Source organism: Pantoea sp. CFCC18177, assembly GCF_059412425.1.
This window is the reverse complement of the sequence record NZ_JBNBPL010000024.1, coordinates 1-57,671: the sequence shown is the minus strand read 5'-3', so window position 1 is coordinate 57,671 and position 57,671 is coordinate 1. Positions and strand designations below refer to the sequence as shown.

The window sequence follows — 57,671 nt, the reverse complement described above, 5'->3', positions numbered from 1 at the left end:
CTGAGATAGCCGGTGCGGATCTCACCAGCAAACGGATGGTTACGTCCGTAGCCGCGCTGGGTCGAGTAGCCCAACGCCAGCAGGAAGCCTTCGTCGCCGCGCACCAGCTGTTGCAGACGGGCAGCGCGGCTGGCGGGATAACCTGGTGGCTCACGGGTGATGTCACAAGGCTCACTGCCGTCATCCTCTTCACGCGCCGCCAGCCCCTCACGGGTCATCATGCTGAACACATGCGGACAATGCTCTGGCAGCGACTGATCGTCGCGCGGTGCAGCAGGCGTCTCGCCATTGGCCAGCAGCGTGAAATCAAGCAAACGATGGCTGTAATCGTATGTGGGGCCCAGTACCTGACCGCCAGGTAAATCCTTATAAACCGCAGAGATACGTCGTTCGATGCGCATTTCATCGGTTTCCAGCGCCAGACTGTCGGCCAGGCGTGGCAAAGTTGTGCGGTAGGCACGCAGCAGGAAAATGGCTTCCACCATGTCGCCGCTGGCTTGCTTAATCGCTAACGCGGCTAACTGTGGATCGTAAATACCGCCTTCGGTCATCACGCGATCCACCGCCAGACCGAGCTGGCCAGCAACCTGATCGCACCCCAGCTCGGCCACATCGCGGTCGCCACGGCGTAAATCCGCCTGTAGCTCGTGCGCACTGGCTATCGCCTTTTCGCCCCCTTTAACCGCGACGTACATCAGCACACCTCCACATCGGTGGTGCGAGGCAGTGCCATCATCGCTTCACCACAGGTGAAAATCAGATCAACACCCAATGGGAAGGGATGGGGGCGCTCACGCAGATAGGTCAGAATCGCTTCCGGCAGTTGTGGTGCAATCGCGCGGGGTTCACGCAGCCCAGGGCCAGACAGACGCAAGGTTAAACCGCCGTTAAGCGCAGGCACTTCGATGATCAGCGTGGTGCTTTTCTCCGGTGACATATTGTCGCCGGCCGCAAACTGCGCCGGATCGGGATTGGCAGCCGCATGAGTGAGGGCAAAAGGCGCATCACGGTGTTCAACAATCGGCACACCGGTATGGAAACGCAGGTTGCTGCGCAGCATCTCGCTGTCAATGCGGTTGTCTATCCACAACGCGCTCTCCTGATCCACCAGCGTCAGTAACACGGCGGTTGCCGCAGGCGACAAATCGCCCCAACCCTGTTGCAAGGGCAGAGAGACCATAACGCCTGGCTCGCTCATGGCTTTCAGGATGCGGCGGAAGGCACGCTGTGAATCGGCAACCGGATGGTTAAAACTGGCCAGTAATGTCATGAGTTATCTCCGCGAACCAGCGTAAAGAAATCCACTTTAGAGCTGGCGATTTCACGCGCGCGCAGCTGACGCTGCTCTTCTCGCAGTGCCGCCAGCGGGGCAATTAATTTTTCCTGCAACAGCGCGTGGGTTTCTGGCTGTTGCAGCAGCGCGTCGATCAATGCACAACGTTCGGCGTGCGCTTTATCGCGTCCCAGCACATAACTAAAACCCAGGGTGCCATCGTGCAGTTTCACCACTGCACGCGTGACGGTGGCATCGCCCATCACGAAGCGTTTACCGCTTCCCCCCATGCGCGCTTGCAGGCGAGTCAATCCGGTTTCAGCCGGACGCACAGACTCGAAATCACTATTGAGGTGCAGCGACTGCCAGTGGGCATTCAGGGTGTTGGCGTCACTGTGCGCCAGCACCGCAAGCCAATGCTGGCGGGCGGTTTGCTGTTTCATTCATGCTCCAGGGTGAGTTCAATCATGTCGCCACGCGTCAGGCTGACGGAGTATTCCGCTACCTGACCGTCACGGTGTTTATTCAGGGTGCGCACACACAACAGTGGTGACTGCAGTGCAATCTCCAGCTGTTTACACTCTTTCGCCTGTGCGCGACGGGTACTGATACGGGTTTGCGAACGGGTTAAATCCAGGCCCAGATGCTGCTGCATATAGTCGTGCAATGAGCCGCTCTGAAACTGTTGTAACGTCGGCCACCAGCTTAATTCAGGCAGAAAGTGGTTAATCACACACACCGGCACGCCATTGACACGGCGCAGGGTGCGCAGGTGAATCACGTTGTCGCCTTCATTGATGGCCAATGCGCTGGCCACATCGCTGCTGGCCGGGCGCAGCACTGCTAACAAGCGTTCACTGGTGGGATGACTGCCCTGCTCTAACAGGTTCTGGCTGAAACGCGCCTGCGCATGCAGTGGGTAATCGTAAGGGCGCATCAGCACCAATATGCCGACACCGTGGCGACGCTGCAGCAGCCCCTTATTGACCAGTTCATCCACCGCACGACGCAGTGTGTGGCGGTTAACTTCGTAGTGATCGGCCAGCTGTTGTTCGGAAGGCAGATAGTCACCGCAGCGATAACGCTCTTGCAGTGCCTGCTCCAGTTGGGCGGCGACCGCCTGATATACAGTGGTCGGATGTCTGGATATCTCCATCACGCTCAATACCTCATTCGCTTCAGGTTGAGGAACGCAGCGAAGGTTGCTGCGGGATGGCGACTACAGTGCGCGAGCCAGATGACAACGCCGTGACGGCTCAATGACGCGAGGATGAATTTGAATTAGGACAGAAGAATTGAAGCGAAACGGCTGGCGTTTCAATAAAATATTTTTAACTGTTGCCTTTGTGACAGTCATCAAAAAAATTTCACTTATTTTCACTCATTTATCTATAGCCTTACAGGATGCAGCTTGCAGAAACTCTGCTAACTTATTAAGTGACCCCTCCTTGTTACGCGAACCCTGAAATGATTAACACAATAAAACTGTCCGACGGTTTTCGCCGCAATTTTGTTCGGGAAGTGATTTTGCCTTTAGTGGCGATTTTAGTTTTAACCTTTGCCGGAGCAGGTGTTGGCCTGTTTTGGGGCACCTCTTTGACCAACGATCAAGCGCGCTCGCAGCAGCAGCGAATGATTGAGGCGTCGTTTGCCCAAAGTCTGAGCGAACACCTGCGCCAGCTCCGCAGCCTGACGCGCTGGTCGCCGCTGGCGAATCAGCTGGCTTCAGGCACACCTGACCAAAGCTGGCTGGATCAAAATATCGGCGGCTGGCTATACGATATGTTCGATCATCAACTGATTCTGCTATTGGATCGGGATAATCAACCGCTGGCAGTGTGGCGCAACGGCCAGCGTGTATCCGCCGACAGCATCTGCCATTACCTGCTGGAGATGCTGCGTAGCCCACTGGTAGTGAGCAGCGATGAAGTGGCGGGACCCAGCGATCGCGCCGACTTTGTCCGTATTGGTCCGCGTGCGGCCGCACTGGCGGTGGGAGATATCAGTAGCACGCGGGAGGCGGGTCGCTATCGGCTGGTGAGCATTAAATTCCTCGATGACGGCTATCTGCGTAATCTGGCCGATCGCAGTCAGTTACAGCAGTTACACTTTAGCGACGGTACGCCGCAGAAAGGCACCGATGCACTTTACCAACTCAATTCCCAACAGGGTGATGCCGTGGGCTACCTCACCTGGCAGCCTGATAAGCCGGGCGCACAAATGTTGCGGATGTTGGGGCCTTCTACCTTGCTGTCCGTGATTCTGATTACCTTGCTCTGCCTTTTTATGGTGCGGCGTATCTGGACGTCATCGCTGAACCTGTCACAGTCGCTGTTGAAACTGGGTGCCAGCGAAGCCCAGGCACAGCATCTGGCATTTCATGACGTGCTGACCGGTCTGCCCAATCGCGCCTTGGTGGAAGATCGTTTAACCCAGGCGCTGGCCGCATCCGCGCGACACGATCAGCGGGTGGCGTTGCTGCTGCTCGATCTCGACCGTTTCAAAAACATCAACGATACCTACGGCCATCATGCCGGCGATGAGCTAATCATAGAGGTTGCACGACGTCTGACCCACATTCTGCGAGCCAGTGATACTGTCGGACGCATTGGCGGCGATGAGTTCATCATTATTATGCCGGACGTCGATAACATTGGTCAGGTGCAGGCGCTGGCAAAACGTATTATCAGCGAGCTTAGTGAACCCTATGATCTGCAAGGCAGTGAGGGTTGGGTGGGCGTGAGTATTGGGCTGGCATTAGCACCCAAAGATGGCATTGATCGTCTGGAGTTGATGCGCAAAGCGGATATCGCGCTGTATGAAGCTAAAAACAGCGGACGCGGCCAGTATCGTCAATTTGAGAAAGTGATGGACGAATCGTTGCGCACCCGTCAGCAGATGGCGACAGACTTACGTCATGCGTTGGTCAATTTCGCTGGGCTGCGCGTGTGGTATCAGCCGTTGATGGAGATCAGTGGGCAGCGCGTGGTCGGCCTGGAAGCCCTGCTGCGCTGGCACCACCCCGTTCGCGGTGACGTCTCGCCAGGTGATTTTATCGCCATCGCTGAAGAGACCGGGATGATTATCCCGCTCGGTGAATGGGTGTTACGCGAAGCCTGCAAAACCTCGTTAAAGCTGCCGCAGGTGATAGTGGCAGTGAATGTCTCACCGGTGCAGTTCCGCGCCAGCGGCTTTGTTGAACGGATTATTGAGATTGTGCGCGAAGAAGGCGCCAACCCGCAGCATATGGAGCTGGAGATCACCGAAGGCGTGTTAATCGAAGATGAACACGAAGCGCGTAACAATATCATTGCGCTGCGCGAAGCCGGTTTCCGCATCGCGCTGGATGATTTCGGCACTGGCTACTCCAGCCTGAATTACCTCAGCACTTTCCCGGTGGATAAAATCAAGATCGACCGTTCGTTCACCCAATCATTGGGTGTCGCGCAAAACTCGACCGCGATTATCGAATCGGTGGTGCGGCTCGGACACGCCATGGGTTTAACCGTCACCGCCGAAGGCGTCGAGACCGAAGGCCAGAAAAACGCCCTCGCCGACGCTGGCTGCAATCAATTGCAGGGGTATTTATTCAGCCAGGCAGTGCCGTACGAAGAGATTGAGAAGATGGTGTAGTCCATTCAGCAGAGGACGTCATGGCCTCAGGAAATGAGCCCTTACTGACAACACGCACTGAAGCTAATGAGCAGGCTGGGGCCGCACCGGGGCTGGCATCCGCAGCGCTGAACGGAGTGAGTATGCCAGGAGAGCCCGCAGGACGCGGGCGAAAGGTGGCGCTGGAACATGGATGTTCCATCGGCACCGGTCCGTAAGGCAGACGAGTGAAGTGAAGGCACCGCGAAGCGGCGCGAGGACCGCCAGCCCCGGTGCGGCCCCAGACGGCGTTATCATCAGCGCTGAACTGTCTAGCATTACTATAAAATTATGACGGGAAATCCGTGTCTAACGACGCCTGTTTCCATGCCTCAATCTGTGCCAGACGCTCTTTCAGTTTGTTCGTCACCGCATCATAACCCCATGCGCCCATCACCAGATGGCGGGGAGGGTTGTCATGTTCCGTGATGGCAATCATCGCGGTCGCGGCGCGTGCGGGGTCGCCCGCTTGCGTGCCACTGTAGGCGGAGGTGGCTTTCATACGTGCGGCAGCGGTATCGGCGTATTCTGGCAAGGTACTGGGGGTCTGATGCAACGAACGTCCCGCCCAGTCGGTGCGGAACGGACCCGGTTCAACACAGGTCACATGAATGCCTAAAGGCGCGGTTTCCAGCGCCAGAGAATCAGACCAGCCTTCAACCGCGTGCTTGCTGGCAGAGTAGTAACCCGAGCTGGCAAAGCCAATAAAACCGGCCACAGAGGTGATGTTAATCACATGCCCACGACGCTGCTTGCGCATCCCTGGCAGTACCGCACGGGTTAGGGCGAACAGGCCAAACACGTTGGCATCAAATTGCGCACGAATTTCGTTTTCATCGCCCTCTTCCACCGAACTTTGATAACCATAACCGGCATTGTTCACCAGCACATCGATGCTGCCGAACTTCTCCTGTGCGGCGTGGACAGCGCGATGAATGCTGCTCTGATCGGTTACATCCAGCTCTACCGCCAACGCGTTCTGGTGGCCCGCAACCAGATCCTGCACCTTGCTGAGGTCGCGTGCGGTCACCACGGTATTAAAACCCCGCGCAATGGTTTGCTGTGCCAGTTCACGACCAAAGCCGGTGGAGCACCCCGAAATAAACCAAACCGGTGTGTTTGCTGAAGCCATTATGAAATCCCCTTAAAGGCGCCCGATGAACCGTCATCGGGCAAGGTCAATAACTATGGCAAAGCCGCGCCGCTGAGATTAGCGCTTAGTGCGAAGCGGGCATCATGGCGGGATAGCGCTGCTGCAGTTCACTAAAAATCTCGGGCATCGGCCGCCCGGCATCCAACGCAACGGCTGCAAACACCTGTTGTTTCAGGAAATGCCGCCAGCTGATTGGCGCTGATGCCAGAAACGCCGTGAGCAACTGATAGCGCGCCAGGGTCCAAACCTGTTCAAAGGCCGTCCGTGCCGGACCGTGGTCGAAGTGCTGAGAAACATTCACCCGCATCTCGGCGCGCAAGCGTGCAGTGGTTACCTGATCAATTTCGCCCGACACCATCGCTACCCCGTAACTGTCTCGTGCAACCTGCGCAGAGACAAATCCACAGCGCACATCTTGCAGCACCGCCTCAGCGTCACGCTCTGCTGGCAACCCGTAGCCCCCTGCACCAGGCCCGCGCACCTCGACGATATCGCCCGGCTGGCAGCGGATCACATCGGTATTACCGTGTTCGATGGCTTGCCCGTTCCGTAACGTGCGGAAGTGCGACAGTGCGCCCGACTCGCCGCCCAGCACCCCGGCCGAAGCAAACACCGATCGGTTGCGGTTACGCGCTGTGACCGTGGTATTCGGTGCGAACACTTCGAACGCCATCTCTGTCGCCAGACCGCCGCGATAACGCCCCGCGCCGGCGCTGTCTGCCGCCAGACCATAGCGATGAAAATGAATCGGCACTTCTGCCTCATTGATCTCAATCGGCGTGTTTTTCAGGAAAGCGGACAGTCCGCCAGATCCGTCTGGACCATCGTGACGCGGCGTGCCGCCCGCTCCACCACCCACCGGGCCAAGCGACGCCACCACGCTGCGATTCAAACTGTCGCTGGTGCGAATGTTCATGATTGAGTTTCCGCCCGGAGAGTTGGCCGGAAGGCGTTCCGGCAGCGCCTGCGAGAACACCCCAATGGTCGCAATCTGCGATAACGCGCAGGTCAACGAGCGCATCCCCACTGCAGCAGGTGCCTCGCAGTTCATCACCGTCCCCGGCGGCAGAATGGCGCGCGTCGGCCGTAACGTACCCGCATTAAGCAGTAACTGGCGATCCAGCGTGGAAAGCACGTAAGTCACCCCTACCAGCGCCAGAGGATGGCGTTCGCGTCCACCGGTTGGCATATTCAGTGATGATGTCAGCTGGGGATCGCTGCCGGTGTAATCCAGCTCCAGCGTATCACCGCTGATGCGTAGGGTGATCGCCACACGACAGGGGAAGCCCCCCTCACCATCCTCATCGGCAAAGTCCGCATAGAAGTATTCCCCGTCGGGAATGGTGGCGATGATGCTGCGCGCCTGCGCTTCCGCATAATCCAGAATGCCGGCAATCCCCCGGCGGAAATCCTCAATGCCAAAACGCGCGATGATGTCATGGATCTTGCGCTCGCCGACGTTCACCGAAGCAATCTGCGCTTTGAAATCGCCCCAGTTTTGATCCGGCGCGCGCACGTTGAGCCGCATAATGCGCGCCACTTCGTCATTCATTTCGCCGTTGCGCACCATCTTCAGCGGCGGAATGCGAATCCCTTCCTGCGCGATGTCGGTCAAAGAGCGCGACAGAGAAGCCGGTACGGCACCGCCGACGTCGGTGTTGTGAATGTGCCCCACCACAAAACAGACAATCTCCCCCTGATGGAACACCGGTTTCCAGATGTGAATATCGGGCGTGTGAGTCGCCACGTTGCCCGCGTAGGAATCATTGGTGATGCAGATATCGCCCTCGTCATAACTGTCGATCAACGCCAGCACTGGGCCGTAATCGATGCCACTGTACCAGGGCGCGCCAAAGCTGCGCGGAGACGCAAAAGCCAGACCGTCACGGCTGACGATTTGACAGGAAAAATCTTCAGTCTCTTTCACGAAGGTGGAGTGTGCCGTGCGCATTAGCGTGAAGGCCATGGCATCCGCGGCGGCGGCACAGTAGTTCGCCAGGATTTGCAGATTACGTCCATCAATAGCCATATCAGTTCGCCTCCACTGGGGTGATCAGCAGGTTGCCAAAGGTATCCACGTCCACCTGCATCTGTGGTGGTACACAGGTAGTGCAGTCGTCTTGCGCAATAATCACCGGCCCCGTCAGCTGATGCCCGGCACGCAGCGTGCTACGGGCGATAACAGCCACCTGATGCGACGCGCCATCAATCCAGGCCGGAACGTATTTCACCACCTCAACCGGGGCTTCCGCTGCGGGTAACCTAATCAACTCAGGTTTCGGCGTGGGCGAGGCAATCACTAAACGCAGGTTGATGATCTGAACAGGCGCTTTGGCATCAAAATGGCCAAACAGCTGATGATGCTGGCGATCAAACGCCTGATGCAGTGCAACCTTATCGGCCTGAGCCAGCCATTGCGGTTCCAGTGCCACTTCAATTTCAAACGACTGGCCGCGATAGCGCATGTCGGCGCTGTACTGCAGCGTAAAGGGCATTTGGGCACCGTGCTGTTCGGTCAGCCAGTCACGTGCACGTTGGCTCAGTGCCTCCGCTTCGGTTGCCAGACGATCTGCCAGTACGTTGTCCAGATCGCTGTACAGCGTGCGGATAAAATCATTGCGGATATCAGCCACCAGCCCCCCCAAGGCTGACAACACGCCCGGCGTCGGTGGCACAATCACGCCTTTCATATTCAGTTCACGCGCGAGGAAGCAACCCATCATCGGCCCGGCACCGCCAAAGGCGAGGAACCAAAACTCACGTGGGTCTAGCCCAAAACGTGACAACAGCCCGCTGGTGTCACCGTACATACTGGAGATCGCCAGTTCGATGGCGGTTTCCGCCGTCTCTTCCACCGTGATGCCCAGTTGGTCCGCCAGCGGTTGCCATGCGGCACGTGCGGCGGCGACATCCACTTTCACCGCGTTGTAACCGAGATCGCCGTGGCCGATCATGCCGCAAGCCGCAAAGGCATCGGTGGCGGTGGGTTGCGTGCCACCGCGTTGGAAACACACCGGACCCGGCAGCGATCCGGCGCTATCTGGCCCCATCTGCAGCACGCCTTGCTTATCGATCCACGCCAGCGATCCGCCGCCCTGCCCAACCGAGGTCACGGCCACTGACGGAATATAAATCGGAAAATCACCGATGATTTCCCCGTTGCCCTGCGCCACTTGCCCATCAATGATCACCGCCACATCGGCACTGGTTCCACCGATATCGAGGCTGAGAATCTTGTCGAAACCGCAGGCGCTGGCGAGGAAGCTGGCTCCGATCACCCCCGATGCCGTGCCGGAGAGCACCATCTGGACGCACTCGCTTTTGGCCTGCTCAACCCCCATCACGCCACCGTTGGATTTGGTGATGCGCGGGGCTGGCTGCACGCCCATGGTGTGCAGCGCGCGTTCAAATGACTCGAGGTAGTGAATCACCATCGGCTGCACATAGGCATTGATGGTGGCGGTAATAGTGCGCTCATATTCTCGGATAATCGGCCAGATATCGGCCGAACAGGAGGTGAGCAGTTCGGGGGCCACCTCATCGATAATGGCTTTCACCGCCGCTTCGTTGTGCCGGTTGCGATAGCTGTGTAGCAACGACACCACAATCCCCTGACAACCCGACGCGCGGGCTTTTTCAATCGCCTCTAACACACTTTGGCGATCCACCTGCTGCAAGACATTGCCGTGGCGGTCGGTGCGCTCTTTAATCGCAAACACCCGATCGCGGGAAATCAATGGCGCGGGACGGCGTGAGAAGAGATCGTGGATATTCGGGATCTTCAGGCGCGCCAGCTCCAGCACGTCGCAGAAACCGTCGGTGGCGAACAGCGCCAACCGCACACCGCGACGCTGGATCACCGCGTTGATACCCACGGTGGTGCCGTGGGTGAAGTAATCAATGTGCTGCGGTTCAATCCCGTCTCGCTGCTGCAACTGTGCCAGTCCGGTCAGAATTTCACTGCCCGGCTGATCCGGACGCGACAGCACTTTTAAGGTATGAATCTGATTGGTCTGTTCATCCAGCACGGCGAAATCGGTAAACGATCCGCCAATATCAACGCCAACGCGGTAACCCATGGTGAGAAAGCTCCGTTATCAGGAGAGAGGAAATTCCATCAGTTTTTGTGGGTCCTGCACCACACGCCAGCCAAGACGTTGATACAGCTGATGGGCATCATTAGTGGAGAGCATCCAGCGGTGTACGGTGGCGAGTTCCGGGTGCGCACGCACGCAGGTCGCCAGCCAGCTTCCCAATCCATGACCTCGCCAGTTTTCGTCAATCATCACATCGCACAGCCAGCCGAAGCGGGTGTAATCCGTCACCAGGCGCGCGAAGCCAATTTGCTGTTGTTGGTGATAGACACCAAACGGCAGTGAGCCGGCAAAAGCGCGTTCGGTTTTGGCTCGTGGCTGGTCTTTGGCCCAGTACGACTTTTCCACCAGCTGTTGGTGGATGTAGTCCATGTCCAGACGCTGACGTTCGGTGGAGACAGTGAAGTCATCGCGCTGCCAGCTGTGATCGGCAAGGGTTAAGAGGGTCATGGCAACTCCTTGTAAAGGGATAAATTAAGTGTACGGGTGCGCAGGAACACGGCGTGATTGAAGCCATGGCCTGAACAGTAAAGATAAAGGGAATTTACGGCGGGGAAGAAATTTTATGCTGTGGGGATTGGGTGGGCGCGGCGCCCCTCACCCCAGCCCTCTCCCGCAAGCGGGCGAGGGAGCCGATCGGTGCGAATGTTAGGACCAGAGCCCAATGGGGAGCAGATCGGCGCAATTGATAAGGTCAGAGCCCAAAGCTGTAAGGGGCACACGCGGTCCCTTCTCCCGCTGGTGGGAGAAGGTCAGGATGAGGGCAGATTACACACCAAAATCAACCGGATTATGCTTCGAAATCAACGAGCGCAACGGCACGCTGCTCTTCATAATCGGTGACTTAATCACAATATAACTGAAGTACTTATCGATGCCAATTTGCGCATCCAGCATCTTCTCAATCACTTCCTGGTAGTGCTCAATGCTGCGGGTAATAAAGCGCAGCAAATAGTCATAACCGCCGGTAATTAAATGGCATTCCATCAGCTCATCCACATCGCGCACGGCATTTTCAAATTTCATAAAGTCTTCGCGGCGATGGCCCGAAAGCGTCACTTCGGTGAAAACTGTTACGGAATCGGTGATTTTGGTCAGATTGATGTGGGCTTCATAGCCGGTGATAAAACCCGCCTGCTCAAGGCGTTTCACCCGTTGCAAGCAGGGGCTGGGCGAAAGACCTACGGCGTCGGCGAGATTGACGTTGCTGATACGGCCATCTTTTTGTAGTTGCACCAGAATATTGATGTCGATGCGGTCGAGTTTCATTAAGCCGTTCATAGCACCCCTCATTGTTGACCAATCGCGCAGGTTGTTACGATGGTATAACACGCTTTGACGTGGCGGCGCTAGCGTCTGCGCGCACCACGTTTTATTTTGGTCCAGTAAATAATTCCAGAGATATCAATGAGGAAGCGGGATTTATCCGAGACGACCGCTGGCACGCGCCAATGCAATATCAAAAATATGCAGCGCTTCTTCCAGTTGTGAATCTGTGGTTACCAGTGGTGCAAGGAAGCGTACGACGTTGCGATGCAGTCCGCACTTAATCAGCAGCAGTCCCTCCTGGCAGGCGCAATCGAGGATTTTTTGCGTCATCGCCGCATCAGGGCGTTTGGTTTCGAAGTCGATGATCTCCACCGCCTGCATAAAGCCCACGCCGCGCACTTCACCAATGCAGGCATATTTTTCCGCCAACTGCTGCAGACGCGCATTGAGTTGTTCACCCAGCTGATGACTGCGGGCCAGCAGATTGTCGTGCTCCAGCAGATCCAGCACCGCCAGTGCCGCCGCACAACCCAGCGCGTTTCCGCCGTAAGTGCCGCCGAGGCCTCCCGGTAACGGCGCATCCATGATCGCGGCCTTACCCACCACACCTGAAATCGGCAAACCACCCCCGAGACTTTTCGCCACCGTCACCAGATCCGGCGTGATGCCAAGCTGCTGGAAGGCAAACATGGTGCCGGTGCGTCCAAATCCAGTTTGCACCTCATCAAGAATCAACACGATGCCGTGTTTTTCCGTGATACGACGCAGCGCCTGCATAAAGTTAGCGCCCGCAGGCAGGAATCCGCCGTCACCCTGCACCGGCTCGATAATAATGGCGGCCACGCGTTCCGGCATAATCTGTACCGCAAACAGCTGATCCAGTGCCTTCAGGCAGTCATCATCACTGACACCGTGGAAAGCATTCGGATACGGCAGGCGGTAAACCTCTGACGCGAAAGGTCCGAAGTTCTGTTTGTAAGGCTGGCTCATGCCCGTCAGGGTGCAGCCCAGCAGCGTACGACCGTGAAATGCGCCGTCAAACGCTATCACACCGCTGCGATTGGTGTGTGCACGGGCGATCTTCACGGCATTTTCTACCGCTTCCGCACCGCTGGTAAAGAACACGCTTTTATAGGCTTCTCCATTGCCCACTAAGGCATTCAGGCGCTGCGCCAGCTCAATGTAACCCGGATAAGCTACCACCTGGAAACAGGCGTGCGATACCAGACCGAGCTGTTTTGTCACCGCATTGACCACCGCCGGATGGTTATGCCCGACGTTGAGCACACCAATACCACCGACAAAATCGAGATAGCGATTGCCCTCGACATCCCATACTTCACTGCCTTTCGCCCGCTCAATCACCAACGGATGCGCGGTGACCACACCACGTGGCACATTCTGCTCACGTGCATCCAGTAACAAGCCGTTATCGGTATACGTTTGCTGCTCCGCCATGACATTCTGCATTCTCAAAACCCTCATCCACATAACGTTCGGTTGGCTCAAGTATCGCAACCCGTTGGTTTCTCACGCTGCTGTAATCACTACTGCAGCGGCATTTCCTGTCAAAATCTTCTGTCAATCAGCCGGGAAATTCTGCACGCAGCGCATGGCGGGCAATCGCCGTCAGTGCCTGAATACCGTGCGGGATTACTGCATCGTTAAAGTCGTAAGAGGAGTGGTGCAAAGGCTGGCTGGGGGCCGACCCTAACCACAGGTAAGCACCGGGCCTGGCCTGCAACATAAAGGCAAAATCTTCCGAAGTGAGAGCCGGTTGTTTTGCCTGCTGTGCGGGCATACCGGCTGCGTCCAGCGCCTCCAGAGCCAGCTGTGCCGCATCACTGTTATTCACGGTGGCCGGGTAGTAGCGCAGATAGCTCACCTCCGCCTGTAAACCGTGCGCCGCCGTAACATGCTGCGCCATCTCACGCAGGCGCGTTTCAATGATGTCCTGCGCGGCAGGGCTAAAGGTTCTGACCGTGCCGGTGATGCTGGCTTCCGCGGGAATCATGTTGTGTGAGAAACCGCCCTGCATGCGCGTGACGGTCAACAGGCCCGGTTCGCAAGGATCCAGTGCGCGTGCCACCAGTGTGTTGAGTTGCACCACCAGTTCACTGGTGGCCAGCAGGGTGTCGCGCGTCAGGTGCGGCTGCGCGGCATGTCCGCCACCCCCTTTAACGGTGATATCGAAACGGTCGGCCGCCGCCATGATCGCACCTGGTCGCGTCTGTATCTCGCCCAGCGGCAATTCTGGCCAGTTGTGCAGGGCAAACACCGCATCACAGGGAAACTGCTGGAACAGGCCATCGTCGATCATCGCCTTCGCGCCCGCCAAACCCTCTTCGGCGGGCTGGAAGATAAACACCAGCGTGCCGTCAAAATCCCCCTGCTGCGCCAGCTGGATCGCCGCCCCCAGCAACATCACGGTATGACCGTCATGGCCACAGGCGTGGCAGACATTGGCATGCACACTTTTCCAGGCTTGGGTGCCGTTATCCTGCATCGGCAGTGCATCCATATCGGCACGCAGGCCGATCGTGCGTGAGCCGCTACCGCGTTTGAGCACACCAACCACGCCAGTCTTGCCCAGACCGCGATACACCTCAATGCCGTGCTCCTCGAGCCGTTGCGCCACGAGGTTGCTGGTGCGTGTTTCCTGATATCCCAGCTCGGGATGGGCGTGCAAATCCCGTCGCAGAGCGACTAACTGTTCCAGCTGCATCTCAATATCCCCGTTTGCGATCGATAAGGCCGACCATCGGTTCGCCGCGTTGATAGCGGCGCAGACTATCCAGCAGTGCCGCCACTGCGCTGTCGGTTTGCGTCTGGCTGGCAATGTGCGGTGTCAACCAGATGGTAGGGTGCTGCCAGAATGGATGGTCCGGCGGTAAAGGTTCTGGGTCAGTGACATCGATCACCGCCGCACTCAGCTGCCCGCTGTCCAGCGCCGTGAGGAGATGGTCATCAACCAGTTGCGGGCCACGCCCCACCTGCACCAGTGCCGCCCCTTTGGGTAACTGCGCAAACAGTTCAGCATTGAGTAAACCGCGCGTGGACTCCGTGAGCGGCAGCAGGCACACCAGAATATCGCTGTGGGCGAGAAACTCGCCCAATTGATCTGCACCATGCCAGCAGCGAACCCCCGCGATGTCACGCGGCGTGCGGCTCCAGCCGGCGCAGTCAAAGCCTAAAGAAACCAACTGCTGTAAGGATGCCTGGCCGAGTTCCCCCAAGCCCATCACCCCAACCCGACGCTGATTTGCGGTACGAATCGGATGGGTTTGCCACTGCGCAGCACGCTGCTGCTGGAAATAGCGCGGCATATCACGATGCAGACCCAGCACGGCAAAGGTGACGTATTCGACCATGCCTTGCGTCAGTCCGGGTTCGATCATGCGCACCACCGGTAACTCAGCGGGAAGCTGACTGAGATCGAATTGATCTGCGCCCGCGCCTACGGACAGCAGTGCTTTCAGATTCGGGAAGGTTGCCATCACATCTTCTGGCGGTTGCCAGGCAACCAGCAGTTCAACCTGCTCTGCGTCACCCACATCCGGCCAGATATGCATCTGCACATCCGGTGCATATTTGGCCAGCCAACGCTGCCAGTGTGCGCCGCGTGTCGCTTCGGATTTATAGACGATATGCATCAGGCCATCGCCTGGGTCATCAACCCAAACGCCTGCATCTCACCGGCCTGCGGTGACCACGGCATTCCCCGATACATGGTGGTAGGTGCATCCACTTTGACCAACCCAATACTTTCCAGCCAGCTCGCCAGCGGCAACGCACTGTCGGTATCGATGCGAACAAACTCGCCGCGTAAGCCCTGCATCAGGGCGGAGACCAGCGCCTGTGCGACGTCCACATTCAGTGCAATCACCGGACCAATCGCCCAGCCATGACCAAAACGGCGCAGGCTGGCAAAGCCATGTATCCGCTGTTGCGCATCCTGCAGTAACACCGTCTGGTGCTCGGCGATCAAGGTATTGATCAACCGCGCTCGCCACATCCCGTGTGCCTGATGGTCCAGTTCAGTCAGCCCTTCCGCATCCCCCACTTGCACGTTGCGCAGCGTGAGGCCGGTCGGCAGGTTGACGGCCGGCTCAGCCGCCAGTTCGCGCGTCTGGTGCTGCTGAATAGCACCGGTAACCACAAAACCGAGCTTTTCATACAGTCCCTGACCCATTTCAGTCGCGTGCAGGCGAATGCAGCAATCCGGGAATTTCTCCATCACTGCCAGCATCAGTTGCTTACCGATACCGCGCCCCTGGCAGTCAGGGTTCACCACCACCAGACCAATGGTGGCGGCGCTATCGCCCCAGCGCCAGCCAAAGGCACTGCCGACAAATTTACCCTGTTCTTCGGCGACCACGCCTTCACCTAATGCCAGCGCCTGCTGCCAGTCTTCGCGGCGATGCGGCCACTTCAATTGCTGTGTGATGGCATAGCCATGTTCAATATCGGCCTGCGTCATGGCACGTAATCTGATGCTCATGTTCTGCTCCTTACATCATGCCTGGCGCATCAAGGCCGCTGCCGTCCACCAGGCGGGAATAACGATACGGGGTCGGATCGACCACCGGTGTGTTGTGGGTCGCGAGATCGGCCGCCAACCGACCTGCCCCAGGTCCGATACCAAAGCCATGCGCACTGTAGCCAGCGGACAGCACCAGCCCCGGTAATTTGGCCACCGTGGAGATCACGGGGATAGCGTCTGGAGTGCTGTCAATCATGCCGCCCCACGCCTGCGCCAGTTTAAGGTTGGCGAGAGCCGGATACTCTTTACGCATCGCGGCTAACCCTTCCTGCACGATGCTGGCATCCGCTGCAGGATCGAGAATGCGCATGCGCTCAAACGGCGATTCACGGTCGAATGCCCATCCTCCCAACGCTTCTGGTCCGGTGAAAAAGGGTTTAAGACCGAGGTTAACTTTAAGGTTCTTACGCCGACTCTTAAAGGTGGGATAGAACTGACGCGCGTAGCGAATACCCTGGGCACCCGGCTCCAGACGACCTCGTCCGGAAACCGCCACCGTGTAACTGCCATCCATCTGCGGACGACAGGCAAAACCGGGGGTATAGAGCGGCATACCGATCGCTTGGTCGATCGGCTGCGTGCGAAACGCCGTACCGATTACGTTACCGAGCGGCAGGTCGATACCATGGCGACGGCAGAACATCGAGGTCCATGCCCCTGCTGCGCAAATCACGCGGGTGGTCTTGATCAGGCCACGTTCGGTCCAGACGCCGCTGACGGCGCCCGCCGCGATATCCAGCCCACGTACCGCACACTGCTGAAACACCAAGGCACCGAGACGCTGTGCGCCGATGACCAATCCCGGCGCGGCCAGACGCGGTTCAGCATGGCCATCGGTGGGCGATGAAACGCCACCGAGCCACGCGGTGGTGCTGCCCGGCGTCATGGCTTTGGCCTGTGCGGCGGTGAGAATGTCGCTTTTTACGCCGTAGTTTTTCGCCATCTGGTTCCATTTATCCCAGGCGGCAATATCCGATTCAACACGCGTGGCGTACACCAGTCCACTGCGACGAAAACCCAGCTCCTCACCGGTTTCGGCAGCCAGCTCCCCCCAGCGCTGCAGGGCATAGATGATCAGCGGGAGTTCGCGCTCATCACGGTTTTGCTGTCGGCACCAGCCCCAGTTGCGGCTCGACTGTTCTGCACCGACTAAGCCTTTTTCGATCAACACCACCTTGAGTCCCTGTTTCGCCAGCTCCCAGGTGGCGGCTGAACCGGCAATACCGGCACCGATCACTACCACATCAGCGGATTCCGGGAAATTTGCACTGTCCTGTACATAACGAATCGGTGCAGGCATAGGGTAACGACCTCATTATCTTTTAGAGACGGTCGCCATAAATGGCGACCCTACGGTATTTCGGGTGCACATTCATGGCGACCCTACGGTATTTCGGGTGCACATTCATGGCGACCCGACATAAGATCGTAGGGTGCGCATTTATGCGCACGGGTTAAGCAGATGCCGGTGCTGGCGCACCTACTCCGCCTTCAACACTTCTTCATGCTCATCCAGCCAGCCTTGACGCAGCTCTGGCACCGCCCGTTTCAAACGTTCGAAATAGAGCTCGCTGGTGGGCTTGTCGTAATCTGCACGGGCGATCTGCGTGACAATACGGCCTGATTTCATCACCACGATATCGTCACACACGGCGCGTACCGCGTGCATATCGTGGCTGATAAACAGCACCGACAGTCCCAGCTCACGGCGCAGTTCACTGATCAGATCCAGTACCGCTGCTGCCACCACGGTATCCAGCGCGGAAGTCACTTCATCACACAGAATTAAGTCAGGCTCTGCCGCCAACGCGCGTGCCAGATTGACACGCTGCTTCTGCCCCCCTGACAGCGCCCACGGGCGTCGCCACAGCACCGTGCGCGGCAGTTTGACCAGATCCAGCAGTTGATGCAGGCGGCGCTGCAGATCGGCCCCTTTCAAGCCGTGGAACAGCGCCAGCGGGCGTGAAAGGATACACTCAACGCTGTGCGCCGGGTTCAACGCGGTATCGGCCATCTGGAACACATACTGAATACGCCGCAGCTCGTTATCCGGACGCTTGTGCATGTCGCCATTGATATAGTGACCATTAAACAGAATGTGACCGTGACTCGGCGCATTCAGTCCGGCAATCGCATGTGCCAGCGTGGTTTTACCCGAACCCGATTCGCCGATAATGCCAATCGCCTGCCCTTTCCACAGCTTCAGGTTGATGTCTTCGAGAATCAGCGTTTTCGGCTTACCCTCTTTGTCACGCGGGCCATAACCCGCGCTGAGATCGCGCACTTCCATCAGCGGCAGCACATCCGCTTCGGCACAGGTCCAGCTACTTTCACGCTCTTTCTGACGTGCCGCATCCATCAACAGCTGGGTGTATTCTGCCTGCGGTGCACCAATCAAGGTTTCGGTGGTGCCGTATTCGGCCATTTTTCCGCGCAGCAGCACCAGAATACGGTCGGCCATCTGCGCCACCACGGCCAAATCGTGACTGACATAAATCGCCGTCACGCCACGCTGCGCCACCACGCGGCGAAACGCTTTCAGCACTTCAACTTGTGTGGTGACATCCAGTGCGGTGGTCGGTTCGTCGAGGATCACCACATCAGGATCGCCAATCAGCGCCATCGCGGTCATCAGGCGTTGTAACTGCCCACCTGAAACCTGATGCGGGAAGCGATCGCCAATGGTGTCTGGATTGGGTAACGCCAGTTCACGAAACAGCGCTATCGCCTTCTCTTTTGCCGCTTTGCGCTTCATGGTGCCGTGGATCACCACCGGCTCTATCACCTGGTCAAGAATACGCATGCCGGGGTTGAAAGAAGCCGCCGCACTCTGAGCGATATAAGCCACCTTGTTGCCACGAAATTCCCTTAGCTGGCCGGGCGACAAGCTGCGCACATCGGTGCCCGCCATGTGAATGTTGCCGTCAGCAATGCGGCAACCATGGCGCGCATAGCCCATCAAGGCCATGGCGATGGTGGTTTTCCCGGAACCTGACTCACCAATCAGCGCCAGCACTTCGCCCTTTTGCACGGTAAAACGGATATCAGAGACCAAATCAATCTCTTCACCTTTGTCGGTCTCTGCGGTAACTCGCAGATTTTCTACTGAAATTACCGGCATGGCGGTATGGGGTGTCACGTTCATGCTCCCTCCTTCGCCAGCGTCAGCGGGCGCATCTGCTGTAGGCTGTCGATAAACAGGTTGGCACCAATGGTCAGGCTGGCAATCGCCACCGCAGGCATGAGCACCGCAGGCGAGCCGTTGAACAGCCCCTGCAGGTTTTCACGCACCAGTGTGCCCCAGTCGGCGTACGGCGGTTGAACACCCAGCCCGAGGAAACTCAAGCCGCTCAACAGCAGTACGATGTAGACAAAACGCAGACCGAAGTCGGTCAACATCGGATGCACCATATTGGGCAGGATGTCGTGGATCGCGACGTACCAGCGGCTTTCACCCCGCAAGCGCGAGGCCCGGACATAATCCATATTGCGCAGACTGCTGGCCATGGCAAAGGCGATACGAAACGCGCCCGGCCAGTAGGTAAAGGTTGCGGTGAGAATCAGCATCGGCAGCGACGAACCAAATACCGCCACAATCATCAGTGACAGCACTTTGCCCGGCAGCACCAGCATCGCATCGTTAATGCGGCCCAGCAGCTCCTCCAGCCAGCGCCCCGCTACCGCCGCCAGTAACGCCAGCAAGGTGCCGATCAGGCTGGCACCCAACGCGGCAGTGAGTGCCAGACCAATCGAGAATTTTGCGCCGTACAGAATACGGCTCAGGATGTCGCGACCGAGGTAATCCGTTCCCAGCAGATTATCGGTCGTCATCCCGCCCAACATCGGGCCACCGCCAATATCGTCGATGTTATGCGGTGCCAGCTGGTTACCGAACAGCGCCATCGCTACCCAGAACAGTGAGATCAATAAGCCAATACGACCCGACACCGAGAGCGACTGAAAGAGACGTACAGGAAGCAGTAAGTTATTCATCAGCTCCTCCATTTCGGGTTAAAGGCGATGGTCAGCACGTCCGCGATCAGCAGCAGTACCAGATAACAGGCGGCGAACATCATCACGCACAGCTGCACCACTGGGAGATCGCGGTTACTGACTGCATCCACCAGCGCACTGGCGAGGCCTGGGTAGCTAAAAATCGATTCGATGATGATCACGCCGCCAAACAGATATGACAGACTCAGCGAAATCGCGTTGGCAATCGGCCCCACCGCATTTGGCAGCGCGTGGCGTAGGACCGCGCGCAACGGCGACACTCCTTTCAGCAGCGCCATTTCGAGATAGGGACTGTCGAGCTGGTTGATGATCGCCGAGCGCGTCATGCGTGCCATCTGCGCCACCAGTACGCAGCACAGTGTCATCACCGGTAGCGCATAAGCTTTCAGGTAGCTGACCAGACCCATATCCGGGCTGCCGACCGACATCGCCGATACCCAATGCAGTTTTACTGCAAAGATCAACACCGCCACCGTCGCCACCAGAAACTCCGGCACCGCCACCGTCGCCATGGTGCTGATGGCCAGGAAACGATCCAGCGCCGATCCCCGTTTCATCGCAGCGACAATACCGATCACCAACGCCAGCGGCACACAAATCACCGTGGTGATCGCCGCCAGCTCGAACGTGGCCGGAATGCGCTGAGCCACCAACTGCGTTACCGGGAGATGGCTGGCGAACGAGGTGCCGAAATCGCCGTGCAGCATGCCTCCTAACCAGCTGAAGTAACGCACCAGCAACGGCTGGTCGAGCCCCAACTGCTGGCGTAACGCCGCCACCGTTTCCGGCGTGGCGTTCTGCCCCAGAATCATCTGCGCGGCGTCGCCAGGCAGCAGACTGGTGATAAAAAACACCACCGCCGAGACGATAAGCAAGGTCAGGATGCCGGCACCTACGCGCCGGGCAATCAGGAACAACATGTATCGGTTCATCGGCGACCTCCTCTTACGGGTGATAAATCAGGCTTTCAGCCAGGCGAACTCATGGAAGCGATAGCCCATCATCATGCCGCTCGGCCAGGCCTCAATACCGCCGACTTTCTTGCTGTAGCCGTCAGTGCTACTGATAAAGGTCGGGATAATGGTGCCGCAGTGGTCGTAAATCAGCTTCTGCATATCGCCGTACATCTGCTTGCGCTTGCCCTGATCGCGCTCACCACGCGCAGCCACCACCAGCTGATCAAACTGTGGGTTCTTCCAGCCTGACTCATTGTTTGCGGCGCTGGAGAGGTAGAACTGCGAGAACAACATGTCCAGCGTTGGGCGCGGGTTGATTGAGCCGTAACCCACAGGATCTTTGGTCCAGTGGGTTGACCAGTAACCGTCATATGGCACGCGGCGCACGTTGATCTTCAGGCCCGAATTACGCGCAACTTGCTGAATCAACTGACCACCTTCCACCGCGCCCTCAATATTTGGCGTGGTAATGATCTCGACCGTGGCGCCTTTCATACCGGCTTTTTCGATGTGGAATTTGGCTTTTTCGACATCAAGCGGACGCGGTTTCAAATCGGTGTTATACAGCGGATGCCACGGCGGGACTGGCGTATCGTTACTGACATCGCCATAGCCCTGCAGGACCGTTTTCACGATAATGTCGCGCGGTTGCAGATACTTCATCGCTAGCACGAAATCTTCATTACTGCCTGGCTTCATGTCGGTACGAATAATCAGGTTGGTATACATCCCTGATTTGCTCTCCAGTACCGCGAAGTCACTGGTGGCTTTGATGCGCTTGCAGTCTGCGGCGCTGAGGGTCGAAACCACATGCAGATCGCCAGACATCAAGGCGTTAACACGCGCCGCCTGATCGGTCACGCCCAGCAGTTCGACCTCGTCCAGGTAAGGCAGGCCAGGCTTGTAGTAGTTCGGGTTTTTGACACCGACAGAACGCACGCCGGGCGAGAACTCTTTCAGTTTGAATGGTCCGGTACCAATGCCTTTACTGAAGTCTTTGGTGCCATCCTGCACGATCAGGAACGGTGCGCTCGCCAGCATGAAAGGCACGTCGAAGTTTGCACTGCTCAGTTCCAGCGTGATTTCGTTGTCATTGACGGCGGTGAAGGTTTTGAACTGATCGGCCAGCTTAAAGGCGTTGGAGGCGACGGCCGGATCTTTGTGGCGGCTTAATGAGTAAATGACGTCTTTGGACGTGAGCGGTTTGCCGTCGTGGAAGGTCACACCTTTACGCAGTTTGATGTGCCAGGTGATGCCATCACTGGATTCAATCGATTCTGCCAACGCAGGCTGCGCCGCCAGATTTTTATCCAGCTCGGTTAAACCGCTATAAACCATAAACTGGCGGGTGTAATCGCCGCTGTTGTTGCCTTTGGCTGGGTCAAGCGTATCCGTTGCTGAGGCGTTCGACATGGCAGCACGCATTTTGCCGCCTTTGACCGGCGTTTCTGCCGCAAAACTCATCTGCGGAAAACCGATTAAGCCGCTGCTCATCACGGCACCGGCAGACAACAACTTCATCAGGCCACGACGAGACATTGACCCTTCGGTCAGCATGCGTGTCAGGGCCGGATTCACAGCGTCAGACTCTTTATCGAATTTACTCATCTGCACACCCTCAATATGAAAAGTTGTATATTTTGTAAATTGTCCCACCCACCTGGTCGCCATAAATGGCGACCCTACAGGCCACCAGTAGGGTCGCCAGTAGGGTGCGCATTCATGCGCACCTGGCCAAAAACAGCACCAGCCGTGATGACGCATTCATGCGCACCGGGTTACCTATTAAGAGAGCCGATCCTTAGCCTTGTAATACAGCCCTGCGAGAGGCAAAAACCAGGGTTTCCCGTGGTAACCCGGCAGCGCAGGCCATGCGTCGCGCTGCCAGGGATTTTCGTTACGTTTTTCGGCCAGTAAGTCCGCCATCACACGGCCCATCCACACCGACATCTGCGTGCCGTGACCGCTGTAACCGAGTGAATAGAACACGCCTTCGTGCTCACCGGCATGGGGCAGCCGATCGGCGGTCATATCCACCATGCCGCCCCAGCAGTAGTCGATGCGCGCTTTGCCCAATTGAGGGAACAGCGCGGTCATCGCGGCACGCAACACTTCACCGCTGCGCGTATCTGAAGTGGGGTTACTGACGGCAAAACGCGCCCGTCCGCCGAATACCAGACGACGATCGGCAGTGGTACGGAAATAGTTGCCGATATTCAGTGAGGTGACGTAAGTACGGTCTTTTGGCAATATCTGCTCGATCAACGCGTCGCCCAACGGTTCCGTCACCACGATAAAGCTGCCAACGGGTACAATGCGGCGCTGGAACCAAGAGAAAGGTCCTTCGTTGGAGACGCCGGTCGCCATCATCACTTTTTCGGCAATAATTTCGCCTTTGGTGGTGGTGACGCGATGGCGATGACCCTCCAGCCGCGTTAAGCCTGTCACCGCATGGTGCGGGAAGATTTTCACGCCGGCCTGCGCAGCCGCATTCGCCAGGCCAATACCAAACTTGCCCATGTGCATCTGGCCGCCGCGTTTCTGCAGCAAACCGCCATGGAAGCTGTCACTGCCCACTTCACGACGAATCTCATCCTGACTGATCAGCTCGATTTCCGGGTCCACAGTGTCACGCATCAGCTGCCATGCACTGCGCAGGCCAGGGAAATGCGACGCTTTGCTGGCCAGCTTCAGTTTGCCGCACAGGCGGAAATCGCAATCAATCTGCTCTTCTCGCACCAGCTGTTCGACATAGCTCACCGCATCGTCATACGCACGATAAAAGCGGCTGGCCTGCTCGATACCCTGGCTCTCGACCAGCGAAGCAAAGTTCTGCGCCACGCCGGTATTGCAGTGACCACCGTTACGCGCCGAGGCCTGACTCATCATTTCGCCACGCTCCAGCAGCACCACGTTGATGCCGCTGCGCGCCAGATTGAGTGCCGTCGAGACGCCGGTAAAGCCACCGCCAATCACCACCACATCCGCGACGGCGGGCAGTGCGCCACTGGCGGCACCGGTGAAAGCAGGTGCCGTGTCTTGCCAGAATGATTCGAGTTTCATCGCCGCCTCCGGGCTTAGAGTCCAACCACAGCGGGCAGACCGCCGATATCTTTGATCTCGGTATATTCGTAAGCTGGATTGGCCGGATCGTGGCCACGGTTGACCCACACCTTGTTCTTGATGCCCATGTCATAGCAGGTCATCAGGTCGTAACGCAGGCTGGAGGAAACGTGGAGAATATCCTCTGGTCCGCAGTTCAGCTTATCCAGCATGTATTCGAAGCCTTTCATCTGCGGCTTGTACGCACCCACTTCTTCAGCGGTGATGGTCATGTGGATCGGCGCACCGAGACGCGGCACGTGATGCGGGATCAAATCGTTCATGGAGTTGGTCAGCAGCACCAGTGGGAACTCTTTCGCCACTTTTGCCAGCCCGGCAGGGACATCCGGATGCGGTCCCCAGGTGGCGCAATCGGTATAGATAAAATCACTGTCAGCCTGGCTCCACTGCACGCCCCATTTTTTACAGGTGCGCTGCAGCGCATCGCTGACCACGTCGTAATAAGGTTTCCACGCACCCAAGACTTCATCGCGGCGGTAGATGGCGAAATCCGTGGTGAATGCCAGCATCTGCTGCGCTGACACGCGATCTTTGAAGCAGCGCTCTGCTGCTCCTGCCATATCAAAATTAATCAGGGTGCCGTAGCAATCAAAGGTGATGAATTTCGGTTTAAACAGTGCCATGACGCGACCTCGTCGTTATCTGATACGTGAATTTAGAAATCGATTAATACACTCTTCTGGCGCTGGCAGGCCTGAAATGCCTGACGTCCCAGATCCTTGCCAATACCGGAGCCCAGGAAGCCACCGGTGGGAATAATAAAATCGCCGGAGCGGCCATAGCGGTTGATCCATACGGTGCCCGATTCAATGGCCCGCATCGCCCGCATCGCACGCGGCAGGCTGAGGGTATGCACCCCTGCGCACAGGCCATAGGTTTCATGCGCCGCTAACGCCAGACCCTCTTCTTCGCTGTCGAACTCCTGCACAGTGAGTACCGGGCCGAAAATCTCCTGCTGTACCGCCGGGTTGTCTGCCGCCACACCGCACAACAGCGTAGGCTGCCAGAACCAACCGCCGTCGGTATCCGCAAAGCGCTCGCCACCCACCAGCACTTCCGCGCCCTGCGCTTTGGCTTCGGCAATCACCGAAGCCACCTTGTTACCCTGGCGTTCATCGATTAATGGCGCGTAGCGGCTGCTGTCCTGCCAGGTCATACCTGGACGCGGCTGTTGGCACAGGGACACTAAACGTTCCAGTAGAGGCTGGGCGATAGCACGCTGTACAATCAGGCGGGTGCCTGCCACACATGCCTGACCGCCGTTCGCGGTGAAACCACGTAAAATACGTTGCGCCAGCACATCAATATCGCCTGCATCATCGAAGACTAATTGCGGGCTTTTGCCCCCCAGCTCCAGCGTCACAGGCTTCATGCCGTGCTGCGCGGCGTCGCTCATAATGCGTGCGCCTGTCACGGTTGATCCGGTAAAGGAAACCTTGCGTACCAGCGGGTGTGTTACCAGCGCGCTGCCCGTTACCGCCCCGCTACCTTGCACAATGTTGAGTACGCCGGCGGGTAATCCGGCCTGCACCGCCAACTCCGCCATACGCACCGTGGAGTATGGCGTCAGTTCGGATGGCTTCAGCACCACCGCATTACCTGCTGCCAATGCCGGGCCGCATTTCCAGGACGCCATCGACAGCGGAAAATTCCATGGCGTAATCGCGCCAATCACGCCATACGGCTCTGAAACCAACATGCCGAGACTGCTCTCTTGCGTCGGGAACAGGTCGCCACTGTATTTATCTGCACACTCGGCGTAGAAACGGATAGCTTCCGCCGTGAACGGAATTTCATGCTGCACGACATCGCTGATTGGGCGCGTCGAACCCAGCGCTTCCAGTTGTGCCAGCAGCAGGTCGTTTTCAATCAGATCTGCCCAGCGACGTAACACCCTGCCACGTTCACGCGGTGAGCAACTGCGCCAGCCGCTGGTTTTCAGGGTGTGATGGGCAAGTGTCACGGCGCGATCCACGTCTTCTGCCTGCGCTTCACTCAGCTCGGCATAGACTTTGCCATCGGACGGGCGTTTCACGGCGAAGCGCGCACCTTGTGTGGTGACATGCTGGCCACCAATATAATGGCCTAAAGGAAGAGAAACTTTTTCAGGGTCGAAACTTAACATGGAAAATTCCTTATTTGTTACACCCATCACATGTGCGCCAATTAACGATTTGCACCACATTTATCTGTCACGTTAATAAGCTAATGCAGAAAGTATGCCAGCCCAGTGAAAAATAAAAATGCGTAAAAAACACGCCAAAAAAATTTTCTGCCGTATTGTTGAGCGAAATTTTGCGGAATTGCCGAAGGAATAAACAGATGATTTACTTCACAAAATTCGTGCATCGCAGCGGTGCAGCTCGCATGAAACTTGCACTAAAACGGGGATGGGTGGGAAAAGTATGACGGCGCGCACAAAACAAAAAGCGCCGTTAACCTGAGGCCATCGGCGCTGTTTTTATTTTGGTGCGCATTAATGCGCGCCCTACTGTAGGGTCGTCATTTATGGCGACCGATATTTACAGGCTCCCCATATGAAATGTTTTCTGCTCCAGATACTCTTCAATTCCATAGCGCGATCCTTCGCGCCCTAATCCGGATAATTTAATTCCACCGAAAGGAGCCGCATCTAATGAAATGGCACCGGTATTAAAACCGACCATGCCAAATTCCAGAGACTCCGCCACGCGCCAGGCACGCCGTATATTCTCGGTGAAGAAATACGCACCCAAGCCGTAAGGCGTGTCATTCGCCATGCGAATCGCTTCTTCTTCGGTATCGAAAACAAATAACGGTGCCACCGGACCAAAGGTTTCTTCATGCGCAATACGCATAGTGCTGGTGACATTGCCCAACACCGTTGGCTCGACAAAAGTGCCGTTTGGCGCACCGATGCCGCCGTGCAACAAGGTTGCCCCCTGACTGAGCGCATCATCAATATGACTGTTAACCTTCTCGACGGCACGATCGTTAATCAGCGGACCCAGGGTGCTGCCCGGCTCAAAGCCATCACCGACTTTTAGGGTAGCAACCGCTGCCAGCAGTTTTTCACTGAAACGTTCGTAGATGCCGCGCTGCACCAGAATGCGGTTGGCGCAGACACAGGTCTGTCCGGCATTGCGGAACTTACTCGCCATCACGCCTGGGATGGTGACATCCAGATCGGCGTCATCAAACACTATCAGTGGCGCATTGCCACCCAGTTCCAGACTGAGGCGCTTGATGCTATCGGCACTTTGTTGCATCAACAGCTGACCTACACGGGTTGAACCGGTAAAGGAGATTTTGCGCACCGTACGGCTGGCCGTGAGTGCACTGCCGATCTCTGTCGGTAGCCCGGTCAGCACTTGCAACACGCCGGAAGGGAAGCCCGCTCGCTCTGCCAGCACCGCCAGTGCCAGTGCAGAGAGAGGAGTGAGTTCAGAAGGCTTGACGATGATCGGACAGCCTGCGGCCAGCGCAGGGGCCACTTTACGGGTGATCATTGCAATCGGGAAATTCCACGGTGTTATCGCCGCTGCGACACCCACTGGCTGCTTTAATACCAGAATGCGACGATCTTCACTCGGTGCCGGGATGGTGTCACCGTAGATACGACGCGCTTCTTCGGCAAACCACTTCACAAAGCTGGCCCCGTAGAGCACTTCACCTTTGGCTTCTGCCAGCGGTTTGCCCTGTTCGGCGGTCATGATGATCGCCAAATCATCGGCGTTGTCGATAATCAGCTGATGCCATTTTTCCAGCAGCGCCGCACGGGTGGCATTAGGGGTTTTACCCCAACTGACGCGCACCGACTCAGCATAATCTATCGCCTGCTCGGTTTCAGCCGCACCCAAGGCGGGAATGGTGGCAATCTGCTGCTGGGTGGCGGGATCGATAACCGGCAGCGTGGCCCCCGCGTGCGCATCCTGCCAGCATCCGCCAAACAACGCCTGCTGGCGCAATAACTCTGCATCTTTCAACTGAATTCGCGACATGTTCATCCCCTGTGTCCTGTTCATTTCACTTTATCGTGACGTGACAGCGCAGGATGTTTTTCTGGGGGATGGAATCAAAGCAGGTGTGTGTTTTGCGGCGGGAAAAGAAATTTTATGCTGTATCAGGTCGCCACGAATGACGACCTGACAGGTTAAATCTGGAAATCGATGGCCGGCTCGGCTTCGCTTTCGTAAGAGAGCGCCTGACGTTTGATCTCCTCCAGCGACAGATTGGCATTACATAACTCAAGAAACTGCCAAACATAGTTGCGCTGCAGCTGACCGCGCTTCAAACCGAGCCACACGGTGTTGGCATCGAACAGGTGATGCGTATCGATTTTCACTAAATCTTCACCGTCGTAAATGTCACAAGCCTGGTCAGCCAGAATACCGACACCCAGCCCTAACTCAACGTAGGTTTTCACCACGTCCGAGTCCTGTGCGCTGAGGACGATATCGGGTTTGATGCCAGCCGCCTGGAAAGCGCGATCCACACGTGAACGACCGGTAATTCCTTGCCGATAGGTGATTAATGGATGGCGGCTCAGGCTGGCCAGCGTCACCGGCTGATGCTGCAGCAACTCGTGGTCGTGCGGCACCAGCAATGAGTGATGCCAGCTGAACCATGGGAAGGCCGCAAGGCTGCTGTTATTCACCAGTTGCTCGGAGGCAATGCCAATATCCGCTTCACCGGCCAGCAGCATGGTGACAATCTCCTGCGGCGAACCCTGATTCAACTCCAGACGCACATTCGGGTAGAGCTGACGAAACGCTTTGATCACCCGTGGCAAGCTATAGCGCGCCTGGGTGTGCGTGGTGGCGATGGTTAACACGCCGCTGGTCTCATTGGTAAACACATCCGCCAGGCGACGCACCTTTCCGGCTTCATCGAGGATGCGTTCAGCAATGGTTAACAGCGCCTTGCCCGGTTCGGTCATCCCTAACAGTCGCTTGCCGCGACGAATGAAGATCTCGACACCGAGTTCATCTTCCAGATCGCGAATATGGCGACTGACCCCGGATTGCGAGGTAAAAAGCGTATTCGCCACTTCTGTCAGGTTGAATTCGCAACGTGCCGCTTCGCGTATAATTTTAAGTTGCTGGAAATTCACACCCTTTCTCCTGTTTCCTGCCCTGTTTCGTCCATGTTATGAAGTTGGTGTGATTGCAACAAATAATAAAAAACGGTGTGTTATGCGGAATAGTAATAAGGGGAAGGTTACAGGTTCGCTAAGGCTGGCGCCTGATAGCCTGATACATATCGGTAGCGGCGCGATTTATCGCGCAATAAATTGCGTAATGCTCGTCAGTTAAGCGACTGACGATAACGCCGTCTGGGGTCGCACCGTGGCTGGCGGTCCTCACGCCGCTACGCGGTACCTTCACTTCATTCGTCTGCCTTACGGACCGGTGCCGATGGAACATCCATGTTCCAGCGCCACCTTTCGCCCGCGTCCTGCGGGCTCTCCTGGCATACTCACTCCGTTCAGCGCTGCGGATGCCTGCCCCGGTGCGACCCCAGCCGGCTCATTATCTTCAGTGCGCGTTGTCAAAAAGGGCACATCGTCTGAAGCTCTGACGCCTCTGCTGCCCCCTCAGGGCTATCCGCAGCGCTGAGACTTTTACGTTGGGCCAGGAGCCCCACGCGGGGAGGCGTGGGGCAGTTCGCGGCCGACCATGGAGGGTCATCCGCGAACGGTCCGTCCGGCACGACGTGGAAGTCGAAGGCACCGCTTTAGCGGCGCGAGGACGGCCCAGAGGGGGCAGTAGTGGCGGCAGAGCCCGCACTGAAAAGACAGGCCACTTATCAAGAAGCAGCCTGAGTCCTTAACTGACATGCATTACGCAATAAATTGCGCCGCTAAAATTTACAGTCAGTAATTGAACGCTTAACCCACTAACATCAACTCGCGTTCTTCGGTCATCGGCTTATTCAGCAATGACAGCAGAATATTTTTCACCGCTTGCGCAGATGGCGACAACGGTAAACGTGCCGAGATGTTCAAAGACAAAGGCAGATTCAATGACGGACTGTTGATACGCGCCATCCACGCATGGGTTGAACTTACCAGCGCACGAGCCGCTGACTCTGGCAGCACGGTCACGCCCATACCGCTGGAAACTGCGGCTGTCAGCGTAGAGATTGACTCAATCTCACCGATAATTTTCGCACTCAGGCGACGCAGGGAAAAGGCTTCATCAACACGTTTACGCACGGCGCTGTAATCACGTGGCAGAAACAGATTCATCTGTGCGACATCAGCCAGATCGACGGTGGCTCCCGGACAAGCCGTTGCGCCCACCAGATAGAGTTCTTCTTTCATCAAAGGAATACTGTTGATGCCTGCCGTCGGCGCACGATCGTACAGCACCGCCATATCCAGCTGGCCGTTCATCACTTTTTCATTTAATGAAGTGCCGCTGTTTTCATGCAGATACACCAGCACATCAGGGAATTGCTCACGCACGGTTTGCAGCAGCGGCATCGTTAAAGACGATGCGGCCGTACCCGGTGCCAAGCCAATGGATACCTGACCATTCAGTGCCTGACCGGCATTAATCACTGCGGTCTGCGCCTGCTCACACTGACGTAAAATTGTGCGGGCATGAGCATAAAGAATTTTACCGGCTTCGGTTGGCGTGACGCCGCGTTTGGTGCGAATCAGCAGTTGCTGATCGAGTTCATTTTCCAGCGTTGCAACTTGCTGGCTAAGCGCAGGCTGCGCGATGTGCAACACTTCTGCTGCCTGAGTCAGGCTGCCGATATCGACGATTTTTACAAAGTACTTCAGTCGTCTTAAGTTCATATTGCCTCCGTCAATCCCCGAATGCCCAAATATGGGTGTCTCAGCCTGCTGGCTTGTGTTCATGAAGTTGCAATATGCAGGCCAGGTTTATTCCGCACGCAAAAAAGGCTATCCAGATTATTCCTAACGGCCCGGAAAATAAGCCTTTCTGATTACCTCGAAGGAGTTAATAAGCTCAATGCATGACCCGAGGTGTTTAAAAAGAACCCACCTTGCACTCTATTGGTGCACAAACTGCGTATCAGATGTGCAAAAAAGTGATGACCAACAGCGCTGGTATGGTGCAGAAGTGGCAAAAAATGAGCAGAAAGGGGCAAATCGAAAGCAAACGCGGGGAAAAGAACAGGATCAACCAGTGGGAAAACTTATTGTGAGAGAGAGGGAAGCGAGCGAAAGAGATTTACAATGTGTTCATCACATACCGATACGCAAAATAATTCGCGCTGCAACAAGGCGGCAAGCTCGTTTAGCCCTGGGAGCATAGTTCACTATGTGACCAGGGTAAACGGGCGCAGCCAACGCAGCTACAGTGTGAAGTATGAAGCGTATTAGCGTTTCTTGCGGTTGCGGTGCATATCGATGGAAACTGCCGCTACGATAATGATGCCCTTAATGATGTCCTGCACGTAGGCATCGACCCCCACAAAGGTGAACCCGCTCTTAATCAGACCCAGGATCACCGCACCAATCAGCGTACCAGTGATGCGCCCTACGCCGCCCATCAGGCTGCTACCGCCGATAACCGCTGCGGCAATCGCATCCAGTTCATAGGCCATACCCATGCTTGACTGGCCGCTACTGACACGTGCCGCCAGCACCACACCTGCTAAACCAGAGAGCGCACCGGCAATGGTGTAAACGATGATCAGGTATTTGTTGACGTTGATACCGGATACTTTGGCCGACGTCATGTTGCCGCCAATCGCGTAGACATATTTGCCGTAGCGCGTATGTTTCAGGGCAATGTGGAACAGGAAGGCCACCACCAGGAAGATAATCACCGGCATTGCGCCCTGGCCGATGGAGGTGAAACCATCTGACAGGAAGCTGATCGGGTTACCCTGGGTATAATACTGCGCCAGACCACGTGCCGACACCATCATGCCTAGTGTGGCAATGAAAGGAGGAATCCCGGTTTTGGTAATCAGGAAACCGTTCATTACTCCACACAACAAACCCACACCAATACCGGCCACAATCGGAATCACGGCTGGCAGGTTAACTAATGACGGATACATCGGTGACAAGCTGTCCGAGGTTTGCGCCAGACTGGCCGCGACCACCGCGGTCAGTGCGATGACCGAACCGGATGACAGATCGATACCCGTGGTGATGATGACTTGCGTCACCCCCACCGCGATAATCCCGATAATGGCCACCTGTAGAACGATCAGAACCAGGCGGTTGGTGTTGAGCAGGAAAGATTGGTCACGGACGTACCAGCCTGCAATTTCGAAAATCAAAGCAATCCCTAACATCACCACAAAGATGCCGGTATCTTTCGGCAACTTATGGCGCAGGTTGCCAAAGAAGGAAGTCGATTCTGCGGCCTGCGGGGCCGTAATTTTTACGTTACTCATAGATGTCTCGCGCCTCACTCGGATGCCAACGACAAAATGGTTTCCTGATTGGCCTCTTCTTTATCGAGGATGCCAGTTATACGCCCGCCGTGCATCACCATCACGCGGTCGCTCATACCAAGAATTTCAGGCAGTTCAGAGGACACCATAATGATGGCGACACCCCGGTTTGCCAGTTCGCTGATTAAGCGATAAATCTCGGCTTTTGCCCCGACATCAATACCGCGTGTCGGTTCGTCGAGGATCAGGATCTTCGGTTGTGCCAGCAGCCAACGCGCAATCAGCACCTTCTGCTGATTACCGCCACTGAGGTTGTTGATGATCTGATCCATGGTCGGCGTTTTAATATTGAGTTTGCGGATCTGCTCCATGCAGTCCTGCGCCATCTTCATGTGGCTAACGAAACCAGCTTTACTGACGTAATCCGGCATGTTGACGATGCTCATGTTCTCCATCACCGACAACACCAGGAACAGCCCGGATTTTTTACGGTCTTCCGTCAGGAAGGCCATACCCTTTTCAATCGCCGTTGACGGCGAATCAATCTTCACTGGCACGCCATCGATCAGCACTTCCCCGCTGTCGAAGCTTTCCATACCGAATAAGCTTTCCATCACTTCACTGCGTCCCGCGCCGACTAAACCCGCCACGCCAAGGATCTCGCCTTTGCGTACCGTGAAGTTAATGTCGGTGAAACGATCTTTGCAGGTGAGGTTACGCACCGTCAGCACGTCTCCACCGATTTCACCGTTGAATTTCGGGAACAGCTGGGTGAGTTCGCGTCCCACCATCTGGGTAATCAGCGACTGGCGGGTAAATTCAGTGGTGTTGTTGCTGCCCACCCATGTGCCGTCACGGAAGATGCTGATTTCGTCAGTAATGGTGAAAATCTCATCCATTTTGTGACTGATATAAATGATGGCTTTACCCTGCTCGCGCAGGTCACGGATGATGGTAAACAGATGCGCCACTTCAGTTTCCGTCAGTGCCGAGGTCGGTTCATCCATAATCACAATGTCAGAGTTCCACGACACCGCTTTGGCAATTTCCACCATCTGCTGGGCGGCGATACTCAGTTCACCGACCATGCGATCCGCCTTGAGGCGGATGTTAAGTTTGTTGAGCAGTTCCTGCGTTTGCTTATTCAGCAACGCATGGTCAACAAAGCCGTACTTCATCGGTTCGCGACCAAGCCAGATGTTCTCGGCCACAGTCATATAAGGCACCAGATTCAGCTCCTGGTGGATCATCGAGATCCCAGAACGCAACGCGTCCATGGTGTCCTGAAACTGAACTGGCTCCCCTTTAATGCGGATGGTGCCCTTATCGGGACGATACATCCCGATCAGGCATTTCATTAAAGTGGATTTGCCCGCGCCATTTTCACCCATCAGGGCATGTACCGACCCCGGTTTAATTCGCAATGAGACATTGTCGAGTGCCTTCACTCCGGGGAAGAACTTGCTGATGCCTTCGGCTTCAAGCGCAAATGCGGTCATACATCACCTCCGTACGGCTGAGTCGGGAACGATTATTTCTGGTTACGAGATTCGAACTGCGCCATGTTGTCTTTGGTGATCAGCTGGTAAGGGATGTTGATGATCTTTTCCACTTTCTCGCCATTCGCCAGTTTAATCGCTGCCTGAACTGCACCTTCACCCTGACCTTTCGCATCCTGGAACACGGTGGCAACCATCTTGCCGTTCTTCAGCATCTGCAAGGCATCCGGTGTGCCATCCACGCCAGCAATCAGAATGTGGTTCGGGTTTTTACCCAGCGCCTGCAGGGCACCGATGGCCATCTCATCGTTGTTAGACGCAATCGCCTGGATATCATCACCGGCGGTGAGCCAGTTACTCACCACATCCACCGCGTCGTTACGGGTGAATTTGGCGGTCTGTTTCTGAACCACTTTGATGCCTGGGTATTTAGCGACCACCGCTTCAACCCCTTTGGTACGGTCACGGGTGGATTCGTTAGCGAGGTCGCCCATCAGAATCGCGACGTTGCCTTTGCCGTTCATTGCTTTGGCTAATGCTTCCATCTGTAAACGCCCCGCCAGTTCAGAATCCGAACCGACATAGGCCATTTTGTCAGTCAGTTCGCCCGCTGGTTTACGGTTCACGAAGATCAGTGGAATGCCCGCTTTGGTTGCCGCATCCATCACCGGTTTAACGGCGTTGGTATCAACCGGGTTGACGATGATGGCGTCAACACCCTGACCAATGAAGTTCTGTACCTGTTGCAGCTGCTGTGAAACGTCGCCTTTGGCATCTTCTACCTGGCCTTTAATGCCATCTTTGGTCATCTCTTTCTGCATACCGGTACGCAGAATCGTGAGGAAGTTGTCATCAAACAGCGCCATTGAAACGCCCACCTGAAGGTCTTTCGCCATTACTGCGGCAGGTAACATGCAAGCTAACAGGGAAGTCACTAACGCTTTTTTGAATTTCATGGGTAACCCTTCTTATTCGTTAACATGCGCAGTTGGCTGATACGACGAATGAAAAAAATTTTTTACATTCACTCAACGTCGCTGGCGTTATTTATCTGGTTGTAGAGGTAAGGCTTCTGGTCTAACGCTATCGATTCCGTACAGCTCCTTGTTGCAACATCTTCCTTATCAACAAGTTATTTTCAAAATGATGTTTCAGGACTGGAAACTCGTTTCGCCCGTGATGATAAGCAGTTCATTTGTTTCATCTAATCATCATTTGAAATTTTCATCATAAAAGCACTGAAATGATTGTTTTAAAATCGGCAAATAACAAAACTTTGACACGCCTCTAACATCTCAAAGGAAATGCGCTTAAAGTGAGATCTTGTTGGCAGTTTGAAATCTGCACATCCAAGGCAGAAAAGCAGCATTCCGCTGCTTTTACGCGCACTTAAACCAGAAGTGTGCGATAGGGCTTTGACAACGCAGATCGGCATCGCTAATATGCGCCTCGTTCACACGATTCCTCTGTAGTTCAGTCGGTAGAACGGCGGACTGTTAATCCGTATGTCACTGGTTCGAGTCCAGTCAGAGGAGCCAAATTCAAAAACCCCGCTCAGGGAAACCTGAGCGGGGTTTTGTCTTTTGGGAAGGCCTTTCTTGGCAGTAGTAATCGTGTTGGCTGATACATAGTCCCGTCACAAACTCAGCCTAATGAGATGTTTTGTGGTGATAATCGCTAAACAACAAACTCAAAATGCGACCCGTCAGGCAGTTCAACATCCAGGCGGAGCTTGCCACCAGCTGCTTCAACATAACGTTTTAGAGTGGAAAGTTTGAGATCGCGCCCTGGTTTTTCCATTCCAGCCACCGTTGGTTGTTTGATGTTTAGCGCCTGTGCCATTTCCACCTGCGTTTTGCTTACACGTTCGCGTAGCTCTGCAAGATGTATATTCAGCAGAATGTCTTCAGCAATGACGTTGGCATCCGCGACCACTTCAGGTTTTTCAGCCGTAAGAATCTGTTCGAGTGTTCTGCCCATCACATTACTCCTTAAATTCGCTGCGATTGAGATGTTGAGTAAACTCTTGATCTGCTTGTGTAATCATCTCTTTATAAAATCGTTTTTCATTGCCAGCCTTATGACCAGCGCAAAGCAAAATACCTTTTCGCCATGGATCAAAAGCATAAAAAGCCCGAATGGGACTGCCTTTGCTCTGTACACGCAACTCTTTCATATTGCTGTAGCGCGAACCTTTAATTGTGTCTGCATAAGGCCTGCTTAATCCAGCCCCTGCCTGGCGTAAAACCAACATTGCCGCGATGACACATGCTCGATCCGTGTCGCCTGGCGTCATTAACCATTGATCAAAAGTGTCTGTTGTTATTATCTGCCACATGATACGCCCTCATCGATATAGGTTAAATGCTATATAGGTTCAATGCGATAGGCAGTGTGGTCGGGTATTGCCCAGAGGGCATCTGTTCTGAAATGATTTGTGGAGCAGGTTTCCAAAAAAAAAGCCCTTCCCGCTGTTCTGGAAGGGCCTTCTTAAAGCAAGCGATGTTAGTCGGTGACTTTAGGTAGCGGAGCCAGCTCCAGGCTGCTGCGGAAGTCATTACCTTGATAGTCGGTATCCAGCAAATTGCGGCGGCGCAGTTCGGGCAGCAAGCCATTCAGCAGCAAATCTTGCTGATCTGGATTACCCAAGCCGTGCAATGAGATCACATCTAATACGCCCGCGTGGTAGCGCTGTTCAATGGCATCGACAAGCTGTTCCGGCGTACCGGCAACAAACCAGTGCCCGGTCTCTTCGGCTTTGATGATCAACTCACGCAATGTCAAACCTTCCAGTGCATACTGCCGGAAGATGGCGGCACGTCCCTGGCGCCGGTGTACCTGTTCCAACTGCGGAATTAACGCGCCGGGTAACGGTTGGTCCAGCGGCACTTCACGCAGATCCACTTCCCCTCCCAGCATATCCGCTACGCGCAGCCTGCCCTGCTCGTAGTTAATTTTCTCGTGCTTATCCCGTAACCGACGCGCCACATCCGCCTCACTGTCGCCAATGATGGCGTGAAATGAGTTCATGATCAGAGGGGGATTCTGTTCGCGGCCAAAACGACGTGCACGCTGCTGAACATCCGCGACAAATTGCTGTGCCGCCTCGAAGGTAGGCTGCGAAGTGTAAATCACCTCCGCATAGCGTGCGCCCAGTGTCACCCCCGCCTCGGATTGCCCGGCCTGAAACTGCACCGGACGTCGCTGCGGCGGTGGCGGCACATTCAGTGGACCGGCTACCTGGAAGAAGTCGCCTCGATAGTGAATGGGATGCAGTTTTTGGTGATCGAGGCGGATGCCACCGCTGGCCGTGCGCTGCACCGCTGAACGTTCGTTAGCGTCGTACAGGGCATTCATCACTTCGATAAACTCGGTGGCGCGCGCATAGCGCTCCTGCGGCGGCGGGAGCTGGCTTTCACCGAAGTTCTCTTCACCGACTGATGAGGTCACGGCGTTCCAGCCCGCTCGGCCACCGCTGATATGGTCAAGGGTGCCAACCTGACGCGCTAAGTGATAAGGATGCAACCAGCTGGTGCTGACGGTAGCGATCAACCCGATCTGCGATGTTGCCTGACTTAACGCGGCCAGGGCAATCAATGGGTCCTGTGTGCCGGTGGTGCCAGCTAAGCCCGCCGGATCGGCCTGCAACAAATCTGCGGTGAACAGACCGGTAATTTTCTCGCGCTCGGCGATTTTCGCCAGCTCGATGGCGCGCGCGATCCCCACGCCCGGCTGGGTGTCATTGCCCGCTGAAATCACGCTGCTGGCACCGACTAAAGTTTTCAATTTTCTACGATGAGTTTGTGACATAACGATCCCCTTTAGGCCTGGCGCACAAAATCGGCTTTAACGGCGTGAAGCGCATCGGCATCAATAAGCAGACGTAATCCGGTGCGGGCCAGCGTGCGCGCACCGATCAGCAATGCCTGATAACCGCGTTCAGAATTGGCCGCTTCCCGGAACGGCACGGTATGGAAAATCAGATCGTCGGGGCCGATCTTTAGCCAAGGGTGCGCAGTCGGCACCGCGTGGCTGATATCCCCGGCATCGGTCGAGACTTTATTGCGTTGTGGCGACAGATCTACCTCTTCACCGGCTGCACGCAACGCTTCCAGCAGCAGCGCATCCAGCGCTGGATTGCGTTTGAAATCGCGTGGGCCAATTTGATGATCAATCTCCACACGTGTTCCGGTGGCCAGCGCCACACCTTCGGCTATTGCGCGCAAGCGTGGCTCCAGCGCCTCCACCTGCTCACGGCTATCGGCACGGATATAGTAGTGCGCTGCAGCGTATTCTGGGATCACATTGGGTGCCTGACCGCCATCGGTAATAATGCCGTGCACTCGCACGCCATCGGGCAGTTGCTGGCGCAGAACGCTGATGCCGTTATAGAGCAGCACCAGCGCATCCAACGCATTGATCCCTTCATGCGGCGCGCTGGCGGCATGCGAGGGTTTGCCATAGAAATGGAAGTAAAGATGGTTGTTTGCCAGTGTGGCTTCCGTGAGACGCGTTTTACCGGCGGGATGCACCATCAGCGCCGCATCCACATCCTCCAGCAACCCGGCCTCAACAAAACGCTTTTTCACGTTGCCTTTAGGCCCGCCCGGCCCCGCTAAGCCGCCCTCTTCTGCTGGCGTGCCCAGCACCACGACGCGGCCACCGGTCTGATCCAGCACCTGAGACAAGGCGATCGCCGCGGCCACGCTGGTGGTGCCAATCAGGTTGTGACCGCAGGCATGGCCAATACCGATTAACGCATCGTATTCAGCGAGAAAGGCGATGGTCGGTCCCGGTTTACTGCTGGCCTTCACCGCGTGAAAGGCGGTTTCATGGCCGGCAACATGTCGGGTGACCTCAAATCCCTGAGCGCTAAGTAAGTTGGTCAGTTGCTCACTGGCAAAGTATTCATTGTTACCGGTTTCCGGCCTGGCAAAGATTGATTGAGCCACGGCGATATAGTCGGCGCTGTGTTGTTCGAGATGACTTTCAAGCGTGAGCTGAAGTGTGTTCAGCGGCATAACGGATTCTCCTGAGGCAAGGCAAGACGTTGCCATCACTCTAAGCGCGTTAGCTGCTGATGTTTAAAAAGAAATAGTGATAAGGATTGCGGGAAAATGCACAACTGCTCTCATTGAATTCGTATTACATTTCAGGTGCGCATAAATGCGCACCTGAGTTCAATGCCGTCTGTCGATACGTTGCACCAGCCGATCGCCCAGCCACTGAATACCGCACACCAACACAATCAACACCGCGATCACCGCAATCATCACTGAGGTTTCAAAGCGCTGGTAGCCATATCGGATCGCCAGATCGCCCAGACCGCCTGCACCGATCGCCCCCGCCATCGCTGAAGCGCCAATCAAGGCCACCAGCGTCACGACAAAACCAGAGAGAATGCCGGGCAGCGCTTCCGGTATCAGCACATCCCATACAATGCGCAGTTTGCTGGCCCCCATGGCGCGCACAGCATCAATCAGCCCGCGATCGACATCACGCAACGATACTTCCGCCACGCGCGCAAAATAAGGCGTTGCGGTAATCGACAACGGCACAATGGCCGCCCAGGTGCCCAGTGAAGTGCCCACCAAAAACCGGGTAAACGGAATCAGTGCCACCAGCAGAATAATAAACGGTAGGGAACGGAAGCCATTGATGATCAGCCCCAGCACGCGGTTGATGCCTCGATGCTCCGCAATCCCGCCCACACTGGTCATTACAAGAATCAACCCTAACGGCAGACCGGCCACCAGCGAGAACAGCCCGGAAATGGCCGTCATCAATACCGTTTCGCCCAACGCATTGAGCAGTAAATCAATCATCACTGGCGACATAGCCCACTAACTCCACTTGTGCCTGCTGCGTATGCAGCCAGCTAAGAATCTGTTGTTCATCGGCCGTGTTGCTCGCCGGAAACGCAATAAAGAAGCGCACCACGGCATAATGCTGAATATGGTCGATGCCACCCTGTAACAGACGGAATTTGCCAGGTAGCGCGGCGGCAAAGCGGGTCAGCAGATCGCCCTGCGCATCTTCACCGGCATAATGCACGCTATAGATAGCCTCCCCCTGTTTTTGCGCGCTGATACGGGTGGCAAGCGCCTCCGGCAGCTGTGGTAGCAAACCACGCAGCAAGGAACGGGTGAGATCTGACTGCGGATGGGCAAACACCTGCCACACCGGGCCTTGTTCGACGATCTCACCGGCATTAATCACCGCGACACGATGCGCCACCGATTTGATCACTTCCATCTCATGGGTGATAAGCAGAATGGTGATGCCGAGTTTTTGATTCAGCGACTTCAGCAAGGCCAGAATCGAACGGGTGGTTTCTGGATCAAGCGCCGAGGTCGCTTCATCGCACAGCAACAGTGCCGGACTGGCCGCCAGTGCACGGGCAATGCCGACACGCTGTTTCTGTCCCCCTGACAGCGCCGCCGGGTAGTGTTGCGCCTTATCCGTCAATCCCACCAGTTCGAGCAATTCAGCCACGCGCCGATGACGTTGCACTTTATCCAGACCGGCAATCTTCAACGGCAACGCCACGTTTTGCGCTACGGTTTTCGCTGACAACAGATTGAAGTGCTGGAACACCATGCCCACGCGGCTGCGCACAGTTTGCAGCTGTTTTTCCGACAGGCCGGTAATGTTCCGGCCTTCAATTTCGATGACGCCTTCATCAGGTTGCTCCAGCCCATTCAGACAACGAATCAGCGTGGATTTGCCCGCGCCGCTGCGGCCAATCAAGCCCAAAATTTCGCCTTTTTGTACCGTCAGCGAGACGTCACGCAGCGCCTGGGTTTGCCCAAACCGGCGGGAAACGCCCTGTAAACGCACCACACTAACGTCGTCTCGCGTAGCGCGTTCACGGTCTTGCGCATTTTCCACCACGCCACGCGCCACGGCGTGGAAAGGCGTTTCGGCCCCTGAGAATATCGTCATGCTCTTTCCTTACCAGGCCGTTTCGCCCGTGCCCTTGTAAACCTTGTTAAAAACGGATTTCACGGCGTCATTCTGATAAGAAGACACCAACGTTTTCACCCACGGTGCAGAGACATTCTCTTTCTTCACCGCGATAAAGTTATTGTATGGGTTGTCTTTCACCGGCTCCTGCGCGATGCGATCGCCAGCCGTCAGGCCACTTTTCAGCGCCCAATCCGTGTTCACCACCGCAGCATCCAGATCGGGAACCGAACGACCGATGATGCCGGAATCCAGTTCTTTGATTTGCAGATGGTGGGGGTTGGCGGTGATATCGGCGGTGGTCGCGGCAATACCGACCCCCGGTTTCAGCTTAATCAAACCTTGCTGTTGCAACAGCACCAGCCCACGCGCTTCGTTTGAGGGATCATTCGGTACGCCAATCACCGCACCATCTTTGAGTTCCGCCGCACTTTTCACTTTTTTCGAATAAAGGCCAATCGGCCACACGGCTGTGTCACCCACGCGCACGATGTCGTAATGATTAACCTTGATCTGATTGTTTAAGAACGGCTGATGCTGGAAGGCATTCGCGTCCACCTCACCATTTTGCAGGGCTTCATTCGGCTGGTTGTAGTCGTTGAACACCACCGTTTTCACCGTCAATCCTTTGGCGGCAGCTTGTTTAATCACTTCGCGCCAGACGTCCTCATCTTCACCACTCATGATGCCGACTTTTACTGAGGTTTTATCTGCGGCGTGGGCCAGCGAGAGTGGCGCTAAAACCGTGCTGGCCAGCAGGAAAGCGCCAGCGGATAACAAGAATTTATTTTTGGCAGAAGCCGGGCGTGTGTGCATAAAGTATTTCCTGATAGTTATCATTGCGGTCGTCAAAGTACACTGTCGTGATGAACAGTTAGCCGCAGTATACGCAGATGCTTATTCCTGCATTATGATTTATCTGGAAAAGCTATTCCTGAAATGAATAAAGACACGCAGCCGCTCGCATCGCCACAAGCGACAATCTGGCTGTGATACCATGATGTTTTGATTGGATTGATATTGAGCGCTATGTCGGACACCACCCCTAAACGTAAAAATGACCCTGAAGGGCTAAAAAAACGCATCTTAGCGGGTGCCTTAAAGACATTTGCCGAGTTTGGCATGCAGGGCGCACGTCTTGAGCAGATCGCTGAGCTCGCACAAACCACCAAACGTATGGTGGTTTATCACTTCGTTAATAAAGAGAAGTTGTACATCGAAGTTCTGGAGCAGGTTTACCAGGCGATCCGCGAGCATGAAACAGGGCTGAATCTTGCCAAAATGGAACCTGAACAAGCGATGATAAAACTGGTGGAAGCCAGCTTTGATTATCATGCTACGCATCAAGACTTTATGCGCCTGGTGTGTACCGAGAACCTGTTGCGCGGCCGCTACATTGTGCAGTCAGAACGCATTAAAGCGCTGAACAAAAGCACCCTCGATCTGCTGGATGACATCCTGACACGCGGGCAGCAGCAAGGCATCTTTATCGATGGCCTCAACACGGTTGACGTGCACCGCTTACTCAGCAGTATTTGTGTGCACCATGTGGCCAACCGTTACACCTTCCATTTCCTGTTTACGCCAGAAGACACGGAAGAGGACAGCATCCGCCGTAACCGCCAACTGGCTGTCACAGCCACCATGCGCTACATCCGCAAAGCGCCTTAGACATGGGCAGTGCTGTGATGGTCTACGCTTAAAGCCTTGGGACCGTCACAGACCTCAGTCTAAGGAACGCCGTAGTGAACAAAGATCCCCTCCTTTACCCCCTTCGCAACACGCAAAACACCGAGCGTGACAGCAAACTGTGGAACTGGGCGCAGAACACCGTGGTGGGTCAGCGCAGCCAGGTTTTTCAGCCGAAAAATGAAGCCGAACTGCAGCAATTGATGCAGAGTACAAAAGGCAAAGTGCGCGTCACGGGCAGCCGTTTGTCACCCGGTCGCATGCTGTGTGTCAATCCCGACGATGTGTTGATCGATCTCAGCCTTTTTACTGGCCTGCTGGCGCAGGATGCTGAAAGCGTGACCTTTGCCGCGGGCACGCCTCTACAAGCGGTTTATGACACGCTGACCGCAATGGATCGCATGCTGGCTTCCTCCCCCGGCGTCATCGCAGTGCAAACGCTGGCCGGTGCCATGGCCACGGGTACGCACGGCCAGGGACTGGGGCAAAGCTCACTGGCGGATGAAGCGCTCGCTATCCGCATGGTGTTGGCCGACGGCAGCCTACGCGTATTTCATCGGGAGGATGACGATTTCTCCGCCGCACAAACTTCGCTGGGTGCATTGGGTCTGGTGACTGCGATCACGCTGCGTACCCGCCCGTTTCGGCTGTTTACCTGCCACAAATTCGCCACGTCCGCAGATTCGCTGGAGCAGGATTTGCTGCACTGGAATCAACAGTATGAATTGAGCAAAGCCTGGTGGTTTGTTGATGACAACCTGATGCACGTGTGGAACGCGAATCCGGCAAGTCCTCAGAACGCGGAGACATGGTATGCCAATCAGCGTGAGGTGATTGAACACGGTGATGAGACCGACAGCAGCCTCAACGACACTATCGATCAAACGCTGGCGCAGATGCACCGTGACACGCAAATCGAGGGTAAAGGCGGTAAGCAGTTTCGTACTGTTACCCGCTTCCGTGACTTCACCGATGTGAGCGGCGATATCTACCAGCTGTTTTGTCGTGGTATCGCGGTGCCGCAAATCAACGTGGAGATCGGTGTCCCACTGGAAAGAACACCCGCAATCATCAGCAAAATTAAAGCCTGGTACGCAAAGAATCATCCGCATATGCATTATCCCATCATTCTGCGTTGTACCGGCGCGTCTGACGCCTGGCTCAGCCCTGCCTATGCGCAGCCGACCTGCTTCTTTGGCTTTGTGGTCTATTACGCAGATGACGGTTCACTGTCACAAGATGGCCTGCATTTTCTGACGGAAGTGGAAAAACTGCTGGCGGCGGAAGGTGGACGTCCACACTGGGGCAAATACTACGATCCACAGCGTTATAGCTGGCGGGCGATCTACCCACAGTGGGATGCTTTCCGTGCAGTGCGCGATCGGCTCGATCCACAGCACCGTTTTAGCAATGACTATGTCACGGCTTTGTTTGATTAAATGTTGATAGCCAAAATAATTCGAATTTCAGGAAGGCGGCAAGTGCATGAATCCTCAGGAGCTTACTGAAGTAAGTGACTGAGGTGAATGCACGTAGCCAACGCACCTGCAATTTGAAGTATGAAGGGTATGGGGAGAGAAATTATGTTTGCCTGGGTAACGCTGCTCACGCAGCCAAACTACTTTATTGGCGTGAAAGCGCTACACCGCTCGTTAAAGCGCAGCGAAACGCAGTGGCCGCTGATTGTGATGGTCACCGATGCGATTGATGTTGCAACCCGCGAAGACTTACAAGCGCTAGGCTGTGTGATTCATCCGGTTGAGCCTCTGATGCCCAACGCAGAACTGGAACAGCATTATGCTTCTGCGCAATTCGGCGAAGTGTGGAGCAAGCTGCGCGCCTGGGAACTCACCGGCTGCGATCGGGTGGTGTTTCTGGATGCCGACATGCTGGTGCTGCGCAATATGGACGAACTTTTTACCCTGGATTTGGGCGATAACGCTCTGGCGGCCTGTCACGCCTGCCGCTGCAATCCCAATCAGATCGCCAGCTATCCCGCCAGTTGGCAGCCCGAGAATTGCCATTACACTTGGCAAGATCGTGGTGAAGCGGCACCTGCAACGCTAGATCGATATCTCAACGGCGGTTTTCTGGTGCTCAAACCGGATCAGGGCGTTTTCGCGTGGCTGCAGCAGAAAGTCGCAACCATTGACGATTTGCGCCGTTATCCGTTCTCCGAGCAGGATTTGTTGAACGAGGTCTTTGAGAACCGTTGGCTGCCGTTGCCCTATATTTATAATGCGCTGAAAACGTTGCCGTTCCAGCACAGCGCGATGTGGCGTGAGGATGAAGTGAAAAACCTGCATTTCATTTTGGCCAAACCCTGGAAGCGTGACCTGAACCAGCCCGAAAGCGAGCGCGATCGCTACTACGCGCTGGACAAGTTATGGTGGGAGTTGGGCGTAAAATAAGGGACGCGGTCGCCATCAATGGCGCCCCTACATGAGGTCATCGTGGTCTGTAGGGGCGGCCTAAAGAAAATATCGTACGAGGCCCTAATCAGCGGGTTTTTGCAATGCGCTCCAGTGCGACCTGAGCGAGAAAACCTGAGCGAGTTTTAAACTCGGGATGAGTAGCAACACAGCGGTCGATACGATCAATCAGCAACTTCGGTAACGTCACATTAATTTTCTCCGAACCACCGAGAATGCGCGTCACATCGACTTCCACTAACACCCAAACATAGCCGGAAAAAGCCGGATCTTTCATCACGCTTTTTAATTCTGACACTGCTGGGATATCTTGCTCTAACTCAACCATCAGTTCCAGATGACCAATGATCGCCTCTTTCGCATTTTTCACCGCTTCTTCCAGCGTGTCACCTGCGGAAAAACAACCTGGCAAATCGGGCACCGTTACACCATACGCCGTGTTTTCATCACCCGCTTCAATCGCAATCGGATAGAACATGGTTTACCTCTCTCAAATTAGTGGACGATCAGCCCGGCCTGTTTGCGAATACTTTTCACCGTTTTAATGGGCAAATCTTTTTTGGGGTGAGGAATTGTTACCAAGCCCTTCTTGGAGGGATGCACAAAATGGTGGTGGCTACCGTTAACTCGAATCAGCTCCCATCCATCAGCTTTAATCTCAGCCATTAATGACCTGCTATCCATGTCGTTGCCCTGATGCGTCCTGAAAACAACAAAATAACCCCAATAACTCTAAAATGCAATATTAAGAGTTATTGGGGTTATGAATTCAACATTCCCTGATACCTTATTACCTCCTCCTCCAGCCATGTTATAAAGGCTGCTCCTTCCGGTGATGTCGAGCGATCCTTTCGGGTTACCAGCCAATAGGGCCACGGGTAGTCAACGCTGACAGGGCTTAACTGCACCAACTCACCGCGCTGTAACGCATCATGAACCAATGAAAGACGTTCCAGAGCAATACCTTGCCCCAAGCGGACTGCCTGAATAATCAGATTGGAATCATTTATCACCAAACCGCGCGGCGTAATAGATTGCTGCAGCCCAGCGGCTTCACACCAGTCGTTCCATGATTCAAGCGTGAAAAGAATTTCACTGGCCGCTATTTGTTGAGGAGTTCGAGGTAGATCACCTCCATTGAAGTGAGGCGCTGCCACCACAATCAGGCGATCGCTAAATAGCTGCTGGCTTCGCAGCCCCGCCCATTCACCCTTGCCCATCCGAATCGCAATATCAGTGCCTTCCTGCTGAACATCACTCACATTAAGGCTGGCCTGCAGCCGTAAGTAGATATGGGGAAATTGTGCCTGGAAGCCCGTTAATCTGGGTATTAGCCAGTGGCTGGCAAATGAAGGGACCATCGAAAGCGATAATTCCGCCCGTCTGGGTCTGACCTGAACTTGCCGTGTGGCATCAGCAATACGAGCCAGGGCTTCGCGGATTTGCAGCGCATAAAGGCGGCCTTCCTCGTTGATTTGTACCCCGCGCACCTGGCGGGTAAACAATCGCACGCCTAACAGCCCTTCTAATGCCTTTATCTGCTGGCTGATTGCTGAATGCGTCACACTGAGTTCACTCGCTGCGAGAGTCAGACTGCCTAATCTTGCCACAGATTCAAAGGCACGCAGCATCGCAACAGGGGGGAAATCCGACATACTCAAATTCCTGATCGACCATATCTCGCCACAGCCTGCCATAGCTGATGTAAGTTTTACTAACAAATTTACTAATAAGTCGTCGCTGGTCGTCGTGCTGTCAGCCCGTTAATGTTGAACATCTCAATTTGCCAGATTAACAAGGAGTTTTAATGAAACTGATTGGCATGCTGGATTCACCCTACGTCAGAAGAGTCGCCATTTCTCTGGAAGCTTACGGCATTGCATTTGAGCATCACCCCCTTTCAGTGTTTGGTGATTACGCACTATTTGCTGCAATCAATCCTGCCGTTAAAGCACCCACACTGGTGCTGGATAACGACACCGTACTAATGGATTCGACGCTCATTTTGCACTATCTGGATACCCGCGCTCAGTCCGGGCATCGCCTATACCCTTCTGATGACACGGCGCTGGCCGAGGATAGCCAACTGCTGGGATTGGCACTCGCCGCCAGTGAAAAAGCCGTGCAGCACGTGTATGAACATCGCTTGCGTCCGGAAGATAAGTGGCACCAACCGTGGATAGAGCGTGTGACGCAGCAATTGCTCGCGAATTGCGCGTTATGGAATGCAGCGATGGAGGGGAGAGCGCTTAAACTGGACCAAGTGGCGATTACCAGCGCTGTCGTATGGAGTTTTATGCAACTGGTGGTGCCGAACGTGGTGGATGCACAGGCTTATCCCCATTTGCACGCGTATGCACAACAAATGGAAGCACTGCCCGAATTTTTAAAATATCCCATGAATTAGCGGGCGTGCCTGGCACGCCCTGCGAAAATTAACGCCAGCCTAACTCCGGCGCGACATGAGTCAGAATGCTTTCCATCACATGCGCACAGTAATCCACGCCCAGTTGGTTCGGGATGGTGAGCAGCAGCGTATCCGCTTCGGCAATCGCTTCGTCCTGCGCCAGCTGTTTGATCAGCTGCTCTGGCTCAGCGGCGTAGCTACGACCAAAGATGGCGCGGGTTTTCTCATCGAGGAAGCCCACGGAATCCTGATCCTGTCCGCTACGACCAAAATAAGCACGGTCGATGTCATTGGTTAGCGCAAAGATACTGCGGCTGACGGATACGCGCGGCGTGCGCTGGTGACCTGCTGCTTCCCATGCTTCGCGGTATGCACGAATCTGTTTCGCCTGCTGGATGTGGAACGGCTCGCCAGTTTCATCATCTTTCAACGTTGAGCTTTGCAGATTCATGCCCTGCTGCGCTGCCCACACGGAAGTAGCATTCGAACCTGAGCCCCACCAGATACGCTCACGCAGCCCTTCCGAGAATGGCTCCAGACGCAGCAGACCCGGCGGGTTCGGGAACATCGGCTGTGGATTCGGTTTAGCAAAACCTTCACCGCGCAGCACTTCCAGCAACTCTTCGGTGTGACGACGGCCCATATCGGCATCGGTTTCGCCCTCTTTCGGGTTAAAACCAAAGTAACGATAACCTTCAATTACCTGCTCTGGGGAGCCACGGCTTAAACCCAGTTGCAAACGCCCGTTGGAGATTAAGTCTGCCGCACCGGCATCCTCCGCCATATAAAGCGGGTTTTCATAGCGCATGTCGATCACGCCAGTACCGATTTCGATGCGATTGGTTTTTGCCCCCACCGCCGCCAGCAGCGGGAAAGGTGAACTCAGCTGACGCGCAAAGTGGTGCACGCGATAGTAAGCCCCATCAGCGCCCAGCTCTTCAGCGGCGACGGCTAAATCGATGGACTGCAATAACACATCCTGCGCGGAACGAGTGGCAGACTGTGAAGACGGGGTCCAGTGACCAAAGGATAAGAAGCCAATTTTTTTCATGGTGAATTTCTCCTCGTGGGCCTGACTCGCCCGCACGTATTAGATTAAGTTTCGATGGAGAGAGGTTACGCCAGGCGTGAGGTGACTGATAGCCAATAGTTTTCGCGCGCTTCATCAACTTTTTTGCATAAGTCATAAAAACACGGTCTTTGTGTCGCGAACAGGGTTGCCGCATCGTGCAGGTAATTTCAGCGCATCGCAGGTTTATTCATCTTCATGGCTAACGATTATATCAACGGACAACAACGCGCCGTGGTGCATCAACTGGCACGCAGTTGGCTGTGGCGCAGTGAGTTGCCCACTTGGTTTTTGATCATCACCGTGTATAGCGGCTGGTTTGCCTGCGTGATGTTCTGGCAAACGCTGGGACTGTTCGCCTCCACCCTGCTGCTGATCGTACTGACGACCTGGTACATGTCACTGCAGCATGAGCTGATCCACGGCCATCCCACCCGCTTCCCACGTTTCAATCAGTTGCTGGGGACCTTGCCGCTGGCGGTGTGGTATCCCTATGGTTTATATCGCGATTCGCATCTGGCGCACCATCGCAATCACACCCTGACCGAGCCGGATGAAGATCCAGAAACCTATTACTTGTCCCCTGAACGTTGGGCACAACTCAAGCCCTGGCAACAACGCGTAGTTCACCTCCGCAATACTTTTCCCGGACGGTTAATGCTGGGGCCGCTGCTGGATATCGCGGCCACGATGAAGACCCTGGTGCAGGCACGAGCGCGGGCAGACATTGCCATGTGGTTGATTCACTTGACCTTGCTGGGGGGCCTGTTTTACTGGATGCAGCAGCAAGGATTCTCACCACTGTGGTTTGTTATTGCCGTGAGTTACCCCGCACTGGCGCTCACCAAAGTGCGATCTTTCTATGAACATCGCGCCGAAGACGCGCCGCTGGCACGCTCGGTGAATAACGAAGCCGCATGGCCATGGCGCTTGCTGTTTCTGAATCTCAACTATCATTCTGTACATCACGATCTGCCCGGATTGCCGTGGTACGGGTTGCGTAAAGTCTATCTGCTGTATCGCGAAGGCTATCATCAGCGCAACCAGGGTTTTCGCGTCGCCGGTTATGGCGAGTGGTTAACGCGCTTTTGGCGCCAGGCGGTCAACGTCAACGCCCATCCGGGAACGCACAAGGATGCACAGCATGCCGATCATCTCTTTACCGATGTACGATATCCATCACCCGACGACGCTCGGCCTGACCTCAGCGCTAACGACGCTGCTGGCGCAACGCGGCGTGCAGGCTGAGGTCGAATGGCACTCCGACCTGTTACCCCACTGGCGCGATGAGAATCTGCTGCTGAGTCAAACCTGCGGCTATCCATTGGTGGCGTTACTGCCCGATGTGCAGTTGGTCGGCGCGTTTCAGTCCAGCGCACAAGGCTGTGAGGGATTGCGCTACCGCAGTTGGCTGGTGGCACGTCAGGAAGATGAAAACCTCAGTCTCAGCGATTTCCGTGGCCGCCGCGCGGTGGGCAACAGTGTTGATTCGCACTCAGGTTACAACGCATTGCGTTACCTGGTCGCGCCGCTGGCGCAAGAAGGTACCTTCTTTAGTGAAACGCAGCTGAGTGGCAGCCACCGTCAGTCGCTGGCGGCGCTGCGCGACAATCGCGCGGACGTGGCGGCGATTGACTGCATCACCTGGGCGCTGTTGCGTGCGCATTATCCTGCAGAACTGAGTGGGCTGGAGATCATTGGCGAAACGCCACTGTGTGCCGCGCTACCGCTGATCACCTCGGCCAAAACGGATGCGACTACGCTTGAGCAGTTGCGCAGTGCGCTGAACGAACTGACCTCGGCTAAACAGTACCAGCCGCTGATGGCACAGAGTTTGATTAGCGGATTCGCAGTACCAGAACGGGCGTTTTACGATGAGGTGCAAGCCTGGGAGAATCAGGCGGCGGAATATGGTGTAACTGTGCTTTAAGGTCGCCATTTCTGGCGACCAACATGTCACGCCACCTGCTGGCGGCGCTGGGCGGCGAACTGGTTTTCTGGCGTGGCTAATCCCAGATTTTCCCGCAAGGTATCACCCTCATATTCGGTGCGATAAATTCCGCGCGCCTGCAACAGTGGAATCACCTGCGCCACGAAATCATCAAATGCGGTTGGCGTACCGCCGCGTACGATAAAACCATCCGTGCCGCCTTCCAGGAACCACTGCGCTAAACCGTCAGCAACCTGCTCGGCAGTGCCGAGGAAACTGGGGCGCGGCGTGGCTTCTTCCAGCGCGACCTGACGTAAGGTTAAACCGCGCTCACGAGCGTTCTGTTTAATTTTGTCCGTCGTACTGCGGAAGCTGTTCTCACCCAAGTCGCCAATATCCGGGAACGGTGCGTCCAGAGGATACTGACTGAAATCGTGATGTTCGAAATAACGCCCCAGATACTCCAGCGCTTTATCGATGGTGACCAACTCGGCAGTCTGCTGATAGCGACGTTCTGCATCCTCCTCGCTATCGCCAATAATCACGCTAATACCCTGGAACACGCGGATTTCATCGGCATCACGGCCGCGAGCGACCAGACGACGGCGCACATCTTCACGGAATTCACGCGCCTCTGCTAACGTCTCCTGACGGGTGTAGATGGCATCCGCGGCTTCCGCCGCAAAGGCTTTACCCGCTTCAGAGGCGCCCGCCTGGAACACGATCGGTCGTCCTTGCGGTGAACGACCCACATTTAACGGCCCCTGCACCGCAAAGTATTTGCCCTTGTGATTCAGCGTATGCAGCTTGTCATGATCAAAAAATTGACCGCTGGCTTTATCACGCACAAAAGCATCTTCTTCCCAAGAATCCCACAATCCTTTCGTCACCTGAAGATATTCGCTGGCAACACGATAACGTTCATCATGTTCAGGATGTGTATCACGCGAGAAGTTTTTTGCCGACCCTTCCAGCGGAGACGTGACGACATTCCAGCCCACCCGGCCACCGCTCAACTGATCGAGGCTGGCAAACTGACGGGCCACGGTAAAGGGTTCGCTGTACGAGGTGGAGAGCGTCGCCACTAAACCGATTTTCTGCGTCACCAACGACAGTGCCGACAACAAGGTAATGGGCTCGAATCGGTTCAGGAAATGCGGGATCGATTGTGCTGTGATGTACAGCCCGTCCGCAACAAAGAGGAAATCGATTTTCGCCTGCTCCGCTTTGCGCGCCAGATCCAGCACATAATCGACATTGATGCTGGCATCCGCTATCGCATCGGGATGACGCCATGCCGACATATTGCCGGATACGCCCTGAATAATCGCTCCCAGCCGCAGCTGGCGTTGTGTCTGACTCATCTCATGCTCCTTTTTATGCGTGTGCGGGCTGCCAGTCGGGTATCACCGGCAGCGCCTGTAACAGTTTTTGCGTCCACGGATGCTGAGGCGCGGCAAACACCTGCGTCAGGTCTCCGCTCTCAACTATCTGACCGTTTTGCATCACCAGTACGCGATCCGCCAGATGTTGGATCACGCCCAGATCGTGAGAAATAAACAGCAGCGCCGTGCCGTGCTCGGCTTGCATCTCGGCCAGCAGATCCAGCACCTGCGCCTGTACCGACACATCCAGGGCACTCACCGGTTCATCGGCCACCAGCAGCGCGGGATTGGGGGCAAACGCGCGGGCAATGGCTACACGTTGACGCTGACCACCTGAAAGTTGCTGCGGATAACGTTGCAAGAAGCGATCGCCAAGCTGCACTTCATCCAGCAACTGACGCACACGTTGACGCCGCGCATCGCCATAAATGCCCACGCTAACGAGGCTTTCGCCGATAATTTTTTCCACCGTGTAGCGCGGGTCGAAGGAGCTGAACGGATCCTGCGCAATCAACTGCAATCGGGCACGACGGGCACGGCGCGCTTTCTCGGGCAGGCGATCCCAACGCTCACCTTCCAGCCGTAACGTACCGCTATCCGGTTCCGTCAAACCCATCACCACTTTCACCAGCGAGGTTTTGCCCGATCCGGACTCTCCGACCACACCCAGGGTTTCCCCCGCATGCAAAGTGAAGTTGATGTTGTTCAACACCAGACGTTCACCGTAGGCTTTGTTCAGGTTGATGCCCTCAAGCAGGGGCGCGTGGCCCGGCGTTGGGCGCGGCGGTAACGGCGTCGGTTCAGTGGCACTCAGACGCAGCCCGCGTGTAGCCGGTGTCGGCACCGCCCGCAGCAGTCGTTGTGTCCAGGCATGTTGCGGACGTTGCAGCAGCGGCCCGCTGTGTCCCTGCTCCACCACTTCGCCATCACGCATCACCAGCACGCGATCCGCCAGTTCCGCCACCACCGCCAGATCGTGACTGATCAGCAGCAAGCCATGGCCGTCACGGCGGCGTTGTGCCAGCAGTTGCAGGATCTGGCGCTGCACCGTCATATCCAGCGCGGTGGTGGGCTCATCGGCAATCAATAGGGTCGGGCTGCCGGCCAGCGCAGTGGCGATCAGTGCACGTTGCCGCTGGCCGCCAGAGAGTTGATGCGGATAGCGCGTCAGCCGACTTTCCGCATCGGGGATCCCGGCGGATTTCAGCAATGTCAGACTTTTTTCCTGCAATCCCTCGCGATGTCCGGCTGCGCTTAACGCATCGGTTAACTGCTGTCCGATACGCCGCAATGGATCGAGTGAGACCAGCGCATCCTGCAGCACATAGCCAATACGACGCCCGCGCAGCGCCTGCCAGTCACCGCGCCTGGCATCACGCATATCCCGGCCATCAATATTGAAACGATCGGCGGTGAGCACCGCACCTTCGGGCAGTAACCCCAGCAAACTGCGGGCGGTCAGGGTTTTTCCCGATCCCGATTCGCCCACCAGCGCCACCGATTCACCCGGCCACACTTGCAGAGAGAGATTCTTCACCACCTGCTGCGCCCCAAAACGGATGCTGAGATTCTGGATATCAATAAACGGCTGGCTCATGCGTTTCTTCCTTCAAAACGAGCCTGCCAGTGGCGGCCAAGCGTATTCACGGCAATCACCGTCAGGGTGATAAACACGCCTGGCCATACCGCAATCCACCAGGCGTTACGCAGATAGTTGCGCCCTTCGGCCAGCATCAGGCCCCATTCGGCGGTCGGCGGCTGCGGCCCCATGCCGAGGAAGCTCAAACCCGCGGTGCCGATGATGGCTGTACCCAAACCCAGCGTGGCTAAGGCCGGAACCTGTGCAATGGCGTGCGGCAGAATATGGCGGGTGATTAACGTGAATCTTGAAAGTCCAAACGTCCGCGCCTGTTCAACGTAATCAGAGGTCATGACGGTGTAGGTTTGCGCTCGCACCACGCGGGCAAAACGCGGCACCGAGGCCACACCGAGGGCAATAATCAAGTTATTGGTACCCGGCCCGGTAAAGGCGATCAGCATCAGTGCCAGCAGCAGATCGGGGAAAGCCGAAATCACATCCACCGCACGGCTCAGCAATTCATCAACCACGCCGCGCGCCAAGGCGGCAATCAACCCCAGCAGGGTACCAAACAGCACGGCCAGCGCCATCGCCGCCACACTGATTAACAGGGAATAACGGCTGCCGTAAATCACACGCGTAAGCAGATCACGCCCCAGTTGATCGGTACCGAGCCAGTGCGCGGCCGATGGCGGTAGTTGTGCATTAACCGGATCGGCCAGAAGCGGATCGTTATGAGTGAGGACGCCCGGTGCGATTACCGCTGTCGCCAGTAAAAGCAGATAGAGAATCGCCAGCCACACAGCGCCAGGCAGTGCTGTCGGCAGACGTTGCAGTGTAGCGATCATGATTTGCTCTCCCCACGCAGGCGAGGATCGATCCACAGCGACAAGATATCGACCAGGGTGCTCATCACCACGTAAATCAGTGCTGACAGGATGGCTACCGCCAGCACCACCGGCAGATCCTTCGCCAGCACCGCATCCACAGTGAGTTTACCGAGACCAGGACGACCAAACACTTGTTCAGTGATCACCGCACCGCTGAGCAGGCCACCCACCAGCCAGCCGGTTAACGTCACAGCCGGTAAGGCCGCATGGCGCAGCGCATGACGCAGGCGAATCGTGGTTTCCCCCACGCCCCACGCACGCAGTGTCAACGTAAAGGGAGCATCCAGCGCCCGCTCCAGTTCGCGCCGCAGCAACTGCGCCATCACCGCACCCTGCGCCATGCCTAATGCCAGCGCCGGGAGCACCAGTGATGACAGTGAGCGATCTCCGGCCACTGGGAACCAGCGCAAGGTGAAACTGAAGATAAACAGCAGCACAATGCCCATCCAGAAGGAGGGCGTGGAAGCCAGCAGCAGCTCAACGCTGTTGGCGACACGACGGCCGATGCGGCGATGTGCGGTTGCCACCGCCATCACTACCGCAAACAGAATGCTCACCAACAGTGCCGCCAGGGTTAACTTGATGGTGGGCCACAGTTGGGTGGACAACAAATGGCTCACCTCGGTGTTAAGCATGTAGGAGCGCCCAAAGTCGCCATGCAGCACGCGCCACAGGTAGTGCAAATATTGCCACCACAGCGGTTCATTCAGCCCCCACTCGGCACGGATCGCGGCTTCAATTGCCGGGGTTCGCAGCTGCTCACCAATCAGCAAACTGACAATGTCACCGGGTGCCAGATGCACACCAAGAAACGCGAGCGACACGGCGGCCCATAGCACCAATACGCCGCCGAACAGGCGACCGACAATACGACGCGACAGTTCACTGCGCCACAGAGCGGGCTTCCGCGGCCGCGGTGTGCGGGTGACGATGCTTTCCAGACTCATCTTCGCCTCCTGATTAATGGTCACTTAGCCAGATGTCGTATGCGTTTTCCGGCATCTGTTTGTAGCTGCGAAAACCTGCGCCGTGCACATAGCGGGCGGTGGCAATCTGGTCTTCCGGCTCATACAACGGGATCGCCAGCGCCTGCTCTGCTAACGCGTAATGCTGAAGCTGGCTGTAGAATTTGCGACGTTGATTGATATCCAGCGTGGCGGCGGCCTGATCTAACCAGCCGTTGATTTCAGGGCTGTTGACCCGGCTGTAGTTAATCGCGCCACCGGCATTAACCGGGCGATAGTGGTTTTCAATATCGATGCCGTCGGTTTCCGTATTGGAGTTGGCGATCGAACCAAAGTGACCGCTGTTGCGCACCTCGGCATAGGTGCCGGAATCGACATAACGCAGTTTGATCTCGACACCGAGCCGTTGCCTCGCCTGGGCCTGAATCGCCTGCAACAACACATCACGCTGATCGCGCACCGTAGCCTGGGCTTGAATCACTTCAATACTCAGCCGCTGGCCGTCTTTGGTGCGAAAACCTTCGCTATCACGCGTTTGCCATCCAGCCTCGTCCAGCAGCTTATTCGCCGCCGTGGGGTTGTTGCCGTACTGGCCTTCAAGATCGTTGTTGTAAAGCGGATCAACCGGTGAGGTGATCCCCCATGCGCGGGTACGCTCCCCGCGATACACCGACTTCAGCAACGGATCGATATCCAGCCCCTGTAACAACGCCTGGCGCACCTTCACATCTTGCGTGGGGCCATATTCCACATTCAGAAACAACGAATAGGGTGTGCCGGTGTTCAAGGCATGTTGATAGGCAAAATCCGGGTTGTCTTTGAAGGCGCTGGCATCGTTGCCGGAGATGCCTTCAATCACGTCCAACTGCCCAGACAACAATGCACCGGTGCGCACCGAGGACTCTGGCAGGAAGCGGTAGGTCACGCGATCCAGATACGCCGGGCCCTGGTGATGTGCGGTGGCCGGTGCCCAGTGGTAATGCGGATTGCGCACCAGTGTCAGCTGCTGACCCTTTTCGTAACTCTCGATGATGAAAGGCCCGGTTCCCGCGATCTCTTTACCCCCCGCCTTGAGCTGCGCAGAGTGCCAGCTGGCGGGTGCCAGGATCTGCAACTTTGCGGCAAAAGAGAGGAAAGGCGCGTAACCCTGCTTCAGGGTAATCACCACTGTGCTATTGTCGGGCGTCTCCACACTGGCAATGCGGGCACTCAGGGCACAAATACTGGTTCCTGCGCAATATTTTGGGTCCTGTACATGGCGAAAGTTCTCCGCTACCGCGTTGGCATCCAGCTTCTCGCCGTTGGAGAAAGTGACGTCACGACGCAGCGTGAAACGATAAATTTTGCCATCCGGGCTCACTTCATAGCCCGTGGCCAGCCACGGCACAAAACTGCCATCGGTGCGTCGTGCCAGCAGTGATTCCCAGACATTACGCAGGGTGACTTCGGCTTTAGATTGCCCATTCAACTGCGGGTTTAACGGTGCCGGTTCGGTTTCTACGCCATAGGTCAGTGAGCCGCCACTGCGCGGTTGCTCTGCGGCGAAGGTGTTTAACGTACTCAGCAGGCACGCCAGTCCCAGCGCCAGCGTGATTGAATTCGCTTTCATAATGTCCCTGTTGTTTTTAATGATGTGAATCAGGCAATGTTGGCGATGGGCTGCGGGTTGAATTCCTTTTTCAGGAATACCAGCGCTTCACCCAACGCATTGGTGCGGTGATAAAACGGCTGATAGCCGCGACGCAGGTAAAGCTCACTGAGCCAGGGATGTTTAGTCGCCGTGGCCAGATACACGCCAGGCGCTTTAAGCGTTTCTTTCAGCAGAGTCTCTTCGGCATAGCTGATGATCTCGCGGCCATAGCCTTGACCTTTGTAGTCTGGATCGACGGCAAACCAGTGGATAAACGGCAGCGACGAGGGCGCATCGGTTTCTTGCTGCCAGGGAAAACGCACGGTCACCGTCGCCACAGCCCGTTTCCATTTGCGCAGCACCAGTACCGTCTCCTGTTCAATGACGCGACGAACCTGCTCGACGTTGCCTTGAGAAATGGTGAAATGCACATCCAACGCCACCAGCGATGCGTAAGCGCGTTGCAACAGGGCAAAAATTTCGTCGGCATCGTCCGGTTTAGCAATTTGAATAGATTGGCTCATCTGCGGGTTTCCTGAATTTATCTGCAGGGAATTATTGAAATCCGCCGAAATAAAGTAAAACGAGAATAGTGGCAATGGATTTGTTCATTGTGGGAATCGCATAAGCGAAAATTAAATAAAGGTCGTCATCAATGACGCCCCTACAATACGTTCGTATGATTTTCGTAGGGTGCGCATTTAGGTACAACCGGGCACATGGGTAACAGATCAGACCGGGCACATAGGTAACACTTTTGTGCTCAGTCGATTCGAATAATACTTTT

At 55.8% G+C, this 57,671-nt stretch carries 52 protein-coding genes and 1 tRNA gene (1 of these 53 running past the window's edge); 9 read left to right on the top strand and 44 right to left on the bottom strand.

Features of this window, described 5'->3' with window-relative positions; genetic code table 11:
- The 4 genes in view from ACPUC8_RS20460 to phnF are tightly spaced (each overlapping or abutting the next) and all read right to left on the bottom strand, a layout consistent with a single transcriptional unit that may run on beyond the window.
- On the bottom strand, positions 1-695 hold the 5' portion of the coding sequence (locus ACPUC8_RS20460) for a carbon-phosphorus lyase complex subunit (protein WP_039332171.1). 382 nt of this gene lie to the left of the window's left edge; the window shows 695 of its 1,077 coding nt (coding positions 1-695); it begins with the start codon at positions 693-695; the stop codon falls past the left edge of the window.
- Positions 695-1,270, bottom strand: coding sequence for a phosphonate C-P lyase system protein PhnH (phnH, locus tag ACPUC8_RS20455; protein ID WP_039332173.1), 576 nt, complete (start codon positions 1,268-1,270; stop codon positions 695-697). Before phnH ends, ACPUC8_RS20460 begins: the two co-directional genes overlap by 1 nt.
- Positions 1,267-1,716, bottom strand: a complete 450-nt coding sequence (gene phnG, locus ACPUC8_RS20450) for a phosphonate C-P lyase system protein PhnG (protein WP_039332175.1) — start codon at positions 1,714-1,716, stop codon at positions 1,267-1,269. The genes phnH and phnG overlap by 4 nt, the downstream gene beginning before the upstream one ends.
- A complete protein-coding gene (gene phnF, locus ACPUC8_RS20445) occupies positions 1,713-2,429 on the bottom strand; it encodes a phosphonate metabolism transcriptional regulator PhnF (RefSeq protein ID WP_039332177.1) in 717 nt (238 codons plus the stop codon). Before phnF ends, phnG begins: the two co-directional genes overlap by 4 nt.
- Before the next feature lie 311 nt (positions 2,430-2,740).
- On the opposite strand from phnF, the gene ACPUC8_RS20440 reads away from it, so the two are divergent.
- On the top strand, positions 2,741-4,906 hold the full coding sequence (locus ACPUC8_RS20440; protein WP_494927203.1) for a putative bifunctional diguanylate cyclase/phosphodiesterase: 2,166 nt from the start codon (positions 2,741-2,743) through the stop codon (positions 4,904-4,906).
- Between the two features lie 20 nt (positions 4,907-4,926).
- Positions 4,927-5,103 (top strand): hypothetical protein, encoded by a 177-nt coding sequence (locus ACPUC8_RS20435; protein WP_494927202.1) that lies wholly within the window; start codon positions 4,927-4,929, stop codon positions 5,101-5,103.
- A 110-nt stretch (positions 5,104-5,213) separates the two neighbouring features.
- Here ACPUC8_RS20435 and ACPUC8_RS20430 read toward each other — a convergent pair whose 3' ends face one another.
- From ACPUC8_RS20430 to ACPUC8_RS20320, 23 genes are all read right to left on the bottom strand, one after another.
- Positions 5,214-6,056, bottom strand: a complete 843-nt coding sequence (locus tag ACPUC8_RS20430) for an oxidoreductase (protein ID WP_039332181.1) — start codon at positions 6,054-6,056, stop codon at positions 5,214-5,216.
- 85 nt (positions 6,057-6,141) lie between these two features.
- Positions 6,142-8,106: a hydantoinase B/oxoprolinase family protein gene (locus ACPUC8_RS20425; protein ID WP_494927201.1), complete on the bottom strand. Its 1,965-nt coding sequence runs from the start codon at positions 8,104-8,106 to the stop codon at positions 6,142-6,144.
- A gap of 1 nt (position 8,107) precedes the next feature.
- Positions 8,108-10,156 (bottom strand): hydantoinase/oxoprolinase family protein, encoded by a 2,049-nt coding sequence (locus ACPUC8_RS20420; protein ID WP_494927200.1) that lies wholly within the window; start codon positions 10,154-10,156, stop codon positions 8,108-8,110.
- Positions 10,157-10,174: 18 nt separating this feature from the next.
- Positions 10,175-10,621 (bottom strand): GNAT family N-acetyltransferase, encoded by a 447-nt coding sequence (locus tag ACPUC8_RS20415; RefSeq protein ID WP_494927199.1) that lies wholly within the window; start codon positions 10,619-10,621, stop codon positions 10,175-10,177.
- Positions 10,622-10,939: 318 nt separating this feature from the next.
- Positions 10,940-11,452 (bottom strand): Lrp/AsnC family transcriptional regulator, encoded by a 513-nt coding sequence (locus ACPUC8_RS20410; protein ID WP_039332191.1) that lies wholly within the window; start codon positions 11,450-11,452, stop codon positions 10,940-10,942.
- A 141-nt stretch (positions 11,453-11,593) separates the two neighbouring features.
- A complete protein-coding gene (gene gabT / locus ACPUC8_RS20405) occupies positions 11,594-12,910 on the bottom strand; it encodes a 4-aminobutyrate--2-oxoglutarate transaminase (RefSeq protein WP_039332193.1) in 1,317 nt (438 codons plus the stop codon).
- Positions 12,911-13,025: 115 nt separating this feature from the next.
- Positions 13,026-14,159 carry a M20 aminoacylase family protein gene (locus ACPUC8_RS20400; protein ID WP_494927219.1) on the bottom strand — a complete coding sequence of 378 codons (1,134 nt, stop codon included), beginning with the start codon at positions 14,157-14,159 and terminating at the stop codon, positions 13,026-13,028.
- A 7-nt stretch (positions 14,160-14,166) separates the two neighbouring features.
- Positions 14,167-15,093 carry a 2-hydroxyacid dehydrogenase gene (locus ACPUC8_RS20395; protein WP_494927198.1) on the bottom strand — a complete coding sequence of 309 codons (927 nt, stop codon included), beginning with the start codon at positions 15,091-15,093 and terminating at the stop codon, positions 14,167-14,169.
- A complete protein-coding gene (locus tag ACPUC8_RS20390; protein ID WP_494927197.1) occupies positions 15,093-15,941 on the bottom strand; it encodes a GNAT family N-acetyltransferase in 849 nt (282 codons plus the stop codon). The genes ACPUC8_RS20395 and ACPUC8_RS20390 overlap by 1 nt, the downstream gene beginning before the upstream one ends.
- A 10-nt stretch (positions 15,942-15,951) precedes the next feature.
- On the bottom strand, positions 15,952-17,283 hold the full coding sequence (locus ACPUC8_RS20385) for an NAD(P)/FAD-dependent oxidoreductase (protein WP_494927196.1): 1,332 nt from the start codon (positions 17,281-17,283) through the stop codon (positions 15,952-15,954).
- Between the two features lie 180 nt (positions 17,284-17,463).
- Positions 17,464-19,128: an ABC transporter ATP-binding protein gene (locus tag ACPUC8_RS20380; RefSeq protein ID WP_494927195.1), complete on the bottom strand. Its 1,665-nt coding sequence runs from the start codon at positions 19,126-19,128 to the stop codon at positions 17,464-17,466.
- Positions 19,125-19,976: an ABC transporter permease gene (locus tag ACPUC8_RS20375; RefSeq protein ID WP_039336671.1), complete on the bottom strand. Its 852-nt coding sequence runs from the start codon at positions 19,974-19,976 to the stop codon at positions 19,125-19,127. Before ACPUC8_RS20375 ends, ACPUC8_RS20380 begins: the two co-directional genes overlap by 4 nt.
- A complete protein-coding gene (locus ACPUC8_RS20370) occupies positions 19,976-20,929 on the bottom strand; it encodes an ABC transporter permease (RefSeq protein WP_494927194.1) in 954 nt (317 codons plus the stop codon). Before ACPUC8_RS20370 ends, ACPUC8_RS20375 begins: the two co-directional genes overlap by 1 nt.
- Before the next feature lie 27 nt (positions 20,930-20,956).
- Positions 20,957-22,561 carry an ABC transporter substrate-binding protein gene (locus tag ACPUC8_RS20365; RefSeq protein WP_494927193.1) on the bottom strand — a complete coding sequence of 535 codons (1,605 nt, stop codon included), beginning with the start codon at positions 22,559-22,561 and terminating at the stop codon, positions 20,957-20,959.
- Between the two features lie 177 nt (positions 22,562-22,738).
- A complete protein-coding gene (locus tag ACPUC8_RS20360; protein ID WP_494927192.1) occupies positions 22,739-24,016 on the bottom strand; it encodes an NAD(P)/FAD-dependent oxidoreductase in 1,278 nt (425 codons plus the stop codon).
- Between the two features lie 14 nt (positions 24,017-24,030).
- Positions 24,031-24,699 carry a haloacid dehalogenase type II gene (locus tag ACPUC8_RS20355; RefSeq protein ID WP_039336663.1) on the bottom strand — a complete coding sequence of 223 codons (669 nt, stop codon included), beginning with the start codon at positions 24,697-24,699 and terminating at the stop codon, positions 24,031-24,033.
- 32 nt (positions 24,700-24,731) lie between these two features.
- The gene (locus tag ACPUC8_RS20350; RefSeq protein WP_039336661.1) at positions 24,732-26,201 is read right to left on the bottom strand and encodes an aldehyde dehydrogenase family protein; all 1,470 of its coding nucleotides are present in this window, start codon (positions 26,199-26,201) and stop codon (positions 24,732-24,734) included.
- A gap of 397 nt (positions 26,202-26,598) precedes the next feature.
- On the bottom strand, positions 26,599-28,056 hold the full coding sequence (locus ACPUC8_RS20345) for an NAD-dependent succinate-semialdehyde dehydrogenase (RefSeq protein ID WP_039336675.1): 1,458 nt from the start codon (positions 28,054-28,056) through the stop codon (positions 26,599-26,601).
- 152 nt (positions 28,057-28,208) lie between these two features.
- A complete protein-coding gene (gene cbl, locus ACPUC8_RS20340) occupies positions 28,209-29,168 on the bottom strand; it encodes an HTH-type transcriptional regulator Cbl (RefSeq protein ID WP_039336659.1) in 960 nt (319 codons plus the stop codon).
- A gap of 777 nt (positions 29,169-29,945) precedes the next feature.
- Positions 29,946-30,863 (bottom strand): nitrogen assimilation transcriptional regulator NAC, encoded by a 918-nt coding sequence (gene nac / locus ACPUC8_RS20335; RefSeq protein WP_034824624.1) that lies wholly within the window; start codon positions 30,861-30,863, stop codon positions 29,946-29,948.
- A gap of 548 nt (positions 30,864-31,411) precedes the next feature.
- On the bottom strand, positions 31,412-32,443 hold the full coding sequence (locus ACPUC8_RS20330; protein WP_039329049.1) for an ABC transporter permease: 1,032 nt from the start codon (positions 32,441-32,443) through the stop codon (positions 31,412-31,414).
- 14 nt (positions 32,444-32,457) lie between these two features.
- Entirely contained in the window at positions 32,458-33,942 is a 1,485-nt protein-coding gene (locus ACPUC8_RS20325; RefSeq protein WP_039329050.1) for a sugar ABC transporter ATP-binding protein, read from the bottom strand.
- A 32-nt stretch (positions 33,943-33,974) separates the two neighbouring features.
- On the bottom strand, positions 33,975-34,898 hold the full coding sequence (locus ACPUC8_RS20320) for a sugar ABC transporter substrate-binding protein (protein WP_039329051.1): 924 nt from the start codon (positions 34,896-34,898) through the stop codon (positions 33,975-33,977).
- A gap of 506 nt (positions 34,899-35,404) precedes the next feature.
- Between ACPUC8_RS20320 and ACPUC8_RS20315 the strand changes: the two genes are divergently transcribed.
- Positions 35,405-35,480, top strand: a tRNA-Asn gene (locus tag ACPUC8_RS20315).
- A gap of 139 nt (positions 35,481-35,619) precedes the next feature.
- On the opposite strand, the gene proR is transcribed toward ACPUC8_RS20315, so the two are convergent.
- The 7 genes from proR to ACPUC8_RS20280 form a co-directional block, all read right to left on the bottom strand.
- Positions 35,620-35,922 carry a transcriptional regulator ProR gene (gene proR, locus ACPUC8_RS20310; RefSeq protein ID WP_039329052.1) on the bottom strand — a complete coding sequence of 101 codons (303 nt, stop codon included), beginning with the start codon at positions 35,920-35,922 and terminating at the stop codon, positions 35,620-35,622.
- 4 nt (positions 35,923-35,926) lie between these two features.
- Positions 35,927-36,280, bottom strand: a complete 354-nt coding sequence (locus tag ACPUC8_RS20305) for a type II toxin-antitoxin system RelE/ParE family toxin (protein WP_039329053.1) — start codon at positions 36,278-36,280, stop codon at positions 35,927-35,929.
- 167 nt (positions 36,281-36,447) lie between these two features.
- Positions 36,448-37,752 (bottom strand): NtaA/DmoA family FMN-dependent monooxygenase, encoded by a 1,305-nt coding sequence (locus tag ACPUC8_RS20300; RefSeq protein WP_494927191.1) that lies wholly within the window; start codon positions 37,750-37,752, stop codon positions 36,448-36,450.
- 11 nt (positions 37,753-37,763) lie between these two features.
- Positions 37,764-38,963 (bottom strand): M20 family metallopeptidase, encoded by a 1,200-nt coding sequence (locus tag ACPUC8_RS20295; protein ID WP_494927190.1) that lies wholly within the window; start codon positions 38,961-38,963, stop codon positions 37,764-37,766.
- A gap of 159 nt (positions 38,964-39,122) precedes the next feature.
- Entirely contained in the window at positions 39,123-39,779 is a 657-nt protein-coding gene (locus ACPUC8_RS20290; protein ID WP_039329056.1) for a methionine ABC transporter permease, read from the bottom strand.
- The gene (locus tag ACPUC8_RS20285) at positions 39,760-40,887 is read right to left on the bottom strand and encodes a methionine ABC transporter ATP-binding protein (RefSeq protein WP_494927189.1); all 1,128 of its coding nucleotides are present in this window, start codon (positions 40,885-40,887) and stop codon (positions 39,760-39,762) included. Before ACPUC8_RS20285 ends, ACPUC8_RS20290 begins: the two co-directional genes overlap by 20 nt.
- A gap of 9 nt (positions 40,888-40,896) precedes the next feature.
- Positions 40,897-41,724 carry a MetQ/NlpA family ABC transporter substrate-binding protein gene (locus ACPUC8_RS20280; protein WP_494927188.1) on the bottom strand — a complete coding sequence of 276 codons (828 nt, stop codon included), beginning with the start codon at positions 41,722-41,724 and terminating at the stop codon, positions 40,897-40,899.
- Positions 41,725-41,937: 213 nt separating this feature from the next.
- Here ACPUC8_RS20280 and ACPUC8_RS20275 point away from each other — a divergent pair, with 213 nt between their 5' ends.
- From ACPUC8_RS20275 to ACPUC8_RS20265, 3 genes are all read left to right on the top strand, one after another.
- On the top strand, positions 41,938-42,579 hold the full coding sequence (locus tag ACPUC8_RS20275) for a TetR/AcrR family transcriptional regulator (protein WP_494927187.1): 642 nt from the start codon (positions 41,938-41,940) through the stop codon (positions 42,577-42,579).
- 74 nt (positions 42,580-42,653) lie between these two features.
- Positions 42,654-44,036: a D-arabinono-1,4-lactone oxidase gene (locus ACPUC8_RS20270; protein WP_494927186.1), complete on the top strand. Its 1,383-nt coding sequence runs from the start codon at positions 42,654-42,656 to the stop codon at positions 44,034-44,036.
- A gap of 144 nt (positions 44,037-44,180) precedes the next feature.
- A complete protein-coding gene (locus tag ACPUC8_RS20265; RefSeq protein ID WP_494927185.1) occupies positions 44,181-45,008 on the top strand; it encodes a glycosyltransferase family 8 protein in 828 nt (275 codons plus the stop codon).
- Positions 45,009-45,096: 88 nt separating this feature from the next.
- Here the strand turns inward: ACPUC8_RS20265 and ACPUC8_RS20260 are convergent, their stop codons facing one another.
- From ACPUC8_RS20260 to ACPUC8_RS20250, 3 genes are all read right to left on the bottom strand, one after another.
- Positions 45,097-45,507: a type II toxin-antitoxin system HicB family antitoxin gene (locus ACPUC8_RS20260; RefSeq protein WP_039335103.1), complete on the bottom strand. Its 411-nt coding sequence runs from the start codon at positions 45,505-45,507 to the stop codon at positions 45,097-45,099.
- 17 nt (positions 45,508-45,524) lie between these two features.
- Positions 45,525-45,713, bottom strand: coding sequence for a type II toxin-antitoxin system HicA family toxin (locus ACPUC8_RS20255; RefSeq protein ID WP_039335104.1), 189 nt, complete (start codon positions 45,711-45,713; stop codon positions 45,525-45,527).
- A 77-nt stretch (positions 45,714-45,790) separates the two neighbouring features.
- Positions 45,791-46,684: a LysR substrate-binding domain-containing protein gene (locus tag ACPUC8_RS20250; RefSeq protein ID WP_494927184.1), complete on the bottom strand. Its 894-nt coding sequence runs from the start codon at positions 46,682-46,684 to the stop codon at positions 45,791-45,793.
- 152 nt (positions 46,685-46,836) lie between these two features.
- Here ACPUC8_RS20250 and ACPUC8_RS20245 point away from each other — a divergent pair, with 152 nt between their 5' ends.
- Positions 46,837-47,436: a glutathione S-transferase family protein gene (locus tag ACPUC8_RS20245; protein WP_494927183.1), complete on the top strand. Its 600-nt coding sequence runs from the start codon at positions 46,837-46,839 to the stop codon at positions 47,434-47,436.
- A gap of 28 nt (positions 47,437-47,464) precedes the next feature.
- Here ACPUC8_RS20245 and ACPUC8_RS20240 read toward each other — a convergent pair whose 3' ends face one another.
- Positions 47,465-48,487, bottom strand: coding sequence for an LLM class flavin-dependent oxidoreductase (locus tag ACPUC8_RS20240; RefSeq protein ID WP_494927182.1), 1,023 nt, complete (start codon positions 48,485-48,487; stop codon positions 47,465-47,467).
- Between the two features lie 216 nt (positions 48,488-48,703).
- Between ACPUC8_RS20240 and ACPUC8_RS20235 the strand changes: the two genes are divergently transcribed.
- The gene (locus ACPUC8_RS20235; RefSeq protein ID WP_494927181.1) at positions 48,704-49,753 is read left to right on the top strand and encodes a fatty acid desaturase; all 1,050 of its coding nucleotides are present in this window, start codon (positions 48,704-48,706) and stop codon (positions 49,751-49,753) included.
- Positions 49,650-50,435 (top strand): phosphate/phosphite/phosphonate ABC transporter substrate-binding protein, encoded by a 786-nt coding sequence (locus tag ACPUC8_RS20230; protein WP_494927180.1) that lies wholly within the window; start codon positions 49,650-49,652, stop codon positions 50,433-50,435. The genes ACPUC8_RS20235 and ACPUC8_RS20230 overlap by 104 nt, the downstream gene beginning before the upstream one ends.
- Before the next feature lie 26 nt (positions 50,436-50,461).
- Here ACPUC8_RS20230 and ACPUC8_RS20225 read toward each other — a convergent pair whose 3' ends face one another.
- The 6 genes from ACPUC8_RS20225 to ACPUC8_RS20200 are packed head-to-tail and all read right to left on the bottom strand — an operon-like array spanning position 50,462 to position 57,408.
- Positions 50,462-51,799: an LLM class flavin-dependent oxidoreductase gene (locus ACPUC8_RS20225; protein WP_494927179.1), complete on the bottom strand. Its 1,338-nt coding sequence runs from the start codon at positions 51,797-51,799 to the stop codon at positions 50,462-50,464.
- Positions 51,800-51,812: 13 nt separating this feature from the next.
- Positions 51,813-53,417 carry a dipeptide ABC transporter ATP-binding protein gene (locus ACPUC8_RS20220; protein ID WP_494927178.1) on the bottom strand — a complete coding sequence of 535 codons (1,605 nt, stop codon included), beginning with the start codon at positions 53,415-53,417 and terminating at the stop codon, positions 51,813-51,815.
- Complete coding sequence (locus ACPUC8_RS20215; protein ID WP_494927177.1) at positions 53,414-54,247, bottom strand: ABC transporter permease; 834 nt, start codon at positions 54,245-54,247, stop codon at positions 53,414-53,416. The genes ACPUC8_RS20220 and ACPUC8_RS20215 overlap by 4 nt, the downstream gene beginning before the upstream one ends.
- Positions 54,244-55,236: an ABC transporter permease gene (locus tag ACPUC8_RS20210; protein ID WP_494927176.1), complete on the bottom strand. Its 993-nt coding sequence runs from the start codon at positions 55,234-55,236 to the stop codon at positions 54,244-54,246. The genes ACPUC8_RS20215 and ACPUC8_RS20210 overlap by 4 nt, the downstream gene beginning before the upstream one ends.
- A 13-nt stretch (positions 55,237-55,249) precedes the next feature.
- Entirely contained in the window at positions 55,250-56,863 is a 1,614-nt protein-coding gene (locus ACPUC8_RS20205; protein ID WP_494927175.1) for an ABC transporter substrate-binding protein, read from the bottom strand.
- Between the two features lie 29 nt (positions 56,864-56,892).
- The gene (locus ACPUC8_RS20200; protein WP_058972489.1) at positions 56,893-57,408 is read right to left on the bottom strand and encodes a GNAT family N-acetyltransferase; all 516 of its coding nucleotides are present in this window, start codon (positions 57,406-57,408) and stop codon (positions 56,893-56,895) included.
- Positions 57,409-57,671 lie beyond the last annotated feature (263 nt).

Coding starts and splice junctions, on each gene's coding strand:
- phnH (WP_039332173.1), bottom strand. CDS start 1,270: ATGACATTACTGGCCAGTTTTAACCATCCGGTTGCCGATTCACAGCGT.
- phnG (WP_039332175.1), bottom strand. CDS start 1,716: ATGAAACAGCAAACCGCCCGCCAGCATTGGCTTGCGGTGCTGGCGCAC.
- phnF (WP_039332177.1), bottom strand. CDS start 2,429: ATGGAGATATCCAGACATCCGACCACTGTATATCAGGCGGTCGCCGCC.
- ACPUC8_RS20440 (WP_494927203.1), top strand. CDS start 2,741: ATGATTAACACAATAAAACTGTCCGACGGTTTTCGCCGCAATTTTGTT.
- ACPUC8_RS20435 (WP_494927202.1), top strand. CDS start 4,927: ATGGCCTCAGGAAATGAGCCCTTACTGACAACACGCACTGAAGCTAAT.
- ACPUC8_RS20430 (WP_039332181.1), bottom strand. CDS start 6,056: ATGGCTTCAGCAAACACACCGGTTTGGTTTATTTCGGGGTGCTCCACC.
- ACPUC8_RS20425 (WP_494927201.1), bottom strand. CDS start 8,106: ATGGCTATTGATGGACGTAATCTGCAAATCCTGGCGAACTACTGTGCC.
- ACPUC8_RS20420 (WP_494927200.1), bottom strand. CDS start 10,156: ATGGGTTACCGCGTTGGCGTTGATATTGGCGGATCGTTTACCGATTTC.
- ACPUC8_RS20415 (WP_494927199.1), bottom strand. CDS start 10,621: ATGACCCTCTTAACCCTTGCCGATCACAGCTGGCAGCGCGATGACTTC.
- ACPUC8_RS20410 (WP_039332191.1), bottom strand. CDS start 11,452: ATGAACGGCTTAATGAAACTCGACCGCATCGACATCAATATTCTGGTG.
- gabT (WP_039332193.1), bottom strand. CDS start 12,910: ATGCAGAATGTCATGGCGGAGCAGCAAACGTATACCGATAACGGCTTG.
- ACPUC8_RS20395 (WP_494927198.1), bottom strand. CDS start 15,093: ATGCATATCGTCTATAAATCCGAAGCGACACGCGGCGCACACTGGCAG.
- ACPUC8_RS20390 (WP_494927197.1), bottom strand. CDS start 15,941: ATGAGCATCAGATTACGTGCCATGACGCAGGCCGATATTGAACATGGC.
- ACPUC8_RS20385 (WP_494927196.1), bottom strand. CDS start 17,283: ATGCCTGCACCGATTCGTTATGTACAGGACAGTGCAAATTTCCCGGAA.
- ACPUC8_RS20380 (WP_494927195.1), bottom strand. CDS start 19,128: ATGAACGTGACACCCCATACCGCCATGCCGGTAATTTCAGTAGAAAAT.
- ACPUC8_RS20375 (WP_039336671.1), bottom strand. CDS start 19,976: ATGAATAACTTACTGCTTCCTGTACGTCTCTTTCAGTCGCTCTCGGTG.
- ACPUC8_RS20370 (WP_494927194.1), bottom strand. CDS start 20,929: ATGAACCGATACATGTTGTTCCTGATTGCCCGGCGCGTAGGTGCCGGC.
- ACPUC8_RS20365 (WP_494927193.1), bottom strand. CDS start 22,561: ATGAGTAAATTCGATAAAGAGTCTGACGCTGTGAATCCGGCCCTGACA.
- ACPUC8_RS20360 (WP_494927192.1), bottom strand. CDS start 24,016: ATGAAACTCGAATCATTCTGGCAAGACACGGCACCTGCTTTCACCGGT.
- ACPUC8_RS20355 (WP_039336663.1), bottom strand. CDS start 24,699: ATGGCACTGTTTAAACCGAAATTCATCACCTTTGATTGCTACGGCACC.
- ACPUC8_RS20350 (WP_039336661.1), bottom strand. CDS start 26,201: ATGTTAAGTTTCGACCCTGAAAAAGTTTCTCTTCCTTTAGGCCATTAT.
- ACPUC8_RS20345 (WP_039336675.1), bottom strand. CDS start 28,056: ATGTCGCGAATTCAGTTGAAAGATGCAGAGTTATTGCGCCAGCAGGCG.
- nac (WP_034824624.1), bottom strand. CDS start 30,863: ATGAACTTAAGACGACTGAAGTACTTTGTAAAAATCGTCGATATCGGC.
- ACPUC8_RS20330 (WP_039329049.1), bottom strand. CDS start 32,443: ATGAGTAACGTAAAAATTACGGCCCCGCAGGCCGCAGAATCGACTTCC.
- ACPUC8_RS20325 (WP_039329050.1), bottom strand. CDS start 33,942: ATGACCGCATTTGCGCTTGAAGCCGAAGGCATCAGCAAGTTCTTCCCC.
- ACPUC8_RS20320 (WP_039329051.1), bottom strand. CDS start 34,898: ATGAAATTCAAAAAAGCGTTAGTGACTTCCCTGTTAGCTTGCATGTTA.
- proR (WP_039329052.1), bottom strand. CDS start 35,922: ATGGGCAGAACACTCGAACAGATTCTTACGGCTGAAAAACCTGAAGTG.
- ACPUC8_RS20305 (WP_039329053.1), bottom strand. CDS start 36,280: ATGTGGCAGATAATAACAACAGACACTTTTGATCAATGGTTAATGACG.
- ACPUC8_RS20300 (WP_494927191.1), bottom strand. CDS start 37,752: ATGTCACAAACTCATCGTAGAAAATTGAAAACTTTAGTCGGTGCCAGC.
- ACPUC8_RS20295 (WP_494927190.1), bottom strand. CDS start 38,963: ATGCCGCTGAACACACTTCAGCTCACGCTTGAAAGTCATCTCGAACAA.
- ACPUC8_RS20290 (WP_039329056.1), bottom strand. CDS start 39,779: ATGTCGCCAGTGATGATTGATTTACTGCTCAATGCGTTGGGCGAAACG.
- ACPUC8_RS20285 (WP_494927189.1), bottom strand. CDS start 40,887: ATGACGATATTCTCAGGGGCCGAAACGCCTTTCCACGCCGTGGCGCGT.
- ACPUC8_RS20280 (WP_494927188.1), bottom strand. CDS start 41,724: ATGCACACACGCCCGGCTTCTGCCAAAAATAAATTCTTGTTATCCGCT.
- ACPUC8_RS20275 (WP_494927187.1), top strand. CDS start 41,938: ATGTCGGACACCACCCCTAAACGTAAAAATGACCCTGAAGGGCTAAAA.
- ACPUC8_RS20265 (WP_494927185.1), top strand. CDS start 44,181: ATGTTTGCCTGGGTAACGCTGCTCACGCAGCCAAACTACTTTATTGGC.
- ACPUC8_RS20260 (WP_039335103.1), bottom strand. CDS start 45,507: ATGTTCTATCCGATTGCGATTGAAGCGGGTGATGAAAACACGGCGTAT.
- ACPUC8_RS20255 (WP_039335104.1), bottom strand. CDS start 45,713: ATGGATAGCAGGTCATTAATGGCTGAGATTAAAGCTGATGGATGGGAG.
- ACPUC8_RS20250 (WP_494927184.1), bottom strand. CDS start 46,684: ATGTCGGATTTCCCCCCTGTTGCGATGCTGCGTGCCTTTGAATCTGTG.
- ACPUC8_RS20245 (WP_494927183.1), top strand. CDS start 46,837: ATGAAACTGATTGGCATGCTGGATTCACCCTACGTCAGAAGAGTCGCC.
- ACPUC8_RS20240 (WP_494927182.1), bottom strand. CDS start 48,487: ATGAAAAAAATTGGCTTCTTATCCTTTGGTCACTGGACCCCGTCTTCA.
- ACPUC8_RS20235 (WP_494927181.1), top strand. CDS start 48,704: ATGGCTAACGATTATATCAACGGACAACAACGCGCCGTGGTGCATCAA.
- ACPUC8_RS20230 (WP_494927180.1), top strand. CDS start 49,650: ATGCCGATCATCTCTTTACCGATGTACGATATCCATCACCCGACGACG.
- ACPUC8_RS20225 (WP_494927179.1), bottom strand. CDS start 51,799: ATGAGTCAGACACAACGCCAGCTGCGGCTGGGAGCGATTATTCAGGGC.
- ACPUC8_RS20220 (WP_494927178.1), bottom strand. CDS start 53,417: ATGAGCCAGCCGTTTATTGATATCCAGAATCTCAGCATCCGTTTTGGG.
- ACPUC8_RS20215 (WP_494927177.1), bottom strand. CDS start 54,247: ATGATCGCTACACTGCAACGTCTGCCGACAGCACTGCCTGGCGCTGTG.
- ACPUC8_RS20210 (WP_494927176.1), bottom strand. CDS start 55,236: ATGAGTCTGGAAAGCATCGTCACCCGCACACCGCGGCCGCGGAAGCCC.
- ACPUC8_RS20205 (WP_494927175.1), bottom strand. CDS start 56,863: ATGAAAGCGAATTCAATCACGCTGGCGCTGGGACTGGCGTGCCTGCTG.
- ACPUC8_RS20200 (WP_058972489.1), bottom strand. CDS start 57,408: ATGAGCCAATCTATTCAAATTGCTAAACCGGACGATGCCGACGAAATT.